61 protein-coding genes and 1 pseudogene (2 of these 62 running past the window's edge) are annotated in these 54,908 nt (G+C 65.5%); 56 read left to right on the top strand and 6 right to left on the bottom strand.

Going from position 1 to position 54,908, the window contains the following annotated elements; all coding sequences use genetic code 11:
- From rpoB to rpsJ, 8 genes are all read left to right on the top strand, one after another.
- On the top strand, positions 1 to 189 hold the end of the coding sequence (gene rpoB, locus GA0116996_RS26470) for a DNA-directed RNA polymerase subunit beta (protein WP_092317645.1). Its footprint begins 3,918 nt before the window's first position; only the last 189 of its 4,107 coding nucleotides appear in the window; its start codon lies off the left edge, out of view; its stop codon occupies positions 187 to 189.
- 114 nt (positions 190 to 303) lie between these two features.
- The gene (gene rpoC / locus GA0116996_RS26465; RefSeq protein ID WP_092317642.1) at positions 304 to 4,545 is read left to right on the top strand and encodes a DNA-directed RNA polymerase subunit beta'; all 4,242 of its coding nucleotides are present in this window, start codon (positions 304 to 306) and stop codon (positions 4,543 to 4,545) included.
- Between the two features lie 184 nt (positions 4,546 to 4,729).
- Entirely contained in the window at positions 4,730 to 6,577 is a 1,848-nt protein-coding gene (gene recQ, locus GA0116996_RS26460; protein WP_092317639.1) for a DNA helicase RecQ, read from the top strand.
- A gap of 355 nt (positions 6,578 to 6,932) precedes the next feature.
- Complete coding sequence (rpsL, locus tag GA0116996_RS26455; protein WP_010810460.1) at positions 6,933 to 7,310, top strand: 30S ribosomal protein S12; 378 nt, start codon at positions 6,933 to 6,935, stop codon at positions 7,308 to 7,310.
- 224 nt (positions 7,311 to 7,534) lie between these two features.
- Entirely contained in the window at positions 7,535 to 8,005 is a 471-nt protein-coding gene (gene rpsG, locus GA0116996_RS26450) for a 30S ribosomal protein S7 (protein ID WP_012354147.1), read from the top strand.
- 117 nt (positions 8,006 to 8,122) lie between these two features.
- Positions 8,123 to 10,231 (top strand): elongation factor G, encoded by a 2,109-nt coding sequence (gene fusA, locus GA0116996_RS26445; protein ID WP_092317636.1) that lies wholly within the window; start codon positions 8,123 to 8,125, stop codon positions 10,229 to 10,231.
- Between the two features lie 82 nt (positions 10,232 to 10,313).
- A complete protein-coding gene (gene tuf, locus GA0116996_RS26440; RefSeq protein WP_092317633.1) occupies positions 10,314 to 11,504 on the top strand; it encodes an elongation factor Tu in 1,191 nt (396 codons plus the stop codon).
- Positions 11,505 to 11,581: 77 nt separating this feature from the next.
- Positions 11,582 to 11,890 (top strand): 30S ribosomal protein S10, encoded by a 309-nt coding sequence (gene rpsJ / locus GA0116996_RS26435; RefSeq protein ID WP_006160488.1) that lies wholly within the window; start codon positions 11,582 to 11,584, stop codon positions 11,888 to 11,890.
- A gap of 102 nt (positions 11,891 to 11,992) precedes the next feature.
- Here the strand turns inward: rpsJ and GA0116996_RS26430 are convergent, their stop codons facing one another.
- The gene (locus tag GA0116996_RS26430) at positions 11,993 to 13,006 is read right to left on the bottom strand and encodes an AraC family transcriptional regulator (protein WP_092317630.1); all 1,014 of its coding nucleotides are present in this window, start codon (positions 13,004 to 13,006) and stop codon (positions 11,993 to 11,995) included.
- A gap of 277 nt (positions 13,007 to 13,283) precedes the next feature.
- Here GA0116996_RS26430 and GA0116996_RS26425 point away from each other — a divergent pair, with 277 nt between their 5' ends.
- The 34 genes and pseudogenes from GA0116996_RS26425 to dsbD all read left to right on the top strand — a co-directional run bounded on the left by GA0116996_RS26425 (position 13,284) and on the right by dsbD (position 34,296).
- The gene (locus GA0116996_RS26425; protein WP_092317627.1) at positions 13,284 to 14,513 is read left to right on the top strand and encodes a dienelactone hydrolase family protein; all 1,230 of its coding nucleotides are present in this window, start codon (positions 13,284 to 13,286) and stop codon (positions 14,511 to 14,513) included.
- A 78-nt stretch (positions 14,514 to 14,591) separates the two neighbouring features.
- The gene (locus GA0116996_RS26420; RefSeq protein ID WP_092317624.1) at positions 14,592 to 15,380 is read left to right on the top strand and encodes an SDR family oxidoreductase; all 789 of its coding nucleotides are present in this window, start codon (positions 14,592 to 14,594) and stop codon (positions 15,378 to 15,380) included.
- 33 nt (positions 15,381 to 15,413) lie between these two features.
- Complete coding sequence (locus GA0116996_RS26415) at positions 15,414 to 16,655, top strand: styrene monooxygenase/indole monooxygenase family protein (protein WP_092317621.1); 1,242 nt, start codon at positions 15,414 to 15,416, stop codon at positions 16,653 to 16,655.
- Position 16,656: 1 nt separating this feature from the next.
- Complete coding sequence (locus GA0116996_RS26410) at positions 16,657 to 17,157, top strand: flavin reductase family protein (protein WP_092317618.1); 501 nt, start codon at positions 16,657 to 16,659, stop codon at positions 17,155 to 17,157.
- Between the two features lie 307 nt (positions 17,158 to 17,464).
- Positions 17,465 to 18,115, top strand: a complete 651-nt coding sequence (gene rplC, locus GA0116996_RS26405) for a 50S ribosomal protein L3 (protein WP_010812397.1) — start codon at positions 17,465 to 17,467, stop codon at positions 18,113 to 18,115.
- Positions 18,116 to 18,127: 12 nt separating this feature from the next.
- Positions 18,128 to 18,748, top strand: a complete 621-nt coding sequence (rplD, locus tag GA0116996_RS26400) for a 50S ribosomal protein L4 (RefSeq protein ID WP_022536862.1) — start codon at positions 18,128 to 18,130, stop codon at positions 18,746 to 18,748.
- A complete protein-coding gene (gene rplW / locus GA0116996_RS26395) occupies positions 18,745 to 19,059 on the top strand; it encodes a 50S ribosomal protein L23 (protein ID WP_006576245.1) in 315 nt (104 codons plus the stop codon). Before rplD ends, rplW begins: the two co-directional genes overlap by 4 nt.
- A 2-nt stretch (positions 19,060 to 19,061) precedes the next feature.
- Positions 19,062 to 19,892: a 50S ribosomal protein L2 gene (gene rplB, locus GA0116996_RS26390; protein ID WP_029047584.1), complete on the top strand. Its 831-nt coding sequence runs from the start codon at positions 19,062 to 19,064 to the stop codon at positions 19,890 to 19,892.
- A gap of 22 nt (positions 19,893 to 19,914) precedes the next feature.
- Entirely contained in the window at positions 19,915 to 20,190 is a 276-nt protein-coding gene (gene rpsS / locus GA0116996_RS26385) for a 30S ribosomal protein S19 (protein ID WP_012354138.1), read from the top strand.
- 9 nt (positions 20,191 to 20,199) lie between these two features.
- Complete coding sequence (gene rplV / locus GA0116996_RS26380) at positions 20,200 to 20,529, top strand: 50S ribosomal protein L22 (protein ID WP_003271370.1); 330 nt, start codon at positions 20,200 to 20,202, stop codon at positions 20,527 to 20,529.
- 9 nt (positions 20,530 to 20,538) lie between these two features.
- A complete protein-coding gene (rpsC, locus tag GA0116996_RS26375) occupies positions 20,539 to 21,336 on the top strand; it encodes a 30S ribosomal protein S3 (protein WP_010812392.1) in 798 nt (265 codons plus the stop codon).
- A gap of 2 nt (positions 21,337 to 21,338) precedes the next feature.
- Positions 21,339 to 21,755, top strand: a complete 417-nt coding sequence (gene rplP / locus GA0116996_RS26370; protein ID WP_006576240.1) for a 50S ribosomal protein L16 — start codon at positions 21,339 to 21,341, stop codon at positions 21,753 to 21,755.
- 11 nt (positions 21,756 to 21,766) lie between these two features.
- Positions 21,767 to 21,961: a 50S ribosomal protein L29 gene (gene rpmC / locus GA0116996_RS26365; RefSeq protein ID WP_010812390.1), complete on the top strand. Its 195-nt coding sequence runs from the start codon at positions 21,767 to 21,769 to the stop codon at positions 21,959 to 21,961.
- Positions 21,958 to 22,236 (top strand): 30S ribosomal protein S17, encoded by a 279-nt coding sequence (rpsQ, locus tag GA0116996_RS26360; RefSeq protein WP_010812389.1) that lies wholly within the window; start codon positions 21,958 to 21,960, stop codon positions 22,234 to 22,236. Before rpmC ends, rpsQ begins: the two co-directional genes overlap by 4 nt.
- A 281-nt stretch (positions 22,237 to 22,517) precedes the next feature.
- Complete coding sequence (gene rplN, locus GA0116996_RS26355; protein WP_010812388.1) at positions 22,518 to 22,886, top strand: 50S ribosomal protein L14; 369 nt, start codon at positions 22,518 to 22,520, stop codon at positions 22,884 to 22,886.
- A 9-nt stretch (positions 22,887 to 22,895) separates the two neighbouring features.
- On the top strand, positions 22,896 to 23,204 hold the full coding sequence (gene rplX, locus GA0116996_RS26350) for a 50S ribosomal protein L24 (protein WP_010812387.1): 309 nt from the start codon (positions 22,896 to 22,898) through the stop codon (positions 23,202 to 23,204).
- 25 nt (positions 23,205 to 23,229) lie between these two features.
- Positions 23,230 to 23,772 carry a 50S ribosomal protein L5 gene (rplE, locus tag GA0116996_RS26345; RefSeq protein WP_010812386.1) on the top strand — a complete coding sequence of 181 codons (543 nt, stop codon included), beginning with the start codon at positions 23,230 to 23,232 and terminating at the stop codon, positions 23,770 to 23,772.
- Between the two features lie 9 nt (positions 23,773 to 23,781).
- On the top strand, positions 23,782 to 24,087 hold the full coding sequence (gene rpsN / locus GA0116996_RS26340) for a 30S ribosomal protein S14 (protein ID WP_010812385.1): 306 nt from the start codon (positions 23,782 to 23,784) through the stop codon (positions 24,085 to 24,087).
- A gap of 27 nt (positions 24,088 to 24,114) precedes the next feature.
- Positions 24,115 to 24,510, top strand: coding sequence for a 30S ribosomal protein S8 (gene rpsH, locus GA0116996_RS26335; protein ID WP_010812384.1), 396 nt, complete (start codon positions 24,115 to 24,117; stop codon positions 24,508 to 24,510).
- A 10-nt stretch (positions 24,511 to 24,520) separates the two neighbouring features.
- Positions 24,521 to 25,054 carry a 50S ribosomal protein L6 gene (gene rplF, locus GA0116996_RS26330; RefSeq protein ID WP_062801964.1) on the top strand — a complete coding sequence of 178 codons (534 nt, stop codon included), beginning with the start codon at positions 24,521 to 24,523 and terminating at the stop codon, positions 25,052 to 25,054.
- Between the two features lie 11 nt (positions 25,055 to 25,065).
- Positions 25,066 to 25,422 carry a 50S ribosomal protein L18 gene (gene rplR / locus GA0116996_RS26325; RefSeq protein ID WP_026164029.1) on the top strand — a complete coding sequence of 119 codons (357 nt, stop codon included), beginning with the start codon at positions 25,066 to 25,068 and terminating at the stop codon, positions 25,420 to 25,422.
- Between the two features lie 21 nt (positions 25,423 to 25,443).
- On the top strand, positions 25,444 to 25,962 hold the full coding sequence (gene rpsE, locus GA0116996_RS26320; protein ID WP_006160449.1) for a 30S ribosomal protein S5: 519 nt from the start codon (positions 25,444 to 25,446) through the stop codon (positions 25,960 to 25,962).
- A gap of 10 nt (positions 25,963 to 25,972) precedes the next feature.
- Positions 25,973 to 26,155 (top strand): 50S ribosomal protein L30, encoded by a 183-nt coding sequence (rpmD, locus tag GA0116996_RS26315; protein ID WP_010812381.1) that lies wholly within the window; start codon positions 25,973 to 25,975, stop codon positions 26,153 to 26,155.
- 19 nt (positions 26,156 to 26,174) lie between these two features.
- Positions 26,175 to 26,609, top strand: a complete 435-nt coding sequence (rplO, locus tag GA0116996_RS26310) for a 50S ribosomal protein L15 (protein WP_012354135.1) — start codon at positions 26,175 to 26,177, stop codon at positions 26,607 to 26,609.
- Positions 26,610 to 26,656: 47 nt separating this feature from the next.
- Complete coding sequence (secY, locus tag GA0116996_RS26305; RefSeq protein WP_062801963.1) at positions 26,657 to 28,000, top strand: preprotein translocase subunit SecY; 1,344 nt, start codon at positions 26,657 to 26,659, stop codon at positions 27,998 to 28,000.
- A gap of 23 nt (positions 28,001 to 28,023) precedes the next feature.
- Positions 28,024 to 28,242, top strand: a complete 219-nt coding sequence (infA, locus tag GA0116996_RS26300; RefSeq protein ID WP_010812378.1) for a translation initiation factor IF-1 — start codon at positions 28,024 to 28,026, stop codon at positions 28,240 to 28,242.
- 30 nt (positions 28,243 to 28,272) lie between these two features.
- Positions 28,273 to 28,389 (top strand): 50S ribosomal protein L36, encoded by a 117-nt coding sequence (gene rpmJ, locus GA0116996_RS26295; protein WP_008642959.1) that lies wholly within the window; start codon positions 28,273 to 28,275, stop codon positions 28,387 to 28,389.
- Positions 28,390 to 28,408: 19 nt separating this feature from the next.
- Positions 28,409 to 28,774: a 30S ribosomal protein S13 gene (gene rpsM / locus GA0116996_RS26290; RefSeq protein WP_008642961.1), complete on the top strand. Its 366-nt coding sequence runs from the start codon at positions 28,409 to 28,411 to the stop codon at positions 28,772 to 28,774.
- Between the two features lie 24 nt (positions 28,775 to 28,798).
- Positions 28,799 to 29,197 carry a 30S ribosomal protein S11 gene (gene rpsK / locus GA0116996_RS26285; protein ID WP_010812376.1) on the top strand — a complete coding sequence of 133 codons (399 nt, stop codon included), beginning with the start codon at positions 28,799 to 28,801 and terminating at the stop codon, positions 29,195 to 29,197.
- Between the two features lie 304 nt (positions 29,198 to 29,501).
- Complete coding sequence (gene rpsD / locus GA0116996_RS26280; protein WP_012354133.1) at positions 29,502 to 30,125, top strand: 30S ribosomal protein S4; 624 nt, start codon at positions 29,502 to 29,504, stop codon at positions 30,123 to 30,125.
- Positions 30,126 to 30,290: 165 nt separating this feature from the next.
- The gene (locus GA0116996_RS26275; protein ID WP_010812374.1) at positions 30,291 to 31,271 is read left to right on the top strand and encodes a DNA-directed RNA polymerase subunit alpha; all 981 of its coding nucleotides are present in this window, start codon (positions 30,291 to 30,293) and stop codon (positions 31,269 to 31,271) included.
- A gap of 135 nt (positions 31,272 to 31,406) precedes the next feature.
- Positions 31,407 to 31,802 carry a 50S ribosomal protein L17 gene (rplQ, locus tag GA0116996_RS26270; protein WP_010812373.1) on the top strand — a complete coding sequence of 132 codons (396 nt, stop codon included), beginning with the start codon at positions 31,407 to 31,409 and terminating at the stop codon, positions 31,800 to 31,802.
- Between the two features lie 125 nt (positions 31,803 to 31,927).
- Positions 31,928 to 32,287 (top strand): annotated as a pseudogene (gene cutA, locus GA0116996_RS26265) (divalent-cation tolerance protein CutA); the annotation flags it as partial.
- 89 nt (positions 32,288 to 32,376) lie between these two features.
- Positions 32,377 to 34,296, top strand: a complete 1,920-nt coding sequence (gene dsbD / locus GA0116996_RS26260) for a protein-disulfide reductase DsbD (RefSeq protein WP_092317612.1) — start codon at positions 32,377 to 32,379, stop codon at positions 34,294 to 34,296.
- A gap of 30 nt (positions 34,297 to 34,326) precedes the next feature.
- Here the strand turns inward: dsbD and GA0116996_RS26255 are convergent, their stop codons facing one another.
- The 3 genes from GA0116996_RS26255 to yihA form a co-directional block, all read right to left on the bottom strand.
- On the bottom strand, positions 34,327 to 35,547 hold the full coding sequence (locus GA0116996_RS26255) for a magnesium transporter CorA family protein (RefSeq protein WP_092317609.1): 1,221 nt from the start codon (positions 35,545 to 35,547) through the stop codon (positions 34,327 to 34,329).
- A 15-nt stretch (positions 35,548 to 35,562) separates the two neighbouring features.
- Positions 35,563 to 36,555, bottom strand: a complete 993-nt coding sequence (gene hemB, locus GA0116996_RS26250) for a porphobilinogen synthase (protein WP_092317606.1) — start codon at positions 36,553 to 36,555, stop codon at positions 35,563 to 35,565.
- Positions 36,556 to 36,819: 264 nt separating this feature from the next.
- Positions 36,820 to 37,518, bottom strand: a complete 699-nt coding sequence (yihA, locus tag GA0116996_RS26245) for a ribosome biogenesis GTP-binding protein YihA/YsxC (RefSeq protein WP_092317603.1) — start codon at positions 37,516 to 37,518, stop codon at positions 36,820 to 36,822.
- Between the two features lie 498 nt (positions 37,519 to 38,016).
- On the opposite strand from yihA, the gene GA0116996_RS26240 reads away from it, so the two are divergent.
- The 8 genes from GA0116996_RS26240 (at position 38,017) to msrQ (ending at position 46,216) form a co-directional block, all read left to right on the top strand.
- Complete coding sequence (locus tag GA0116996_RS26240; RefSeq protein WP_092317600.1) at positions 38,017 to 38,676, top strand: c-type cytochrome; 660 nt, start codon at positions 38,017 to 38,019, stop codon at positions 38,674 to 38,676.
- A 188-nt stretch (positions 38,677 to 38,864) separates the two neighbouring features.
- Positions 38,865 to 41,084: a cytochrome c biogenesis protein ResB gene (locus tag GA0116996_RS26235; protein ID WP_092317597.1), complete on the top strand. Its 2,220-nt coding sequence runs from the start codon at positions 38,865 to 38,867 to the stop codon at positions 41,082 to 41,084.
- Between the two features lie 48 nt (positions 41,085 to 41,132).
- On the top strand, positions 41,133 to 42,299 hold the full coding sequence (gene ccsB / locus GA0116996_RS26230; protein WP_092317668.1) for a c-type cytochrome biogenesis protein CcsB: 1,167 nt from the start codon (positions 41,133 to 41,135) through the stop codon (positions 42,297 to 42,299).
- Between the two features lie 158 nt (positions 42,300 to 42,457).
- Entirely contained in the window at positions 42,458 to 42,895 is a 438-nt protein-coding gene (locus GA0116996_RS26225; RefSeq protein WP_026164031.1) for a COG4315 family predicted lipoprotein, read from the top strand.
- Positions 42,896 to 42,946: 51 nt separating this feature from the next.
- Positions 42,947 to 43,486 carry an RNA polymerase sigma factor gene (locus tag GA0116996_RS26220; RefSeq protein WP_092317594.1) on the top strand — a complete coding sequence of 180 codons (540 nt, stop codon included), beginning with the start codon at positions 42,947 to 42,949 and terminating at the stop codon, positions 43,484 to 43,486.
- A complete protein-coding gene (locus tag GA0116996_RS26215) occupies positions 43,483 to 44,346 on the top strand; it encodes an anti-sigma factor family protein (RefSeq protein WP_092317591.1) in 864 nt (287 codons plus the stop codon). The genes GA0116996_RS26220 and GA0116996_RS26215 overlap by 4 nt, the downstream gene beginning before the upstream one ends.
- A 170-nt stretch (positions 44,347 to 44,516) precedes the next feature.
- Entirely contained in the window at positions 44,517 to 45,518 is a 1,002-nt protein-coding gene (gene msrP, locus GA0116996_RS26210; RefSeq protein WP_092317588.1) for a protein-methionine-sulfoxide reductase catalytic subunit MsrP, read from the top strand.
- A 14-nt stretch (positions 45,519 to 45,532) separates the two neighbouring features.
- Complete coding sequence (msrQ, locus tag GA0116996_RS26205) at positions 45,533 to 46,216, top strand: protein-methionine-sulfoxide reductase heme-binding subunit MsrQ (protein WP_425248319.1); 684 nt, start codon at positions 45,533 to 45,535, stop codon at positions 46,214 to 46,216.
- Between the two features lie 26 nt (positions 46,217 to 46,242).
- Here msrQ and lysA read toward each other — a convergent pair whose 3' ends face one another.
- Complete coding sequence (gene lysA, locus GA0116996_RS26200) at positions 46,243 to 47,502, bottom strand: diaminopimelate decarboxylase (RefSeq protein WP_092317582.1); 1,260 nt, start codon at positions 47,500 to 47,502, stop codon at positions 46,243 to 46,245.
- A 369-nt stretch (positions 47,503 to 47,871) separates the two neighbouring features.
- Between lysA and cyaY the strand changes: the two genes are divergently transcribed.
- Positions 47,872 to 48,207: an iron donor protein CyaY gene (cyaY, locus tag GA0116996_RS26190; protein WP_062801950.1), complete on the top strand. Its 336-nt coding sequence runs from the start codon at positions 47,872 to 47,874 to the stop codon at positions 48,205 to 48,207.
- A gap of 79 nt (positions 48,208 to 48,286) precedes the next feature.
- On the opposite strand, the gene GA0116996_RS26185 is transcribed toward cyaY, so the two are convergent.
- Complete coding sequence (locus GA0116996_RS26185) at positions 48,287 to 50,662, bottom strand: penicillin-binding protein 1A (protein WP_092317576.1); 2,376 nt, start codon at positions 50,660 to 50,662, stop codon at positions 48,287 to 48,289.
- Positions 50,663 to 51,062: 400 nt separating this feature from the next.
- Here GA0116996_RS26185 and pilM point away from each other — a divergent pair, with 400 nt between their 5' ends.
- The 5 genes in view from pilM to GA0116996_RS26160 are tightly spaced (at most 17 nt apart) and all read left to right on the top strand, a layout consistent with a single transcriptional unit that may run on beyond the window.
- Complete coding sequence (gene pilM / locus GA0116996_RS26180; protein ID WP_181487080.1) at positions 51,063 to 52,133, top strand: type IV pilus assembly protein PilM; 1,071 nt, start codon at positions 51,063 to 51,065, stop codon at positions 52,131 to 52,133.
- A gap of 17 nt (positions 52,134 to 52,150) precedes the next feature.
- Positions 52,151 to 52,816, top strand: coding sequence for a PilN domain-containing protein (locus GA0116996_RS26175; RefSeq protein ID WP_092317570.1), 666 nt, complete (start codon positions 52,151 to 52,153; stop codon positions 52,814 to 52,816).
- 2 nt (positions 52,817 to 52,818) lie between these two features.
- Entirely contained in the window at positions 52,819 to 53,490 is a 672-nt protein-coding gene (locus tag GA0116996_RS26170) for a type IV pilus inner membrane component PilO (protein ID WP_092317567.1), read from the top strand.
- Positions 53,487 to 54,035, top strand: a complete 549-nt coding sequence (locus GA0116996_RS26165) for a pilus assembly protein PilP (RefSeq protein WP_092317564.1) — start codon at positions 53,487 to 53,489, stop codon at positions 54,033 to 54,035. Before GA0116996_RS26170 ends, GA0116996_RS26165 begins: the two co-directional genes overlap by 4 nt.
- Positions 54,032 to 54,908: the start of a type IV pilus secretin PilQ gene (locus GA0116996_RS26160; RefSeq protein WP_092317561.1), read on the top strand. It continues 1,259 nt past the right edge of the window; the window shows 877 of its 2,136 coding nt (coding positions 1–877); it begins with the start codon at positions 54,032 to 54,034; its stop codon lies beyond the right edge, outside the window. The genes GA0116996_RS26165 and GA0116996_RS26160 overlap by 4 nt, the downstream gene beginning before the upstream one ends.

Genomic DNA, 54,908 nt, shown 5'->3' with positions numbered 1-54,908 from the left:
TACGGCGCGTCGTACGTGCTGCAGGAAATGCTGACGGTCAAGTCCGATGACGTGAACGGCCGTACCAAGGTGTACGAGAACATCGTCAAGGGCGAGCACTCGATCGACGCCGGCATGCCGGAATCGTTCAACGTGCTGGTGAAGGAAATCCGCTCGCTGGGTATCGACATCGACCTCGATCGCTACTGATCGAGCCGATGCGGGTGCCGGCTGCGGCCGGCACCCACCAGTGCAGGATTTCCCACAGAATGAATGCCGCCGATCCGGACAGACTCCGGGACGGTGGCGAAACAAGGAGTTGCAATGAAAGCATTGCTCGATCTCTTTAAGCAGGTACAGCAGGAAGAGCAGTTCGACGCGATCAAGATCGGCCTGGCCTCGCCCGAAAAGATCCGTTCGTGGTCGTACGGCGAAGTGAAGAAGCCGGAAACGATCAACTACCGTACGTTCAAGCCGGAACGCGACGGCCTGTTCTGCGCCAAGATCTTTGGCCCGATCAAGGACTACGAGTGCCTGTGCGGGAAGTACAAGCGCCTGAAGCACCGTGGCGTGATCTGCGAGAAGTGCGGCGTTGAAGTGACGCTGGCCAAGGTGCGCCGCGAGCGCATGGGCCACATCGAACTGGCCGCGCCGACCGCGCACATCTGGTTCCTGAAGTCGCTGCCGTCGCGCCTGGGCATGGTCCTGGACATGACGCTGCGCGACATCGAGCGCGTGCTGTACTTTGAAGCATTCGTGGTGATCGAACCCGGCATGACCCCGCTCAAGAAGAGCCAGATCATGTCCGAAGACGACTACCTGGCGAAGTGCGACGAGTACGGCGAGGGCGAGTTCGTCGCCATGATGGGTGCCGAGGGCATCCGTGAACTGCTGCGCGGCATCGACATCGAGAAGCAGATCGAACAGATCCGCGCCGAGCTGCAGGCCACCGGCTCCGAAGCCAAGATCAAGAAGTTTGCCAAGCGCCTGAAGGTGCTCGAGGCCTTCCAGCGTTCGGGCATCAAGCCCGAGTGGATGATCCTCGAGGTGCTGCCGGTGCTGCCGCCCGAGCTGCGCCCGCTGGTGCCGCTGGACGGCGGCCGCTTCGCGACCTCGGACCTGAACGATCTGTACCGCCGCGTCATCAACCGTAACAACCGCCTGAAGCGCCTGCTGGAGCTGAAGGCGCCTGAGATCATCGTGCGCAACGAAAAGCGCATGCTGCAGGAAGCGGTTGACTCGCTGCTGGACAACGGCCGTCGCGGCAAGGCGATGACCGGCGCCAACAAGCGTCCGCTGAAGTCCCTGGCCGAAATGATCAAGGGCAAGGGCGGTCGTTTCCGTCAGAACCTGCTGGGCAAGCGCGTCGACTACTCGGGCCGTTCGGTCATCGTGGTGGGCCCGACGCTCAAGCTGCACCAGTGCGGCCTGCCCAAGCTGATGGCGCTCGAGCTGTTCAAGCCGTTCATCTTCCACAAGCTGGAAACGATGGGCATCGCCACCACCATCAAGGCGGCGAAGAAGGAAGTCGAAAGCCAGACCCCGGTGGTGTGGGACATCCTCGAAGAGGTGATCCGCGAGCACCCGGTGATGCTGAACCGTGCGCCGACGCTGCACCGCCTGGGCATCCAGGCGTTCGAGCCGGTGCTGATCGAAGGCAAGGCCATCCAGCTGCACCCGCTGGTCTGCGCGGCATTCAACGCCGACTTCGACGGTGACCAGATGGCTGTTCACGTGCCGCTGTCGCTGGAAGCGCAGATGGAAGCCCGCACCCTGATGCTGGCCTCCAACAACGTGCTGTTCCCGGCCAACGGCGACCCGTCGATCGTGCCGTCGCAGGACGTGGTGCTGGGCCTGTACTACACCACCCGCGACAAGATCAACGGCCGCGGCGAGGGCATGACCTTCGCCGACATCAGCGAAGTGATCCGCGCGTACGAGAACAAGGAAGTCGAACTGGCTTCGCGCGTGAACGTGCGTATCACCGAGTATGAGCTGGTCGACAAGGACGCCGAGGGCGACGCCCGTTTCGCGCCCAAGATCACGCTGCAGGCCACCACGGTCGGCCGCGCGATCCTGTCCGAGATCCTGCCGAAGGGCCTGCCGTTCTCGGTGCTGAACAAGCCGCTGAAGAAGAAGGAAATCTCGCGCCTGATCAACACGGCGTTCCGCCGCTGCGGCCTGCGCGAGACCGTGATCTTCGCCGACAAGCTGCTGCAGTCGGGCTTCCGCCTGGCGACTCGCGCCGGTATCTCGATCGCGATCGACGACATGCTGGTGCCGCCGGCCAAGGAAAAGATCATCGCCGAGGCCTCGGCCAAGGTGAAGGAATACGACAAGCAGTACATGTCGGGTCTGGTGACCGACCAGGAGCGCTACAACAACGTCGTGGACATCTGGGGCGCCGCCGGCGACCAGGTGGGCAAGGCGATGATGGAGCAGCTGCAGCACGAGGACGTGGTCGACCGCGAAGGCAAGACCGTGAAGCAAGAGTCGTTCAACTCCATCTACATGATGGCCGACTCGGGCGCACGGGGTTCCGCCGCGCAGATCCGCCAGCTGGCCGGCATGCGTGGCCTGATGGCCAAGCCGGATGGCTCGATCATTGAAACGCCGATTACGGCGAACTTCCGTGAAGGCCTGAACGTTCTGCAGTACTTCATCTCGACCCACGGCGCCCGTAAGGGCCTGGCCGATACGGCACTGAAGACCGCGAACTCGGGTTACCTGACCCGTCGTCTGGTCGACGTGACGCAGGATCTGGTGGTGGTCGAAGACGATTGCGGCACCTCCAACGGCGTGGCCATGAAGGCCCTGGTCGAAGGCGGTGAAGTGATCGAAGCCCTGCGCGACCGTATCCTCGGACGCGTGACCGTGGCCGACGTGGTCAACCCGGAAACCCAGGAAACCGCGATCGAGTCCGGCACGCTGCTGGACGAAGACCTGGTCGAGCTGATCGACAACATCGGCGTGGACGAAGTCAAGGTCCGCACCCCGCTGTCGTGCGACACGCGCTACGGCCTGTGCGCCAAGTGCTACGGCCGCGACCTGGGCCGCGGCGTGCTGGTGAACTCGGGCGAAGCGGTGGGCGTGATTGCCGCGCAGTCGATCGGTGAGCCGGGCACGCAGCTGACCATGCGTACGTTCCACATCGGTGGTGCGGCATCGCGTGCGGCAGTGGCCTCCAGCGTGGAAGCGAAGGCGACCGGTACGGTGCGCTTCACCGCGACCATGCGCTATGTGACCAACGCCAAGGGCGAGCTGATCGTGATCTCGCGTTCGGGCGAGGCACTGATCACCGACGACCATGGCCGCGAGCGCGAGCGCCACAAGATCCCGTACGGCGCCACGCTGCTGGTGCAGGACGGCCAGTCGATCAAGGCCGGCACGCAACTGGCCACCTGGGACGCGCTGACGCGTCCGATCGTTTCGGAGTACTCGGGCACGATCAAGTTCGAGAACGTCGAAGAGGGCGTGACCGTCGCCAAGCAGATGGACGAAGTGACGGGCCTGTCGACCCTGGTGGTGATCGACGCCAAGCGCCGCACGGCCGCAACCAAGGGCATCCGCCCGCAGGTGAAGCTGCTCGACGCCAACGGCCAGGAGGTGAAGATCCCGGGCACGGACCACTCCGTGACCATCGGCTTCCAGGTCGGCGCGCTGATTACCGTGAAGGACGGCCAGCAGGTGCACGTGGGTGAAGTGCTCGCGCGTATCCCGACCGAATCGCAGAAGACCCGCGACATTACCGGTGGTCTGCCGCGTGTGGCCGAGCTGTTCGAAGCGCGTTCGCCGAAGGACGCCGCCGTGCTGGCGGAAGTCACCGGCACGACCTCGTTCGGCAAGGACACCAAGGGCAAGCAGCGCCTGGTCATCACCGACCTGGACGGCAATGCCCACGAGTTCCTGATCGCGAAGGAAAAGCAGGTGCTGGTGCACGACGGCCAGGTGGTGAACAAGGGCGAAATGATCGTGGAAGGTCCGGCGGACCCGCACGACATCCTGCGCCTGAAGGGCATCGAAGAGCTGGCGCACTACATCGTCGACGAAGTCCAGGACGTGTACCGTCTGCAGGGCGTGAAGATCAACGACAAGCACATCGAGGTGATCGTTCGCCAGATGCTGCGCCGTGTTCAGATCGTCGATGTGGGCGACACCAAGTTCATCCCGGGTGAACAGGTGGAGCGTTCGGAACTGCTCGACGAGAACGACCGCGTGATTGCCGAAGGCAAGCGTCCGGCGACCTACGAGAACCTGCTGCTGGGTATTACCAAGGCGTCGCTGTCGACCGACAGCTTCATCTCGGCGGCATCGTTCCAGGAAACCACGCGCGTGCTGACCGAAGCCGCGATCATGGGCAAGACCGACGACCTGCGTGGCCTGAAGGAAAACGTGATCGTCGGCCGTCTGATCCCGGCCGGTACCGGCCTGGCCTACCACCGCGCCCGCAAGGCGCGCGAGGCCTCCGAGCGCGAACGCGCCCAGGCGATCGCCGAAGAAGAGCAGTCGCTCTTCATCGAGCCGCCGGTGGTGCAGGCGACCGAGGGCGAAGGCGACAACGCCTAATCCCGTTGCAGTGATTACCGCCGCAAGGCGGACCAAAGCCCGGCTGATCCAGCCGGGCTTTTTTTTGTCCGCGCGCGGCGCGGCCTTTCGTGAGAAACATCGGAGAGTTTGCCGCGCAGGCGCGGCGGCCGGTCCCCTTAGTGGTAAGGTTACGGCTTTTCCGGCTCCAGCATTTCCGTTGTCCATGTCGCAAGCACTGGCGATCCTCAAGGATGTCTTCGGCTACCACGCCTTCCGCGGGCGCCAGGCCGAGATCATCGACCACGTCGCCACGGGCGGCGATTGCCTGGTGCTGATGCCGACCGGCGGCGGCAAGTCGCTGTGCTACCAGATCCCGGCGCTGCTGCGCCAGCGCGCCGGCGATGGCGTCGGCATCGTGGTGTCGCCGCTGATCGCGCTGATGCAGGACCAGGTCGCGGCGCTGACCGAGGCCGGCGTGCGCGCCGCGGTGCTCAACTCGACGCTGACCGGAGCCGAGGCCTCCGCGGTCGAGCGCGACCTGCTGGCCGGGCGCATCGAGCTCCTCTACGTGGCGCCGGAACGGCTGATGACGCCGCGCTTCCTTGACCTGCTGGAGCGCACCCGCGTCGGCCTGTTCGCGATCGACGAAGCCCATTGCGTCTCGCAATGGGGCCATGACTTCCGGCCCGAGTACATCCAGCTGTCGGTGCTGCACGAACGCTTCCCGTACGTGCCGCGCATCGCGCTGACCGCGACCGCCGACGCGCTGACGCGCGACGAGATCGTCGAGCGGCTGGCCCTGCACGACGCGCGCATCTTCATCTCAAGCTTCGACCGGCCCAACATCCGCTACCGCATCGTCGAGAAGGACAATGCGCGCCAGCAGTTGCTCGCCTTTATCAAGGCCGAACATACCGCGGCCGACGGCAGCCACGACAGCGGCATCGTCTACTGCCTGTCGCGCAAGAAGGTCGAGGACACCGCGCAGTGGCTGAGCGGCCACGGCATCAACGCGCTCGCCTACCATGCCGGCATGGATGCCCAGGTGCGGCAGCACCACCAGGCGCGCTTCCGCGAGGAGGAAGGGCTGGTGATGGTGGCGACGATCGCCTTCGGCATGGGCATCGACAAGCCCGACGTGCGCTTTGTCGCCCACCTGGACCTGCCCAAGAGCATGGAGGGCTATTACCAGGAAACCGGCCGCGCCGGCCGCGACGGGCTGCCCGCCAATGCCTGGATGGCCTACGGCCTGGGCGACGTGGTGCAGCAGAAGCGCATGATCGACGAATCCGAGGCCGACGAGGCCTTCAAGCGCGTGTCGTCGTCCAAGCTCGATGCGCTGCTGGGCCTGTGCGAAACCGCTGGCTGCCGGCGCGTGCGCATCCTGGCGTATTTCAACGAAGCCAGCGAACCCTGCGGCAACTGCGATACCTGCCTCGAGCCGCCCGCGACGTGGGATGGCACGCGCGAGGCGCAGATGGCGCTGTCCTGCGTCTACCGTACCGCGCAGGCCAGCCGGGTGCACTTCGGCGCCACCCACCTGATCGACGTGCTGCGCGGCAATGCGTCGGAGAAGATCCGCCAGTGGGGACACGACAATGTGTCCACCTTCGGCATCGGCAAGGACCGCTCGGTGCATGAGTGGCACACGGTGTTCCGCCAGCTGATCGCGCAGGGCTTGCTGACCATCGACCACGGCGGCCATGGCGCGCTGCTGCTGGGCGAGGAAGCGCGCGCGGTGCTCAAGGGCGAGCGCCAGATCATCCTGCGCCGCCAGGCCACCCGCCCCGGCAAGTCCGGCGAGCGCGCCGCGCGCGGCACGCGCCCCGACCATACCGCCGACATGGACGCCGACACCCTGGCCAACTGGGAGGCGCTGCGGCGCTGGCGCACCGAGGCCGCGCGCGAGCACGGCGTGCCGGCCTATGTCATCTTCCACGACGCCACCCTGGCGGAACTGGCCCGGACCGCGCCAGACTCGCTGTCCGCCATGCAGGGCATTCCAGGTATTGGCGCGTCCAAGCTGGAGCGCTACGGGCAGTCGATCCTGGCGGCGCTGCGCGCGGTCTGATCCGGACGGAAGGCCTGTTGCAGGCCGGACATGCAGGTGGGTATACGGCTTGACGGTATACGATTCCGCTGCTAGGATGCCAGATTCGAGTTTTTGGCTTTGGATTTCGCTCGCCCGTCGGATAAGTGGCCTTCAGGTCGCTGCCGGCAAGCCTACCGGACTGGATTTCCCATGGACGGGTGGCGGCAGACGCGGGATCCGGGTGCCGGCTCGCGCTCTTTGGCATGCTGTTACCGCACAGTCCCGTCTCCAGAGCGCCCGCTCACCTCTCCCGCCCAAAACCCGTAGTTGCCTCTCCAGCCTGGCGCATGCCGGCGCGAGGGGCGTTTTTCGTAAAACCAAGCTGGATTGAACAATGCCAACTATCAACCAACTGGTTCGCAAGCCGCGTGTCTCGGAAGTCGTCAAGAGCAAGAGCCCGGCGCTTGAGAACTGCCCCCAGCGCCGTGGCGTGTGCACCCGCGTGTACACCACGACGCCGAAGAAGCCGAACTCGGCACTGCGTAAGGTCGCCAAGGTGCGCCTGACCAACGGTTTCGAAGTCATTTCGTACATCGGCGGTGAAGGCCACAACCTGCAGGAACACTCGGTCGTGCTGATCCGCGGCGGCCGTGTGAAGGATCTGCCGGGTGTGCGTTACCACATCGTCCGTGGCTCGCTGGACCTGCAAGGCGTGAAGGACCGCAAGCAGGCCCGTTCGAAGTACGGCGCGAAGCGTCCGAAGGCAGCCTAAGTTTCGGCAGCCTGGGCCCGCAAGGCCCGAAGCAACAGACGATAGCCTGTGGCGCGAGTCATGGTGCTGTCACCAGGCGGCGGTACAACGGAGCGCCTTTTTGGCAACCGTGCCGTCGAGTAAGTGGTCACCCGGCGAATTTGCTGTCTTTGCATGCAAGCTAGTTGGTGGCCGGAGAGCGGGAAACTCTGACCGCGCTCTCAACTGAATCTAAAGGAAAGAAGATGCCACGTCGTCGTGAAGTCCCGAAGCGGGACGTTCTGCCTGATCCGAAGTTCGGCAACGTTGAAGTTGCCAAGTTCATGAACGTGCTGATGCTGGATGGCAAGAAGTCGGTTGCCGAACGCATCGTGTATGGCGCGTTCGACCAGATCGAAAAGAAGGCAGGCAAGGCCCCCATCGAAGTGTTCTCCGTTGCCATCAACAACGTGAAGCCGGTGGTGGAAGTGAAGAGCCGTCGCGTGGGCGGCGCCAACTATCAGGTTCCGGTCGAAGTCCGTCCGTCGCGTCGTTTGGCATTGGCGATGCGCTGGCTGCGTGAGGCCGCGAAAAAACGCAGCGAGAAGTCGATGGCGCTGCGCCTGGCAGGTGAGCTGCTGGAAGCTGCTGAAGGCCGTGGCGGCGCGATGAAGAAGCGCGACGAAGTGCACCGCATGGCCGAAGCCAACAAGGCGTTCTCGCACTTCCGCTTCTAAAGCGAGCGAAAACATTGTTGGTTGCCGGGCGGGCTGTGTTTTTACACATCTCGCCCGTTTGTGTTAGGGGCGCGGGCCATGAGATGCCGGCGCCTCACGGACGAATAGAGGATTAAAGTGGCTCGTAAGACTCCCATCGAGCGTTACCGCAATATCGGTATTTCGGCTCACATTGACGCGGGTAAAACCACCACGACCGAGCGCATCCTGTTCTACACCGGTGTGAACCACAAGATCGGTGAAGTGCACGACGGCGCCGCCACCATGGACTGGATGGAGCAGGAGCAGGAGCGTGGTATTACCATCACCTCCGCTGCCACCACCGCCTTCTGGAAGGGCATGGCCGGCAACTACCCCGAGCACCGCTTCAACATCATCGACACCCCGGGCCACGTGGACTTCACCATCGAGGTGGAGCGTTCCATGCGCGTGCTGGACGGCGCCTGCATGGTGTACTGCGCCGTGGGTGGCGTGCAGCCGCAGTCGGAAACCGTGTGGCGTCAGGCCAACAAGTACAAGGTGCCGCGTCTGGCGTTCGTCAACAAGATGGACCGTACCGGCGCGAACTTCTTCAAGGTCTACGACCAGCTGAAGACCCGCCTGAAGGCCAACCCGGTGCCCGTGGTGGTGCCGATCGGCGCTGAAGACGGCTTCCAGGGCGTGGTCGACCTGCTGGAAATGAAGGCGATCGTCTGGGACGAAGCCAGCCAGGGCGTGAAGTTCGAATACCAGGACATCCCGGCCGAGCTGCAAGCCACCGCTGAAGAATGGCGCGAGAAGATGGTCGAGTCCGCCGCCGAAGCCAGCGAAGAGCTGATGGAAAAGTACCTGGGCGGCGAAGAGCTGACCCGCGCCGAGATCGTCAAGGCGCTGCGTGACCGTACCATCGCCTGCGAAATCCAGCCGATGCTGTGCGGCACCGCGTTCAAGAACAAGGGCGTGCAGCGCATGCTCGACGCCGTGATCGACTTCCTGCCGTCGCCGGTCGACATTCCGCCGGTTACGGGCACGGACGAGGACGACAGCGAGAAGAAGCTCGAGCGCAAGGCCGACGACAACGAAAAGTTCTCGGCACTGGCGTTCAAGATCATGACCGACCCGTTCGTCGGCCAGCTGATCTTCTTCCGCGTGTACTCGGGCAAGGTCAATTCGGGCGACACCGTGTACAACCCGGTGAAGCAGAAGAAGGAGCGTCTGGGCCGTATTCTGCAGATGCACGCCAACCAGCGCGAAGAAATCAAGGAAGTGCTGGCCGGCGACATCGCCGCCGCGGTGGGCCTGAAGGATGCCACCACGGGCGACACGCTGTGCGATCCGGCTGCCCCGATCGTGCTCGAGCGCATGGTGTTCCCGGAGCCCGTGATCTCGCAGGCTGTCGAGCCGAAGACCAAGGCTGACCAGGAAAAGATGGGCATCGCCCTGAACCGCCTGGCCGCCGAGGATCCGTCGTTCCGCGTGCGTACCGATGAAGAATCGGGCCAGACCATCATTTCGGGCATGGGCGAGCTCCACCTCGAAATTCTGGTCGACCGCATGAAGCGCGAATTCGGCGTGGAAGCCAACATCGGCGCGCCGCAGGTGGCCTACCGCGAAACCATCCGCAAGAAGGCCGAGGACGTCGAAGGCAAGTTCGTCAAGCAGTCGGGCGGCCGCGGCCAGTACGGTCACGCCGTGATTACGCTGGAACCGCAAGAGCCGGGCAAGGGCTTCGAGTTCATCGACGCCATCAAGGGCGGTGTGATTCCTCGCGAATACATCCCGGCGGTCGAAAAGGGTATCGTCGACACGCTGACGGCCGGTATCCTGGCTGGCTTCCCGGTGGTGGACGTGAAGGTCACGCTGACGTTCGGTTCGTACCACGACGTGGACTCGAACGAAAACGCGTTCCGCATGGCCGGCTCGATGGCTTTCAAGGAAGCCATGCGCAAGGCCAGCCCGGTTCTGCTCGAGCCGATGATGGCCGTGGAAGTGGAAACGCCGGAAGACTACACCGGTACCGTGATGGGCGACCTGTCGTCCCGCCGCGGCATCGTGCAGGGCATGGACGACATGGTGGGCGGCGGCAAGATCATCAAGGCCGAAGTTCCGCTGTCGGAAATGTTCGGTTATTCGACCGCGCTGCGCTCGGCCACGCAAGGCCGCGCCACCTACACCATGGAATTCAAGCACTACGCCGAGGCGCCGAAGAACATCGCCGAAGCAGTGATGGCGGCCAAGGGCAAGTAAATAAGCTGTATGCCGCCGCGTCCGCCAGGACGCGGCGGCGTGATGAATCGACAAGACTGCATTCCATTAGGAGCTGAAAAAAATGGCAAAGGAAAAGTTCGAGCGGACCAAGCCGCACGTGAACGTTGGTACGATTGGTCACGTTGACCATGGCAAGACCACGCTGACCGCAGCGATCGCCACGGTGCTGGCAGCGAAGTTCGGTGGTGCGGCCAAGAAGTACGACGAAATCGACGCAGCGCCGGAAGAAAAGGCCCGCGGTATTACCATCAATACCGCCCACGTCGAATACGAGACGGCCAACCGCCACTACGCGCACGTTGACTGCCCGGGCCACGCCGACTACGTGAAGAACATGATCACGGGTGCCGCCCAGATGGACGGCGCGATCCTGGTGTGCTCGGCCGCTGACGGCCCGATGCCGCAGACCCGTGAGCACATCCTGCTGGCCCGCCAGGTCGGCGTGCCGTACATCATCGTGTTCCTGAACAAGTGCGACATGGTGGACGACGCCGAACTGCTCGAGCTGGTCGAGATGGAAGTGCGCGAGCTGCTGTCGAAGTACGAGTTCCCCGGCGACGACACCCCGATCATCAAGGGTTCGGCCAAGCTGGCACTGGAAGGCGACAAGGGCGACCTGGGCGAAGAAGCCATCATGCGCCTGGCCGACGCGCTGGACACCTACATCCCGACGCCGGAGCGTGCCGTTGACGGTACCTTCCTGATGCCGGTGGAAGACGTGTTCTCGATCTCGGGTCGCGGCACCGTGGTGACCGGCCGTATCGAGCGCGGCGTGATCAAGGTCGGCGAGGAAATCGAAATCGTCGGTATCAAGCCGACCGTGAAGACCACCTGCACCGGCGTGGAAATGTTCCGCAAGCTGCTGGACCAGGGCCAGGCTGGCGACAACGTCGGTCTGCTGCTGCGCGGCACCAAGCGTGAAGACGTCGAGCGCGGCCAGGTGCTGTGCAAGCCGGGTTCGATCAAGCCGCACACCCACTTCACCGGCGAGGTGTACATCCTGTCGAAGGACGAAGGCGGCCGTCACACCCCGTTCTTCAACAACTACCGCCCGCAGTTCTACTTCCGTACCACCGACGTGACTGGCTCGATCGAGCTGCCGGCGGACAAGGAAATGGTCATGCCGGGTGACAACGTGTCGATCACCGTCAAGCTGATCGCCCCGATCGCCATGGAAGAAGGCCTGCGCTTCGCTATCCGCGAAGGTGGCCGTACCGTCGGCGCCGGCGTCGTGGCAAAGATCCTCGACTAAGCACTTCCTGGGACATGCCCGCGGGCATGTCCCCATTCAACGGGCAGCTTGCCCAATCGCTCTTTTAAGGAAATATCATGCAGAATCAGAAGATCCGTATCCGCCTGAAGGCTTTCGACTATCGCCTGATCGACCAGTCGGCCGCCGAAATCGTGGATACCGCCAAGCGTACCGGCGCGATCGTCAAGGGCCCGGTGCCCCTGCCGACCCGCATCCAGCGCTTCGACATCCTGCGTTCGCCGCACGTGAACAAGACCAGCCGCGATCAGTTCGAGATCCGCACCCACCAGCGCCTGATGGACATCGTCGACCCGACCGACAAGACCGTTGACGCGCTGATGAAGCTCGACCTGCCGGCAGGCGTGGACGTCGAGATCAAGGTGTAATCATGCTTCGGGCTGCTTGCGCAGCCTGCTGCAGCAAAACGGCGAACCTCGGTTCGCCGTTTTTGTTTGATGGCGCGCCGCACGGCAGCGCCCGACAGGCACTTATACGCTGCCGCGCCGGCGCAGCGTCTCGGCCGGGCACTCGCCGAACGCGCGCCGGTATTCGGCGCTGAAGCGCCCCAGGTGGGCAAAGCCCCAGCGCAGCGCGGCGCCCGTCACCGACGACAGCGCCGCATCGTTGAGCAGGTCGTGCCGTACCCGGTCCAGCCGGACCGTGCGCAGATAGGCCATCGGGCTCAGCCCGCGATGCTCGCGGAACCCCGCATACAGGCTGCGCAGGCTGACGCCCGCGATCTCCGCCAGCAGCGCCGGCGTCAGCGCGGCGGCGGCATGGGCGTGGATATACTCCTCGACCACCTTCACATGGCGCGGCGCCAGCGGCTTGCCGTGCCGCTGCAGCGCCTCCGACAGGCTGTGCGGCTGCAGCGTCAGCAGCGCGCCGATCACCAGCTGCTCGAGCTGGCATGCCGTGAGCGGATGGCGCGCCGCTTCCGGCGCCGCCGCCAGCATCTGCGCCAGATACTCCATCAATGAATACCAGCCGGCGCTGCGCCAGGCCATGCCGAGCTGGAAGCGCAGCGGCGGGTCGGGCCGATGCCCGAGATAGGCGGCGCACACGCGCTCCAGCGCGCTGCGCTCGATGCGCACGATCAGCTGGTCGTTGTCCGCGCTCCAGCGCATCAGCAGCGGATCGCTGGGCGTCAGCACGGAAGCGCAGTCCGGCGTCGACACGATCTGCTGCGCGCCGCAACGGATCTCGGCCTGCCCGCTGAGCGGCATCTGCACCAGCAGGAAGTCTCCGAGCGGGCCCGGGTCGATGGTGACATCGGCCCCGTAGGCGAGCCGGTTCAGCGATACCGCGCCCAGCGGGGCGTGGTGCATGCGGGCCGACAGGCTGGTCCCGCGGATATCGAGCCGGTGAGGCTTGAAGACCTTGCCCACCGCCGCGCGTGTCTGCCCGAGATCGGTCGAGGCGAACACCTGCCGCCCGGCATCGTATAGCAGGGCATGCGCCAGCGGCGCCGGCGGGCGGGCAGTCGGGGGCAGCTGCAACATGGTCTCGCTCCTCTGGCGTGGCCGCGGCGCTGGCTGGCGTCCACGGCGGCGGGCCGGGGCGCCATGCGCGCAGCATGGTCCACGCAACCACTATAGCGGATCGACCCGCGCGACCCTGGCCTTGCGTTGACCGAAGCCTGACTTTCCTGCACTAATCGGATAGCCGCTGCAGCGAGCGGCTAGTTTGCTGCGGTGCGGAGCCACCATCATGGGATCCAGCACGGCAGCGCACCCTCACCAGCTGTCAGCCAACAGAGAACGACAAGGAGCGCAGGCCATGGGCCAGACCATCCAGATCCAGACCCCCGAAGGCAGTTTCAGCGGCTATCTCGCCACTCCGGCGGCGGGCAAGGGCCCCGGCATCGTGCTGTGCCAGGAGATCTTCGGCGTCAATGCCACCATGCGCCAGGTGGCGGACTACTACGCCGAGGAGGGCTATACGGTGCTGGTGCCCGACCTGTTCTGGCGCATCGCCCCGGGCATCGAGCTGACCGACCGCGGCGAGGACTTCCAGCGCGCGCTCGGCCTCTATCAGCAGTTCGACGAAGCGAAGGGCGTGCAGGATGTGGGCGCGGCGCTGGAGACGTTGCGCGCGCGGTCCGAATGCGTTGGCCAGACCGGCGTGCTGGGCTTCTGCCTGGGCGGCAAGCTGGCCTACCTGGCGGCCTGCCGGTTGCCCGGCGTGGCCTGCGCAGTGGCGTACTACGGCGTCGGCATCGAACATGCGCTGGGCGAGGCCGCCAACGTGCGGGGCCGCCTGGTGCTGCATATCGCGGAGAAGGACGGCTTCTGCCCGCCGCCTGCGCAGGCGGCGATCCGCGAGGCGCTGGCCGGCCGGGACCACATCGAGGTCTACGTCTATGCCGGCGTCGGCCATGCCTTTGCGCGGTCCGGTGGCGAGCATTTCGACAAGCCCTCGGCGCTGATGGCGCACCAGCGCTCGATCGCGGCGCTGCGCCGCGAGATGGGCCCGCACTACGACTTCTCGGCGCTGTGGGACAAGCATTGCGAGCATGAATTCGCCACCCGCGATGTCGACGCGACCATGGCGACGATGGTGGCGCAGCCCTATGTGAACCATATCCCCACCATGACCGGCGGCGTCGGCCATGCGCAGCTGCGCCGTTTCTACCAGCATCACTTCGTGCACAGCAATCCGCCGGACACGACGCTGATCCCGCTGTCGCGCACGGTCGGCGCCTCGCAGATCGTCGACGAGCTGCTGTTCTGCTTCACCCACACCAGCGAGATCGACTGGATGCTGCCCGGCGTACCGCCCACCGGCAAGCGCGTGGAGATCCCGCTGATCGCCATCGTCAAGTTCCGCGGCGACAAGCTCTACCACGAGCACATTTACTGGGACCAGGCCAGCGTGCTGGTGCAGATCGGCAAGCTGGATCCCACGGGTTTGCCGGTGGCAGGCGTGGAGACCGCGCGCAAGCTGCTGGACGAGACGTTGCCGTCGAACACGCTGATGGCGCGCTGGCAGCAGAGCGAAGGCCAGTAAGCCAGGCGGCACTGAACGGAAGCGGGCCCGCAGAGGCCTGCCCCGCACCGGACACCGGTGACCAAACAGGAGACAACCATGAAGGGATTGCAGGACAAGGTGGCCATCGTCACCGGCGGCGCCACGCTGATCGGCGCAGCCGTGGCCCGGGCCTTCGTCGACGCCGGCGCGCGCGTGGCGATCTTCGATATCGACGCCGCCAACGGCGAGCACGTCGCCGCCGGGCTGGGCAAGGACGCGCTCTTCATCGCGACCGACATCACGCGGGACGACCAGGTCCACGACGCGGTCGGCCAGGTCGCGCAGCGCTTCGGCGGCGTCGATTTCCTGATCAACCTGGCCTGCACCTATCTCGACGACGGCTTCCGCTCCAACCGGGCCGACTGGCTGGCGGCGCTCGACGTCAATGTGGTTTCCGGGGTGATGCTGGCGCAGGCGGTGCATCCGCATATGCGCGCGCGGGGCGGCGGCGCGATCGTCAACTTCACCAGCATTTCCGCCAACGTGGCGCAGACCGGGCGCTGGCTCTATCCCGTGTCGAAAGCCGCGATCGCGCAGCTGACGCGCAGCATGGCGATGGACCTCGCGCCCGAGCGGATCCGCGTGAACTCGATCTCGCCCGGCTGGACCTGGTGCCGGCTGATGGACGAGGTCAGCGGCGGCAACCGCGCCCGCACCGATGCGGTGGCCGCGCCGTTCCATCTGCTCGGCCGTGTCGGTGAGCCTGACGAGGTGGCGCAGGTGGTGCTCTTCCTCTGCTCCGATCACGCCAGCTTTGTCACCGGCGCGGACTATGCCGTCGATGGCGGTTACAGCGCCATGGGCCCGGAGCAGAACGTCCCGGCAATCGGCAAGCTGGCCGGCTGACGCCATCCCCGCATCCACTCAGGAGACCACATCATGCGCCAACGCATCGCCATCGTCGGAGCGGGCCAGTCGGGCCTGCAAATGGCCCTCGGGCTGCAGGCCAACGGCTACCGCGTCACGCTGCTGTCCAACCGCACCCCCGAGCAGATCCGCGCCGGCAAGGTCATGTCCAGCCAGTGCATGTTCGACCGCGCGCTGCAGACCGAACGCGAGCTTGGGCTGAACTGGTGGGACGATGCCTGTCCGCCGGTGCGGGGCATCGGCCTGGCCGTGCCGCATCCCGAGCAGCCCGGCGCCAGGGTCATCGACTGGGCCGCGCCGCTGGACCGGCCGGCGCAGGCGGTCGACCAGCGCCTGAAGATGCCGGCGTGGATGGAGGCCTTTGTTGCGCGCGGCGGCGACCTGCGCATTGTCGATGTCGGCCTCGACGAGCTGGAGGACCTGACCCGCGAGCATGACCTGGTGCTGCTGGCCGCCGGCAAGGGCGAGATCGTCAGCCGCTTCGAGCGCGACGTGTCGCGCAGCCCGTTCGACCGGCCCCAGCGCGCGCTGGCGTTGACCTACGTGACCGGCATGGTGCCGCGCGAGCCGTTCTCGCGGGTTTGCTTCAACCTGATTCCGGGCGTGGGCGAGTACTTTGTGTTTCCAGCGCTGACGCTGTCGGGGCCGTGCGAGATCATGGTGTTCGAGGGCATTCCGGGCGGGCCGATGGACCGCTGGGCCGAGGCGCGCACGCCCGAACAGCACCTCGCCGAAAGCCTGCGCATCCTGCGTACTTATGCCCCATGGGAAGCCGAGCGTTGCGAGCGTGTGGCGCTGACCGACGACAACGGCATCCTGTCGGGCCGCTTCGCGCCGACGGTGCGCAAGCCGGTGCTGACGCTGCCGTCGGGCCGGCTGGTATTCGGCATGGCCGATGCCGTGGTGGTCAACGACCCCATCACCGGCCAGGGCTCGAACAATGCCGCCAAGTGCTGCAAGGTCTATCTCGATGCGATCGTCGAGCACGGCGAGCGGCCGTACGACCGCGGCTGGATGGAGCAGACCTTCGCCCACTACTGGCAATACGCCGGCGATGTGGTGGCGTGGACCAACTCGCTGCTGACACCGCCGCCGCCGCACATCCTGGCGCTGCTGGGCGCGGCGGGGCAGTCGCCGGCGCTGGCGGCCCGCATCGCCAACGGTTTCGACAATCCGCCGGACTACTTTCCCTGGTGGATGGATCCGCAGGCCTGCCACCAGCTGATCGACCACCACCTGCCGCAGGCCGCCTGAGATGGACACCACCAGCCATGCCGCCCCCTCGCTTGATCCGCGCGAACTGCGCCGGGTTTGCGGCCGCTACGCGACCGGCGTGGCGGTCATCGGTGCCTGTACGCCGCAGCAGCGGCCGGTCGGCATCACCGTCAACTCGTTCGCGTCGCTGTCGCTGGCGCCGCCATTGATCCTGTGGAGCCTGGCCAGGCATTCGCCCAATGCTGGCCTGTTCGGACCGGGCGCGCCGTTCGGCGTCAGCATCCTGCGCGCGGGCCACGGCGAACTGGCGCGCCGCTTTGCCACGCCGTCGCCGGACAAGTTCGCCGGCGTTGCCCACCGGTGCTGCCCGCACGGCGTGCCCTACCTGGACGAGGCGCTGGCGACGCTGTCGTGCCGGGTGGAGCGCGCCGACCCGGTGGGCGACCACTTGCTGATCGTTGGCGCCGTCGAAGCGTTCACGGCGGAGGAAGGCGAGCCGCTGGTATTCTATGGCGGCGATTTCGTCCGCCTCGCCGCCTGACCCCACTTCGCGGTGCTCCATGGGCCGCTTCGAATGCCGGCCCGTCGCCCGGACACCACACCCAAATAGCGCAAGCGTCACTACTGTGGCCTCCCTGCCTACATCATTGCGGGGAAATCCGCAATTCATATTGCCCTTTCCAAACTGCTGCGATATAGTGTAAGGCTACCCGTTTCCTCGGGTAGTGGGCTGGCCACTTTGGCCGCGCGCAGTCTTGTTTAGCGCAAGTCCATCCGCGCACAAGCGCAAGCACAGTTTTCGTGTATCAATCAGCCCCGGCCAATCGCAGCTGGGAATGGAGCAAACCATGAGCCTTGGCCTTGTAGGTCGCAAGGTTGGCATGACCCGTATTTTCACGGACGACGGTGAAGCGATTCCCGTGACCGTGGTCGAGGTCGGCGACAACCGCGTGACGCAAATCAAGACGGACGAGACCGACGGTTACACCGCGGTTCAAGTCACCTTCGGCGCACGACGCGCAAGCCGCGTCACCAAGCCGCTGGCGGGTCACCTCGCCAAAGCCGGCGTGGAAGCCGGCGAAATCATCCGCGAATTCCGTATCGACGCAGCCAAGGCTGCCGAACTGCAAGCTGGCGGTTCGCTGTCGGTCGACCTGTTCGAAGTCGGTCAGAAGATCGACGTGCAGGGCGTGACCATCGGTAAGGGCTACGCCGGTACCATCAAGCGCTACCACTTCGCCTCCGGCCGTGCCACCCACGGTAACTCGCGCTCGCACAACGTGCCGGGCTCGATCGGTATGGCGCAGGATCCGGGCCGCGTGTTCCCGGGCAAGCGCATGACCGGTCACCTGGGCGATGTCACCCGCACCGTGCAGAACCTGGAGATCGCCAAGATCGACGCAGAGCGCAAGCTGCTGCTGGTCAAGGGCGCCATTCCCGGCTCCAAGAACGGCAAGGTCATCGTTACCCCGGCCGTCAAGGCCAAAGCCAAAGCTTAAGGAGCGCATGTAATGGAACTCAAGCTCCTCCAGGACAATGGCCAGATCGGCGCCGGCGTTGACGCGTCGCCCGAAGTGTTCGGCCGTGACTACAACGAAGCCCTCGTTCACCAGATCGTCGTCGCTTACCAGGCCAACGCTCGCAGCGGCAACCGTAAGCAGAAGGATCGTGAAGAGGTCAAGCACACGACCAAGAAGCCGTGGCGCCAGAAGGGTACGGGCCGTGCTCGTGCCGGTATGTCTTCCTCGCCGCTGTGGCGCGGGGGCGGCCGTATCTTCCCGAATTCGCCGGAAGAGAACTTCAGCCAGAAGGTCAACAAGAAGATGTTCCGTGCCGGCATGCGCTCGATTTACTCGCAGCTCGCACGTGAAGGTCGTATCAACGTGGTGGACGGTTTCACTGTCGACGCGCCCAAGACCAAGCTCTTGGCCGACAAGTTCAAGGCCATGGGCCTGGACTCGGTGCTGATCATCACCGACAGCCTCGACGAAAACCTCTACCTGGCTTCGCGCAACCTGCCGCACGTGGCAGTTGTCGAGCCGCGCCAGGCTGACCCGCTGTCGCTCGTGCACTACAAGAAGGTGCTGGTGACCAAGGCGGCCGTCGCGCAGATCGAGGAGTTGCTGAAATGACGCAAGTAGCCAAGAACGATCATCGTTTGATGCAGGTGCTGCTCGCGCCGGTGGTTTCCGAAAAGGCAACCCTGGTCGCCGACAAGAATGAACAAGTCGTGTTCGAAGTCGCCCGCGATGCCAACAAGGCAGAAGTGAAGGCCGCCGTCGAACTGCTGTTCAAGGTCGAGGTGCAGTCCGTTCAGATCCTGAACCAGAAGGGCAAGCAGAAGCGCTTCGGCCGTTTCATGGGCCGTCGCAACCACGTGAAGAAAGCTTACGTGTCGCTGAAGCCGGGTCAGGAAATCAATTTTGAAGCGGAGGCCAAGTAATCATGGCACTCGTCAAGACCAAGCCGACTTCCCCGGGTCGTCGCTCGATGGTGAAGGTGGTCAACAAGGACCTTCACAAGGGCGCCCCGCACGCTCCGCTGCTGGAAAAGCAATTCCAGAAGTCGGGCCGTAACAACAATGGTCATATCACCACCCGCCACAAGGGCGGTGGTCATAAGCACCACTACCGCGTGGTCGATTTCAAGCGCAACGACAAGGACGGCATCCCCGCCAAGGTCGAGCGCCTGGAATACGATCCGAACCGCAGCGCCAACATCGCGCTGGTCGTGTTCGCCGACGGCGAGCGCCGCTACATCATTGCCACCAAGGGCATGGTTGCCGGCCAATCGCTGCTGAATGGCTCGGAAGCGCCGATCAAGGCCGGTAACAACCTGCCGATCCGCAACATTCCGGTCGGTACCACGATCAACAACGTGGAAATGCTGCCGGGCAAGGGCGCCCAGATCGCCCGCGCTGCAGGCGGTTCCGCCGTGCTGCTGGCCCGTGAAGGCCTGTACGCCCAGGTTCGCCTGCGCTCCGGCGAAGTGCGCCGCGTGCACATCGAGTGCCGCGCCACCGTCGGTGAAGTGGGTAACGAAGAGCACAGCCTGCGCGTCATCGGCAAGGCCGGTGCGACCCGTTGGCGCGGTATCCGCCCGACGGTCCGCGGCGTCGTGATGAACCCGGTCGACCACCCGCACGGTGGTGGCGAGGGCAAGACCGCTGCTGGCCGCGATCCGGTGTCGCCGTGGGGTACCCCGACCAAGGGTTACCGTACCCGCAGCAACAAGCGCACGGACAGCATGATCGTCCAGAAGCGCCACAAGCGTTAATCGGTAGGTAGGAGCTAAAGATATGACTCGTTCCGCTAAAAAGGGTCCGTTCTGCGACGCCCACCTGCTGAAGAAGGTGGAAGTTGCAACGAGCGGCAAGGACAAGAAGCCCATCAAGACGTGGTCGCGCCGCTCGACCATTCTGCCGGAGTTCATCGGCCTGACGATCGCCGTCCACAACGGCCGTCAACACGTGCCGGTGTACGTTACGGAAAACATGGTTGGCCACAAGCTCGGCGAATTTGCGATTACCCGCACGTTCAAGGGCCACGCGGCTGACAAGAAAGCGAAGAGGTAAGGTGCCATCATGGAAGTGAAAGCGATTCATCGCGGTGCCCGCATCTCCGCCCAGAAGACGCGCCTGGTCGCTGACCAGATCCGTGGTCTGCCGATCGAGCGCGCGCTCAACGTCCTGACGTTCAGCCCGAAAAAGGCTGCCGGGATCGTGAAGAAGGTGGTCGAATCGGCCATCGCCAACGCCGAGCACAACGAAGGCGCCGACATCGACGAACTCAAGGTCAAATCGATCTACGTCGACAAGGCAACCTCGCTCAAGCGCTTCACGGCACGGGCAAAGGGCCGCGGCAACCGCATCGAGAAACAAACCTGTCACATCACTGTGACGCTCGGCAACTAAGGAGTCACGATGGGACAGAAGATTCATCCGACTGGCTTCCGTCTGGCTGTCAGCCGTAACTGGGCTTCGCGCTGGTACGCCAGCAACACGAAGTTCGCCGGCATGCTGAAGGAAGACATCGAAGTTCGCGACTTCCTGAAGAAGAAGCTCAAGAACGCATCGGTTGGCCGCGTCGTGATCGAGCGCCCCGCCCGCAATGCCCGTATCACCATTTACAGCTCGCGTCCGGGCGTGGTGATCGGCAAGAAGGGTGAGGACATCGAACTGCTGAAGGCCGAACTGCAGCGTCGCATGGGCGTGCCCGTGCACGTGAACATCGAGGAAATCCGCAAGCCGGAAACCGATGCTCAGCTGATCGCCGATTCGATCACCCAGCAGCTCGAGCGCCGCATCATGTTCCGCCGCGCCATGAAGCGCGCCATGCAGAACGCGATGCGCCTGGGCGCCCAGGGTATCAAGATCATGAGCGCCGGCCGTCTGAACGGTATCGAAATCGCACGTACCGAGTGGTACCGCGAAGGCCGTGTGCCCCTGCACACCCTGCGCGCCGACATCGACTACGGCTTCTCCGAAGCAGAAACCACCTACGGCATCATCGGTGTCAAGGTGTGGGTCTACAAGGGGGATCACCTCGGCCGCAATGACGCGCCGGTGGTGGAAGAGCCGCAGGACGACCGTCGTCGTCGCCCGGGTCGTCCGGAAGGTCGCCGCCGTGAAGGCGAAGGCCGTCCGGGTGGCAACCGCCGCGGCGGTGCCGGTGCCGGTCGCCGCGCTGCGCCTGGCGCAGATGCGAAGAGTGGAGAATAACGATGCTGCAACCTAAGCGCAGAAAATACCGCAAGGAGCAGAAAGGCCGCAACACGGGTAAGGCTACCCGTGGTAACGCCGTGTCTTTCGGCGAATTCGGCCTGAAGGCCATGGGCCGTGGCCGCCTGACGGCTCGTCAGATCGAGTCGGCACGTCGTGCGATGACCCGCCACATCAAGCGTGGCGGCCGCATCTGGATCCGGATTTTCCCGGACAAGCCGATCTCGAAGAAGCCCGCCGAAGTCCGTATGGGTAACGGTAAGGGCAATCCGGAGTACTACGTGGCTGAAATCCAGCCGGGCAAGATGCTGTACGAAATGGATGGCGTGAGCGAAGAGCTGGCGCGTGAGGCGTTCCGCCTCGCAGCGGCCAAGCTGCCGATCGCCACCAATTTCGTGGTGCGCCAGGTCGGGACGTAAGGAGAGCAGGAATGAAAGCATCCGAACTTCGCGGCAAGGACGCCGCAGGCCTGAACCAGGAGCTCTCCGAGCTGCTGAAGGCCCAATTTAGCCTGCGCATGCAAAAGGCAACCCAACAGCTGCAGAACACCAGCCAGCTGAAGAAGGTTCGCAAGGACATCGCGCGCGTGCAAACCGTGCTGACTCAAAAGGCGAACGCGAAATGACTGAAGCTGCACAAACGGAAAAGTCGCTTCGCCGTACCCTGGTCGGCCGTGTCGTGAGCGACAAGATGGACAAGACCGTTACGGTCTTGGTGGAAAACCGCGTCAAGCATCCCCTGTACGGCAAGTACGTGCTGCGTTCCAAGAAGTACCACGCACACGACGAAGCCAACCAGTACAAGGAAGGCGACAAGGTCGAAATCCAGGAAGGCCGTCCGCTGTCGCGGACCAAGTCCTGGGTGGTTTCCCGGCTGGTAGAGGCTGCACGCGTCATCTAAGAACAACACGTTCTTAGCTTGACTTGCAAGTCCAGGATTATGTAGCTATAATCCTGGACTTCCGCTTTATTGCGTTCGCCTTAGCTGTACCACCCGGGCGGGCCTGTTGAGCGAGCCAGGGCCAGGCGGCTCCGATGATTTTTCGTCGGGATTGCCAGGTTCCTACCGACTTCAAAGTTGATCAACCCATACGGTGCTGGCGCAAGGCCGGAACCGACGGGACCAAGACTGACCGACGGGCGCTATCGCACCTGGCGGATTAAGTTGGGAAGACAAACACCATGATTCAGACAGAAAGCCGGCTCGAAGTGGCCGATAACACTGGTGCGCGCGAAGTGCTGTGCATCAAGGTGCTGGGTGGCTCCAAGCGCCGCTACGCAAGCGTTGGCGACATCATCAAGGTGACCGTCAAGGACGCAGCGCCGCGCGGTCGCGTCAAGAAGGGCGACATCTACAACGCCGTCGTCGTGCGTACCGCCAAGGGCGTGCGCCGCGCTGACGGTTCGCTGATCAAGTTCGACGGCAACGCCGCCGTCCTGCTGAACAACAAGCTCGAGCCGATCGGCACCCGTATCTTCGGGCCGGTGACTCGTGAACTCCGTACCGAGCGCTTCATGAAGATCGTGTCGCTCGCTCCGGAAGTGCTGTAAGGAGCCGCCATGAACAAGATTCGCAAAGGCGACGAAGTCATCGTGCTGACCGGCAAGGACAAGGGCAAGCGCGGTACCGTGCAGGCCGTCCTCGGCGACAAGGTTGCGGTGCAAGGCGTGAACATCGCCAAGAAGCATGCCCGCCCGAACCCGATGCTGGGCACTACCGGTGGTGTGGTCGACAAGGTCATGCCGCTGCATATTTCCAACGTTGCGCTCGTGGATGCCAATGGCAAGCCGTCGCGCGTCGGCATCAAGGTGGAAGACGGCAAGCGCGTGCGCGTGCTGAAGACCACCGGCGCCGTCGTGGCAGCTTGATTCTGGGCACGTATAGGAGTTGAGCATGGCAGCACGTCTGCAAGAGTTTTACAAAGAACAGGTTGTGCCGAAGCTGATCGAGCAGTTCGGCTACAAGTCGGTCATGGAAGTGCCGCGCATCACCAAGATCACCCTGAACATGGGTCTTGGCGAAGCCATCAATGACAAGAAGATCATTGAAAACGCCGTGGGCGACCTGACCAAGATCGCCGGTCAGAAGCCGGTCGTGACGAAGGCCAAGAAGGCTATCGCCGGCTTCAAGATCCGCCAGGGCTACCCCATCGGTGCGATGGTGACCCTGCGCGGCGAGCGCATGTTCGAATTCCTCGATCGTTTCGTCACCGTGGCCCTGCCGCGCGTGCGTGACTTCCGTGGTGTGTCGGGCCGTTCGTTCGACGGTCGTGGCAACTACAACATCGGTGTGAAAGAGCAGATCATTTTCCCCGAAATCGAGTACGACAAGATCGACGCACTGCGTGGTCTGAACATCAGCATCACGACGACGGCAAAGAACGACGAGGAAGCCAAGGCCCTCCTCGGTGCGTTCAAGTTCCCGTTCCGCAATTAAGGGGTAACCGTGGCTAAACTGGCTCTGATTGAACGTGAGAAGAAGCGCGCCAAGCTGGTGGCAAAGTATGCCGCCAAGCGCGCCAACCTCAAGGCCATTATCGACGACCAAGAAAAGTCGGAAGAAGAGCGTTACAGCGCGCGTCTCGAGCTGCAGCAGCTCCCGCGCAACGCGAACCCGACCCGCCAGCGCAACCGCTGCGCGATCACCGGTCGTCCCCGCGGTACCTTCCGCAAGTTTGGCCTGGCGCGTAACAAGATCCGCGAAATCGCCTTCAAGGGCGAAATCCCGGGTCTGACGAAAGCCAGCTGGTAATTACGCACAGGCTACAGGAGAAACAGTATGAGCATGAGCGATCCTATCGCCGATATGCTGACGCGCATCCGCAACGCCCAAGGCGTGCAGAAAGCGTCGGTTGTCATGCCGTCGTCGAAGCTGAAAGTGGCAATCGCCAAGGTCCTGAAGGACGAAGGCTATATCGACGACTACGCCGTCCAGGAAGATGGCGGCAAGGCACAACTGAGCATCGGTCTCAAGTACTACGCCGGCCGTCCGGTGATCGAGCGCATCGAGCGCGTCTCGAAGCCCGGCCTGCGCGTGTACAAGGGCCGCAGCGACATTCCGCAAGTGATGAACGGCCTCGGTGTGGCGATCATCTCGACCCCGCAGGGTCTGATGACCGACCGCAAGGCTCGCGCCACCGGCGTGGGCGGCGAAGTTCTCTGCTACGTCGCTTAAGGAGAGAACCATGTCCCGTGTAGGTAAGGCTCCCATCGCGCTCCCCAAGGGCGCGGAAGTGAACGTGGCAGCTGGCGTGCTCTCCGTGAAGGGCCCGCTGGGTACGCTGTCCCAGCCGATTCACAGCCTGGTCAAGGTCAATGTCGAGAACGACACGCTGACCTTCTCGCCGGCTGACGAGTCGCGTGAAGCAAACGCCCTGCAAGGCACCATGCGCGCCCTGGCGGCGAACATGGTCAAGGGCGTGACCACCGGTTTCGAGCGCAAGCTGAACCTCGTTGGCGTGGGCTATCGTGCCCAGCTGCAAGGCACTGCGCTGAAGCTCCAGCTTGGTTTCTCGCACGACGTGATCCATGAGATGCCGGAAGGCGTGAAGGCTGAAACGCCGACGCAGACCGAAATCCTGATCAAGGGTGCGGACAAGCAGAAAGTCGGTCAGGTTGCCGCGGAAGTCCGCGCGTACCGTCCGCCCGAGCCCTACAAGGGCAAGGGTGTGCGCTACAGCGACGAGCGCGTCATCCTGAAGGAAACCAAGAAGAAGTAAGGGGTGCAATGATGAACAAGAAAGACGCTCGTTTGCGCCGTGCACGTCAGACCCGCGCCAAGATCGCGGAGATGAAAGTCAATCGTCTGACCGTGTTCCGTACGAATTCGAACATTTACGCCCAGGTCTTCTCCGAGTGCGGCACCAAGGTGCTGGCTTCGGCTTCGACCGTCGAGGCAGAAGTGCGCAAGGAACTGGAAGGCAAGGGCGCTACCGCCGCTGCCGCTACCATCGTGGGCAAGCGCATCGCCGAGAAGGCGAAGGCTGCCGGCGTGGAAACCGTCGCGTTCGATCGCGCCGGCTTCCGTTTCCATGGCCGCGTGAAGGCCCTGGCAGACGCCGCCCGCGAAGCCGGCCTGAAGTTCTAAGCGCATAGAGAGAGATACGTCATGGCAAAGATGCAAGCAAAAGTCCAACAGGACGAACGCGACGACGGCCTCCGCGAGAAGATGATCTCGGTCAACCGTGTCACCAAGGTGGTGAAGGGTGGCCGGATTCTCGGTTTCGCTGCGCTGACCGTGGTCGGTGACGGCGATGGCCGCATCGGCATGGGCAAGGGCAAGGCCAAGGAAGTGCCGGTTGCTGTTCAGAAGGCAATGGACGAAGCCCGTCGCAAGATGGTCAAGGTCTCGCTGAAGAACGGCACGCTGCAACACGAAGTCGTCGGCAAGCACGGCGCCGCCAAGGTGCTGATGATGCCCGCCAAGGAAGGTACCGGCGTGATCGCCGGCGGCCCGATGCGCGCGATCTTCGAAGTGATGGGTGTCACCAACGTGGTGACCAAGTCGCACGGCTCCACCAACCCGTACAACATGGTTCGCGCCACGCTGGACGGCCTTCAGAAGATGAGCACGCCGGGCGAAATCGCCGCCAAGCGTGGCAAGTCGGTCGAAGACATCCTGGGTTAAGGTGAACGCAATGTCGCAGAAAACCGTAAAAGTGCAACTCGTGCGCAGCCTGATCGGCACGCGCGAGGATCATCGCGCCACCGTTCGTGGCCTGGGCCTGCGCCGCATCAACTCGGTGTCGGAGCTGCAGGACACGCCCGCCGTGCGCGGCATGATCAACAAGGTCTCGTACCTGGTCAAGGTTCTGGCCTGATCGGGACTTGGAGAGCAAGATGCAACTGAACAACCTGAAACCGGCTGCCGGTTCGAAGCACGCCAAGCGTCGCGTCGGCCGCGGTATCGGCTCCGGCCTGGGCAAGACCGCCGGTCGCGGTCACAAGGGTCAGAAGTCGCGTTCGGGCGGCTTCCACAAGGTGGGTTTCGAAGGCGGCCAGATGCCGCTGTATCGTCGCCTGCCGAAGCGCGGCTTCACCTCGCTGACCAAGGCGTTCACCGCCGAAGTCACGCTGCGTGACATCGAGCGCCTGGAAGCGGCCGAAGTCGACCTGCTGGTCCTGAAGCAGGCTGGCCTGGTCGGCGACCTGGTCAAGAGCGCCAAGGTCATCAAGGCCGGCGAGCTGACCCGCAAGGTGACGATCAAGGGTCTGGGCGCCACCGCTGGCGCCAAGGCCGCGATCGAAGCCGCCGGCGGCCAGATCGCAGCCTGATACGGCAGCATTCATCGCAGCATAGGCAGTCATAGTCGGAGCATCGTTTGGCCACGGCGAAACCCAATGCAAGCGCGCAAGCCAGGAATACGGCGAAGTACGGCGACCTCAAGCGCCGGCTGATGTTCCTGGTGCTGGCCCTGATCGTGTACCGCATCGGCGCTCATATTCCGGTGCCCGGTATCGATCCGGAGCAGCTTGCGAAGCTTTTCCAGAGTCAGTCGGGTGGCATCCTCGGGATGTTCAACCTGTTCTCGGGCGGGGCGCTGTCGCGCTTTACCGTCTTCGCGCTCGGCATCATGCCGTACATCTCGGCGTCGATCATCATGCAGTTGCTGACGATCGTGCTGCCGCAGCTGGAGTCGCTGAAGAAGGAAGGGCAGGCAGGGCAGCGCAAGATCACGCAGTACACGCGCTACGGCACCGTGGTTCTGGCCACGTTCCAGGCGCTGTCGATCGCGGTCGCGCTGGAGTCGCAGCCCGGGCTGGTGCTGGATCCTGGCCTGATGTTCCGGGCCACGGCGGTGATCACGCTGGTGACCGGCACGATGTTCCTGATGTGGCTGGGTGAGCAGATCACCGAGCGCGGTCTGGGCAACGGCATCTCGATCATCATCTTCGGCGGTATCGCGGCGGGCCTGCCCAACGCGATCGGCGGACTGTTCGAACTGGTCCGCACGGGTTCCATGAGCATCATCGCGGCCATCTTCATCGTCGCGATCGTGATCGGTGTGACCTTCGCCGTGGTGTTCGTCGAGCGTGGCCAGCGCAAGATCCTGGTGAACTATGCCAAGCGTCAGGTCGGCAACAAGGTGTACGGCGGCCAGTCGTCGCACCTGCCGCTGAAGCTGAACATGGCAGGGGTGATTCCGCCGATCTTCGCATCGTCGATCATCCTGTTCCCGGCGACGATCGCGGGCTGGTTTACGTCTGACTCGACGGGCACGGTCGGCCGGTTCATCAAGGACCTGGCTGCCACGCTGTCGCCGGGCCAGCCGGTCTACATCCTGCTGTACGCTGCTGCGATTGTATTTTTCTGCTTCTTCTACACGGCCCTGGTGTACAACAGCCGTGAAGTGGCAGACAACCTGAAGAAAAGCGGTGCCTTCATTCCGGGCATTCGTCCGGGCGAGCAGACGACGCGCTATATCGACAAGATCCTGGTGCGTCTGACGCTGGCTGGTGCGATCTACATCACACTGGTCTGCCTGTTGCCGGAATTCCTGGTGCTGCGCTGGAACGTTCCGTTCTATTTCGGCGGAACCTCCCTGCTGATCATCGTGGTCGTCACGATGGACTTCATGGCCCAGGTTCAGTCCTATGTCATGTCGCAGCAGTATGAGTCGCTGCTGAAGAAGGCGAATTTCAAGGGCAATCTGACCTTGCGCTGACTTCGGATCGGTACAGGCTAGGTATGGCTAAAGACGACGTCATCCAGATGCAGGGCGAGGTCCTGGAAAACCTGCCCAATGCGACGTTCCGAGTCAAGCTGGAGAATGGCCATGTAGTGCTGGGCCATATCTCCGGCAAGATGAGAATGAACTACATCCGGATTCTTCCGGGTGACAAGGTGACGGTCGAGCTGACCCCATATGATCTGTCGCGCGCACGAATCGTCTTCCGGACGAAGTGAGCGAACAGGAATTGAAGGAAGAGGAAAATTATGAAAGTGCTGGCTTCTGTTAAGCGCATTTGCCGCAACTGCAAAATCATCAAGCGCAACGGTGTCGTGCGCGTGATCTGCTCGTCGGATCCCCGCCACAAGCAACGCCAAGGCTAATCGGAAAGAGGATTGACGAATGGCACGTATCGCAGGGGTTAACATCCCGAACCACAAGCATACCGAAATCGGCCTGACGGCTATTTACGGTATCGGCCGCTCGCGCGCCCGCAAGATTTGCGAGGCCACCGGTGTACCGTTTGACAAGAAGGTCAAGGATCTGACCGACGCCGACCTGGAAAAGCTTCGTGACGAAGTGGGCAAGGTCACGGTCGAGGGTGACCTGCGTCGTGAAACCACGATGAACATCAAGCGTCTGATGGACCTTGGTTGCTATCGTGGCATGCGTCACCGCAAGGGCCTGCCGATGCGCGGCCAGCGTACGCGCACCAATGCCCGTACCCGCAAGGGTCCGCGCAAGGCCGGCGTGGCTCTGAAGAAGTAAAGCCGAAGGCAGAGGAAGAAACTAATGGCAAAAGGTCCGAATAACGCCGCTCGCGCGCGTAAAAAGGTCAAGAAGAACGTTGCCGACGGCATTGCGCACGTCCACGCTTCGTTCAACAACACCATCATCACGATCACCGATCGCCAGGGCAACGCCCTGTCGTGGGCGACCGCCGGTGGCCAAGGCTTCAAGGGTTCGCGCAAGTCGACCCCGTTCGCTGCCCAGGTTGCTGCCGAGAACGCCGGTCGCGTGGCGCAAGACCAGGGCATCAAGAACCTGGAAGTGCGCATCAAGGGCCCCGGCCCGGGTCGTGAATCGGCTGTCCGCGCGCTGAACGCGCTGGGCATCAAGATCGCGATCATCGAAGACGTCACGCCGATTCCGCACAACGGCTGCCGTCCGCCGAAGCGCCGCCGCATCTGATGCGTTGGCGTGTCCGCAGCCGGCGGGTTTACCTGCCGGTTTCGGATATGGTAGTATCGCGCGTTGACCTGCTGCATTTTAATGCGGCAGGTTTTCGTTTTGCGTCGGGCTAGTGTCTTTCAAGGCACATTGCAGTCCCGGCGTATTGGTAAATGCTTGCAGCGACGCCTCCCGCAACGGAGCGCGCTTAATAAGCCCACCGTCCGTCACGGTCTGGCGCGTGCCCCGAGGCACCGCGGCAGCACTGCGTTGGCGGACTCACGGCGCGTCCTGAAGGCGCCGTGATCGATCAAAGGAAGACAACGTGGCACGTTATACCGGCCCGAAGGCCAAACTTTCCCGCCGTGAAGGCACCGATCTGTTCCTGAAGAGCTCGCGCCGCTCGCTGGCCGACAAGTGCAAGCTGGACAGCAAGCCGGGCCAGCATGGCCGCACCTCGGGTGCCCGCACCTCCGACTACGGCAACCAGCTGCGCGAAAAGCAGAAGGTCAAGCGCATCTACGGCGTGCTCGAGCGCCAGTTCCGCCGCTACTTCGCCGAAGCCGACCGCCGCAAGGGCAACACCGGCGAAAACCTGCTGCAACTGCTGGAATCGCGCCTGGACAACGTGGTGTACCGCATGGGCTTCGGCTCGACCCGCGCTGAAGCGCGCCAGCTGGTGTCGCACAAGGCGATCCTGGTGAACGGTCAGACCCTGAACGTGCCGTCGGCCCAGATCAAGTCGGGCGACGTCATCACCATCCGCGAGCAGTCGAAGAAGCAGGTCCGTATCGCCGAAGCGCTGTCGCTGGCCGAGCAGTCGGGCTTCCCGACCTGGGTCGCCGTGGATGCCAAGAAGTTCGAAGGCACCTTCAAGCAAGTCCCGGATCGCGCCGATATCTCGGGCGACATCAACGAAAGCCTGATCGTCGAACTGTACTCGCGTTAATCCGCGAGCACCCGGCCCAGAGCTTGCGTTCGTCGCAAAGCTTCTCCTTCAGCCCGACGCGCTTCGCGCGCGTCGGGCTTCGCCCATCGTTACGATGGGATTTCCAGGTTCCAAACGTCAGCCTTATCGGTGTAACGAGCCGAGGGTATTGAAAAGGACAACCTAATGCAAACAGCACTCCTCAAGCCAAAAATCATCGCCGTCGAGCCTCTGGGCGACCATCACGCCAAAGTCGTGATGGAGCCGTTCGAGCGCGGCTACGGCCATACGCTCGGTAACGCCCTGCGTCGCGTGCTGCTGTCGTCGATGGTCGGTTATGCCCCGACCGAAGTCACGATCGCTGGGGTGGTCCACGAGTATTCCACCATCGACGGCGTGCAGGAAGACGTCGTCAACCTGCTGCTCAACCTGAAGGGCGTGGTGTTCAAGCTGCACAACCGCGACGAAGTCACGGTGTCGCTGCGCAAGGATGGCGAAGGCGTGGTCACGGCCGCCGATATCGAGCTGCCGCACGACGTCGAGATCATCAACCCGAACCACGTGATCGCCCATCTGTCGGCCGGCGGCAAGCTGGACATGCAGATCAAGGTCGAGCAAGGCCGCGGCTATGTGCCGGGCAACGTGCGCAAGTTCGGCGACGAATCCGGCAAGGTCATCGGCCGCATCGTGCTGGACGCCTCGTTCTCGCCGGTGCGCCGCGTGTCGTACGCGGTTGAATCGGCCCGCGTCGAGCAGCGTACCGACCTCGACAAGCTGGTGATGAACATCGAAACCGACGGCGTGATCTCGCCCGAGGAAGCGATCCGCCAGTCGGCCCGCATCCTGGTCGACCAGCTGTCCGTGTTCGCCGCGCTGGAAGGCACCGAGTCGGCCGCCGAGGCTGCTTCGAGCCGCACGCCGCAGATCGATCCGATCCTGCTGCGCCCGGTCGACGACCTGGAGCTGACGGTGCGTTCGGCCAACTGCCTGAAGGCCGAAAACATCTACTACATCGGCGACCTGATCCAGCGTACCGAGAACGAACTGCTCAAGACCCCGAACCTGGGTCGCAAGTCGCTCAACGAGATCAAGGAAGTCCTCGCCTCGCGCGGCCTGACCCTCGGCATGAAGCTCGAGAACTGGCCGCCCGCAGGTCTGGAAAAGTAATTGGGGCGCGGGGCATCGGTCCCGCACCGCAGCAACCGCTCCGGCTTCGGCCGGGGCATGTACGACTACCGGCCCGCGTCCAGCCGCATCGGACGATAGAAGAGCTGGTCAAACACTTAACTGAAAGGAATCATCATGCGTCACCGTCATGGTCTGCGGAAACTGAACCGCACTTCGTCGCACCGTCTCGCGATGCTGCGCAACATGTCCAACTCGCTGTTCCAGCACGAGCTGATCAAGACCACCGTGCCCAAGGCCAAGGAACTGCGCAAGGTTGTCGAGCCGCTGATCACGCTGGCCAAGAAGGACACCGTTGCCAACCGCCGCCTGGCGTTCGCCCGCCTGCGCGACCGCGACATGGTCACCAAGCTGTTCACCGAACTGGGCCCGCGCTACGCCACCCGTCCGGGCGGCTACACCCGCATCCTGAAGTTCGGCTTCCGTCAGGGCGACAACGCGCCGATGGCGCTGGTCGAGCTGGTGGATCGTCCGGAAATCACCGAAGCCCCGGCCGAAGAAGCCGCGGAATAAGTGCGTTTCCAGCCCGCTGCCGTCGCGCGACGGTTCCGGGCACACCGCTTACAATCGAGCCAGGCATCCGCCTGGCTCTTTTGTTTTGGGGCGGGTCGGCGGTTGCCGGTCGAGGGAGATTGTCGATGCAAAGCCATACTGACCAGGGCGCCGGTCCGGACGAGGTGCTCGTCGTCCTCACCAATACCCCCGATGCCGACACCGCGGCGCGCTTGTCGCGGGCCGTGCTGCAGGCGCGCGCCGCTGCCTGCGTGAACCGTCTGGCGCCGGTCGAATCCGAGTACTGGTGGCAGGGCAAGCTTGAGCAGGCGCGGGAATGGCCGCTGCTGATCAAGACCACGCGCGCACGCTACGCTGCGCTCGAGGCCGTGATCCGGCAACATCACCCCTATGACGTGCCTGAGCTGCTCGCGTGGCCCGTGTCAGCGGGCTACGGGCCCTACCTGGAATGGGTTCGCAGCGAGACCGCCGGCGTACCGGCGCAGGCGGGAACGGCGGCACCGGGCGGCGATGCCCGCGACGCAGCGCCAGGTACGGCAGCACCTCAGGATCAAGACCAACAGGAATCGGCTTCATGAACATCGGTTTGGCACGGCGGGCGGGCATGCCCGGGCAGATGTGGGCGCGGCAAATTGCCGCAGCGCTGCTGACGGCGCTGGCCTGGCTGTGCCTGGCGGGCAGCCTCCACGCCGCCACCGAGGACGACTTCCTGCCGCCCGAGCAAGCCTTCCGCTTCGCCGCCAGCCAGCCTGACGACAAGACCATTGAAGTGCGCTTCGACGTCGCGCCGGGCTACTACATGTACCGCGAGCGTTTCGCCTTCGCCGCGCAGCCGGCCGGGGTGAAGCTGGGCGCGCCGGTCTACCCGCAGGGCAAGGTCAAGTTCGACGAGACCTTCGGCAAGGAGATGGAGACCTACCGCGACAGCGTGGTCATCCGCGTGCCGGTCGAGGCCGCCGCAGGCAAATGGACGCTGACGGTGACCTCGCAGGGCTGCGCCGACAAGGGCCTGTGCTATCCGCCGATGGAAAGCGTCTACAAGGTGGGCGGCAACGCGCTGGCCGACCTGTTCGGCAAGCGCGGCCGCAGCGACGCCCCGGCGGCCGAACCGGTTCCGGCGCCCGCGGTGCCCGCAGTACCCGCCGTACCGGGTTCGGCCGCGACCCTGCGCGCCGACGACAGCGACCGCATCGCCGGCGCGCTGGCCAGCCGCAACCTTGGCCTGATCGGCGCACTGTTCTTCGGCCTGGGCCTGCTGCTGACCTTTACGCCGTGCGTGCTGCCGATGGTGCCGATCCTGTCGTCGATCGTCGTCGGCGAGCACGTCACGCGCGGCCGCGCGCTGCTGGTGTCGCTGGCCTATGTGCTGGGCATGGCGGTGGTGTACACGGCGGTTGGCGTCGCCGCGGGCCTGCTGGGCGAGGGGCTGTCGGCCGCACTGCAGACGCCCTGGGTGCTGGGAGCCTTCGCCGCGCTGATGGTGGCGCTGGCGCTGTCGATGTTCGGACTGTACGAACTGCAACTGCCGCAGCGCTGGCAGACTCGGCTGACGGAGTCGTCCAACCGCCGCAAGGGCGGGCAGGTGGTCGGGGCCGCGGCGATGGGGGCGATCTCCGCGCTGATCGTCGGGCCGTGCGTGACGGCGCCGCTGGCGGGTGCGCTGGCCTATATCGCGCAGAGCCGCGACGCCGTGATCGGCGGCGCCGCGCTGTTTGCGATGGCGCTGGGCATGGGCGTGCCGCTGGTGCTGGTCGGCGTGGGCGCGGGCAACCTGCTGCCGCGCGCCGGCCGCTGGATGGAGGTGACCAAGCGTTTCTTCGGCTTCCTGCTGCTGGGCGTGGCGCTGTGGATGCTGGGGCCGGTGCTGCCGGCGTGGGCCACGATGCTGCTGCTGGCGGCGCTGTTGCTGGTGGCGGCGGTGTTCCTCGGTGCCTTCGACGGGCTGGGGCCGGATCCGCGCAACCTGGTGCGGGTGGGCAAGGGCGTGGGCGTGCTGTTTGCCATCGCTGCCGCGATCGTGCTGATCGGCGTGGCCTCGGGCGGACGCGATCCGCTGCAGCCGCTGTCGCACCTGAGCGTGGCGCGCACAGGGGGCGAAGGCGCCGGCGGCGCGCAGGCGGTGCGCTTCGAGCGCGTGCGCAGCGTGGCTGAGCTCGACGCCCGCGTGGCGCAGGCCGCCGCCGCGGGCAAGCCGGTGCTGCTGGATTTCTATGCCGACTGGTGCGTCAGCTGCAAGGAAATGGAGCGCATGACCTTTGTCGATCCACGCGTGCGTGCGCGGCTGTCCGAGATCGTGCTGCTGCAGGCGGACGTGACCGCCAACAATGCCGACGACAAGGCCTTGCTCAAGCGCTTCGGGCTGTTCGGGCCGCCCGGCATCATCCTGTTCGGGCCGGACGGGCGCGAGCGTCCGGTGCGCGTGATCGGCTACCAGTCAGCCAACCGCTTCCTGGAAAGCCTGGAGCGCGCTTTCGGTACGCGTACGCGCACCTGAGGCGTGCCCGGGGTGTACCCAGGCCCGCCGCTAGCGCTCCAGCTGCCGCGCCACGCCCCACAACGCCGCCAGTACCACCGCCACCGCGCCCATCAGGCCGATCGACCACCAGAAGCCCTGCGGCTCTTGCAGCCAGGGCATGCGGTCGAAGTTCATGCCGAAGACGCCGGTGATCAGCGTCAGCGGCATGAACAGCGCCGTGATCAGCGTCAGCGCGCGCATGGTGCGGTTGGTCCGGTGCGCCACCGCCGAGAAGTGGATCTGCACCGCCGATTCGATCGAATCCTCCAGCCGGCGCGCATGCGCCAGCACCCGCTGGATATGCTCCATGACGTCGTTGATGCGCACCAGCAGCACCTCATCGCGCCCTGGCGCATTGGCCGCGCCGCCGGGCTGGTCGCTGCTGTAGCGGTTGTCGAGCAGGCTGTCGCGGAATTCCTGCAGCGCGTCGCGCTGCTCCTCGCTCAGGTGCTCCAGCTTGCGCAGCTGGATGCGCGCATCGAGCAGCCCTTCCCAGCTGGAGAAGCTGCGGCGCGAGTTCAGCAGCGCGCGCTGCCAGCGGTCGAGCTGGCGCGTCAGCGGCGCGCGCAGTTCCAGGTAGCGGTCGACCATGGCGTTGAGCAGCCGCAGCATCAGGTCTTCGGGCCGGCTCGGCGGACGGATGCCGTGCAGCAGCGACTGGCCGTTGCCGCGCGCGGGCGCGGCTTGAGGACGCGGGGCCTGGCATAGCTCCAGCAAACGCTGGCGCACCTGGTCGATGGTGCGCGAGGGCCCGGACCGTACCGTCACCAGCACGGTGTCGAACATGAAGAACGTGACCGGCTGGGTGTCGATCCTGGCCAGCGCCGGCAGGAAGCCCGGCGCATAACGCTTCTGCCGCGCCACTGCTTCGGCCGTGGCCGGCCTGGTGGTGCCGGCCGGGCCGGCCGCGTCCTGCGGCTCGGCCTCGGCAATGGCGCGGCTGGTCTCGAAGGTCAGCTTGCGGAAGATCACCATGTCGTACGCATGGGTCGTATCGAAGTACGACGGATGCGCGGCGTTGGTGGCGTCGGCCAGGTGCAGGTCGAGGATGGGCGCGCCGGCAAGCTGGCGCACCTGCTCGCGCCACGCGTCGGGCGCCGCGGTGACCTCTTCGGTGGAAAAATCCGCCCACACGAACAGCGACGCGGCATTGCCCGACAGAAAGCTGCTCGCCTCGGTGAGCGAGGCGAGCGGGTGTACCTGGCTCGCTGAGAAACCTAGCAACTCCATGCGGTCGGCCGGCCGTCAGGCCTTCAGCAGCCGCGCGGCGTCGCGCGCGAAATAGGTCAGGATGCCGTCGGCACCGGCGCGGCGGAACGCCAGCAGCGATTCCATCATCACCTTGTCGTGGTCCAGCCAGCCGTTCTGCGCGGCAGCCTTGAGCATCGCGTACTCGCCGCTGACCTGGTACACGTAGGTGGGGAAGCGGAACTCGTCCTTCACGCGGCGCACGATGTCCAGGTACGGCATGCCGGGCTTGACCATCACCATGTCGGCGCCTTCCAGGATGTCCTGCGCCACCTCGCGCAGGGCCTCGTCGGTGTTGGCCGGATCCATCTGGTAGGTCATCTTGTTGCCCTTGCCCAGGTTGGCGGCCGAGCCCACCGCGTCGCGGAACGGGCCGTAGAACGCCGACGCGTACTTGGCCGAGTACGCCATGATGCGGGTATGGATGTGGCCGTTGTCTTCCAGCGCGGTGCGCACGGCGCCGATGCGGCCGTCCATCATGTCGGACGGGGCGACGATGTCGACCCCGGCCTCGGCTTGCGCCAGCGCCTGGCGCACCAGGATCTCCACCGTCGCATCGTTGATCACGTAGCCGTTGTCGTCGAGCACGCCGTCCTGGCCATGGCTGGTGTACGGGTCGAGCGCCACGTCGCACAGCACGCCGAGCTCGGGGAAGCGGTCCTTGAGCGCGCGCACGGCGCGCGGCACCAGCCCGTCGGGGTTGGTGGCCTCGATGCCGTCGGGCGTCTTCAGCGCCGGGTCGATCACCGGGAACAGCGCCAGCACGGGGATGCCGAGCTTGACGCAGTCTTCTGCCACCGGCATCAGCAGGTCGACCGAAACGCGCTCCACGCCTGGCATCGAGGCCACGGCCTGGCGCTGGTTCTGTCCGTCGAGGATGAAGACCGGGTAGATCAGGTTGTCCGGGGACAGGCGATGCTCGCGCATCATGCGGCGGGAGAAGTCATCGCGGCGCATGCGGCGCGGGCGGAACTCGGGGAAGGTGGACATGGCGGCTTGTTGGCGGAAGAGGACGAAATGCAGGCCGGCAAGCGCGGCGCGCGCAGCGTCGTGCGGCTGGCCGAAGAAAAACTAAACTTTTGTGCGTGCCCGCCATCATACTCGCGGACACTTTGCGTTGCGCGCTGCGTGGCGCGGTGTCCCCCGCTACTCCTCCCTGAGCGGGTACCCGCCCCACCGGCGGGAAAGTTTGTCCCCGTTGCTTGCGACGGGGCTTTTTTTTGCGCGCTCGCTGCCAGGCGCTCGCTGCCAGGATCACGCAGCCGGATCGGAGGCAGGAGGCATGGTGTTTGCGGCGGGCTCGCGCTCCGCCTTTTGCGCTTCCGGCAGGTTCAGCCAGCCGGCGATCACGCCCTGCGCCTCATCGATGCCGCGGCGCTTGAGGCTCGAGAACAGCTGCGCCGTCATCGGCACCGGCGTTTCCAGCTGCTCGGCATAGCCTTGCAGCATCTTGCGGGTCTCGCGCAGGGCCTTGGCGTTTTCGCTGTTGGTGAGCTTGTCGGCCTTGGTCAGCAGCACGTGGATCGGTCGTCCGGTCGGCAGGAACCACTCGACCATCTGGCAATCGAGATCCGTGAACGGCCGGCGCGCATCCATCATCAGGATCAGGCCGGCGAGCTGCTGGCGGGTCTGCACGTAATCGCTCAGCAGGCCCTGCCAGTGGTACTTGGCCGAGCCCGAGACCTCGGCATAGCCGTAGCCGGGCAGGTCGACCAGGAACGCAAGCGGGTCGGGCGCCTTGACCGGCGCCACCGAGAAATAGTTGATGTGCTGGGTGCGCCCGGGCGTGCGCGACGAGAACGCCAGCCGCTTCTGGTTGCACAGGATGTTGATCGCGGTGGACTTGCCGGCGTTGGAGCGGCCGGCGAACGCGACCTCGGGCACGGCCGTGGCGGGCAGGTCGCGCAGGTGGTTCACGGTGATGAAGAAGCGGGCCTGGTGAAGAAGGGACATGCGCTAGAGCAGTGGGGCGGGCCGCGGAGGCCGCGCGCAAGCGCGTGCCGGGGCCGGGGTCTCGCCAGGGTGGGATGGCTGCGGCCTGGGCCGCCCGCCGGGCTTGATCTGGCGCAGCCCGAAGCGGGCACGACAAGGCGCAAGGCATCAATCCGGCACATAACTTATTGTACAATACGCCGGTTTACGGTCTCCTGAGCGGGTGACGCGTGGCATCCATGCCGCGTGCCTCGGCTGCCGTCGTCCGGGCGGGAAGCCTAGTGTGTCGTTCCATCGTGGGCAAGGCCTTGCCTCGCATTGCGCGTTGCACCGGACGGTGCGGCGGCGGCGGGCGCGGGCTGGCGGGGTCTGCCGCCACGGCCAGCGTTGCGCGGATCGGTCAGCCGCTCGCGGGTCGCCACGATTCCCAGCCTTTTGCACCGGCGCGTCCTCACCGCCGGCAAAGCGCCGGAGCGGCATGCATCACGGTATCCAAAACAATTCAGAGAAGGTGTGCGAATGAACCGCATTGCGAAGATTCTGGGTGTCCTGGCTCTGGCCGTTCCTGCCGCCGCCCTTTCCGGTCTGGCATCTGCCGCAGAGCAGGCCGCCGCCAAGGCGGACCCGGCCAAGGGTGAAACGCTGTACACGCAAGGTGCCCCCGATCGCAATGTGCCCGCCTGCCTGAGCTGCCACGGTGCCGCCGGCAACAGCGCGGCCGCCGCCAACCCGAAGCTGGCCGCGCAGCATCCCGAGTACGTCCACAAGCAGCTGGCCGACTTCAAGGCCAAGACCCGCAGCAACGCGATCATGGTGCCGATGGCGTCGGTGCTGACCGACGAGGAAATGCGCAACGTCGGCGCCTATCTCGCCAAGCAGTCGCTCAAGCCGGCCACCGCCAAGAACAAGGACAGCATCGAAGCCGGCCAGAAGATCTATCGCGCCGGCATCGCCGCCAAGGGCGTGCCGGCCTGCGCCGCCTGCCATGGCCCCGCCGGCGCAGGCATGCCGGCGCAGTATCCGCGCATCGGCGGCCAGTGGGCCGACTATACCGAGGCACAACTGGTGGCATTCCGCCAGGGCACCCGCAAGAACAACCCGGTCATGACGACCATCGCCGCCAAGATGTCGGATGCCGAGATCAAGGCGGTGGCGGACTACGTCGCCGGGGTTCGCTGACGATCCGGGATTCCGCGACGCTGGCGCCTTCGCGCGCCGGCGCACCGGTTGAGCGGCCGCCGCCGGATGGCGCGGCCACGCATGCAACCGAACGCGCTTGTCACAATCGAAAAGGGTGGCCTGCTTGCCAAAGCATGTCCACCCTTTATTCATTTCCAGGCCGTACGCTGTTTTAGGTTTCACTGCACATGTCGACCGCTTCCACTTCAGGGCTGCACCTGAAGACCTCTCACCGCGTGCTGCGCGACGCGGTCGAATTGTTGTCCTCGATGCGCTTTGCGATCGCGCTGCTGACGGTGATCTCCATCGCCAGCGTGATCGGCACCGTGCTCAAGCAGAACGAGCCGTATTCGAACTACGTCAACCAGTTCGGTCCGTTCTGGGCCGATGTGTTCCACACGCTGTCGCTGCAGAAGGTCTACGGCTCGTGGTGGTTCCTGCTGATCCTGGCCTTCCTGGTGGTGTCCACCAGCCTGTGCCTGGTGCGCAACGCGCCCAAGATGATCGCCGACATGCGCTCGTGGAAGGACCATGTGCGCGAGCGCAGCCTGCGCGCCTTCCATCATCGCGGCGAGTTCGACGGCGCGCGTGCGCGCACCGAGGCCGTTGGCCGGCTGACGGCGTTGCTGCGCAACCGCGGCTACCGCGTCAAGGCCGTCGAGCATGACGGCGCCACGCTGCTGGCCGCCAAGGCTGGCGCCGCCAACAAGGTCGGCTATATCCTGGCGCACACCGCCATCGTGGTGATCTGCATCGGCGGCCTGCTCGACGGCGACCTGCTGATCCGCGCGCAGATGTGGCTGGGCGACAAGACCCCGATCCGCGGCAACGCGGTAATCAGCGAGATCCCGCCGCAGCACCGGCTGTCGGTGAACAACCCGGGCTTCCGTGGCAACGCCTACGTGCCCGAGGGCTCGACCGTCTCCACCGCCATCCTCAACATTGCCGACGGAGCGCTGGTGCAGGACCTGCCGTTCGCGATCACGCTGAAGAAGTTCAAGGTCGACTTCTACGAGACCGGCATGCCCAAGCTGTTTGCCTCGGACGTGGTCGTGACCGACCGCGCCACCGGCAAGCGCACCGAGGCCACCATCAAGGTGAACGAGCCGCTGATCGTCGACGGCATCGCCATCTACCAGTCCAGCTTCGAGGACGGCGGCTCGCGCCTGAAGTTCGTCGGCTACCCGATGCAGGGCAGCGGCCACGCCACCTTCACCATCGATGGCGCCGTGGGCGGCAACAAGCCGCTGGCCGGCACCGGCACCAGCGCGGATGGCGACGGACTGACGGTGGAGTTCAGCGACTTCCGTTTGATGAATATCGAAAACGTCACCGACGCCTCGGGCAAGCCCGATGCGCGTGGCGTGGCGCGCAAGTCCTTCAACGAAACGCTGGACAAGCATCTCGGCGCCGCCGCCAGCACCGACCGCGCCAAGACCCTGCGCAATGTCGGCCCGTCGGTGCAGTACAAGCTGCGCGACCGCACCGGACAGGCGCGCGAGTACAACAACTACATGGTGCCGGTGCAGATGGACGGCCAGTCGGTGTTCCTGGCCGGCATGCGCGAGTCGCCCAGCGAGCCGTTCCGCTACCTGCGCATTCCCGCCGACGACCAGGGCAGCGTGGCTGACTGGATGCGCCTGCGCGCCGCGCTGCAGGACCGCGCGCTGCGCGGCGAGGCCGCGCGCCGCTTTGCGCAGGCGTCGATGCCTGGCGACGACAAGGCCGAGCTGCGCCGGCAGCTGGCCGAAAGCGCGCTGCGCGCGCTCGACCTGTTCGCGGGGGCGACGCGCCCCACGCCGGATTCGCCACCGGGCGGCTTTACCGCCATCGCGGCCTTCCTGGAAAAGTCCGTGCCGCCGGCCGAGCAGCAGAAGGCCGCCGACGTGCTGCTGAAGATCCTGAACGGTTCGATGTGGGAGCTGTGGCAGCTCGCGCGCGCGCAGGACCAGCTGCCGGTGGTGGCCAACAGTGCCCAGAGCAGCGCCTTCCTGCAGCAGGCCATCAATGCGCTGTCGGATAGTTTCTTCTACGGCGCACCCGTGTTCCTGCAGCTCGACGACTTCCAGGAAATCAAGGCCAGCGTGTTCCAGCTGACCCGTGCGCCCGGCAAGAACATCGTGTATCTTGGCTGTCTGCTGCTGGTGCTGGGCGTGTTTGCGATGTTCTATATCCGCGAGCGCCGCGTCTGGGTCTGGGTGAAGGACAAGTCCACCGACAAGTCTGCCGGCCAGCCCACCGCGGGCAACACCGACGACGGCGATGCCGGCAGCCATGTGCTGATGGCGATGTCGACCCAGCGCCGCACCATGGACTTCGAAAAGGAATTCACGGCGCTGCGCGACGACATCGGCCGCGCCGCAGGGGGCCGCAGCGCTACCCAAGAGCCCGCCGGCACACCCCACTGAATGAGCAGGTACGCTATGTCCTCTAATGTGAACCAGGCCGATCGCGCCATGCGCGCTACCCGGCGCGCCGACAGCGGCGCCGACGAGGCCTACCTCGAACCTTCCTTCCTGCGCCGGCTCAGCTGGGTGGACTGGCTGTTCGCGCTGGCGCTGGCCGCGGGCGCCGGCGTGGCGCTGGCCCAATACGGGCAGTGGATGGACGGCTACGACAAGGCCGTGCTGATCGGCGCCGTGCCCACCTTCGCGCTGCTCGGCTGGCACTGGAAGCCGGTGCGGCCGCTGATGGTGGCGCTGGCGGTGCTGTCGCTGTTCGCGATCCAGCTCTACCAGGGCCAGCTCGCGCGCGCCGAACAGGCCTTCTTCCTCAAGTACTTCCTGTCGAGCCAGTCGGCCATCCTGTGGATGAGCGCGCTGGTGTTCCTGTCGACGCTGTTCTACTGGGTCGGGCTGGCCACGCGCTCGGGCACGGGCTACAGCCTCGGCAGCAAGCTGTGCTGGGGCGCGGTGGTGCTGGGCTTCACCGGCATGCTGGTGCGCTGGTACGAGTCCTACCTGCTCGGCGCAGACATCGGCCACATTCCGATCTCGAACCTGTACGAAGTCTTCGTGCTGTTCACGCTGATCACCTCGCTGTTCTACCTGTACTACGAAGGCCGTTACGCCACGCGCGCGCTGGGCCCGTTCGTGATGCTGGTGGTGTCGGCCGCGGTGGGCTTTCTGCTGTGGTACACGGTCAGCCGCAATGCGCAGGAGATCCAGCCGCTGGTGCCCGCGCTGCAAAGCTGGTGGATGAAGATCCATGTGCCGGCCAACTTTATCGGCTACGGCACCTTTGCGCTGGCGGCGATGGTCGCGGTGGCCTACCTGCTCAAGCAGCGCGGCATCCTCGCCGAGCGCCTGCCGTCGCTGGAGCTGCTCGACGACGTGATGTACAAGGCCATCGCGGTCGGCTTTGCCTTCTTCACCATCGCCACCATCCTCGGCGCGCTGTGGGCGGCCGAGGCCTGGGGCGGCTACTGGAGTTGGGACCCGAAGGAAACCTGGGCGCTGATCGTCTGGCTGAACTACGCGGCCTGGCTGCATATGCGGCTGATGAAGGGTCTGCGCGGCACGGTGGCGGCCTGGTGGGCGCTGGTCGGCCTGCTGGTCACGACCTTTGCCTTCCTCGGCGTGAACATGTTCCTGTCAGGGCTGCACAGCTACGGCGAACTCTGACGCGCGCATGCTGCAACGCAAAAGGCCTGCCTTCGGGCAGGTTTTTTTTCGACTTTTTTCAATTTTTTTGGCCGCTGCGGGAATAAAGAGATCACATCCAGTGTTTACTGGAGGGACGGTGCCGGCTGGCGGCACCGAATTGCATGGAGAACAAGATCATGGCAAGTCTGCGTCGTAACGCTGCTGCATCCCTGGTTCGTCCCGGCGCCCTCGCGCTCGGCTGCGCGGCCGTCCTGCTCGCCGGTTGTGCCGGCATGGGCATGGGCGGAGGCAGCGCCGGCAATCTGCCGCCCACGGTCAAGGTGACCAATGGCGTGCTGACCGATCCGCAGGGCCTGACGCTGTACACCTTTGACCGCGACACCGCCGGCAGCGGCAAGAGCGCCTGCAATGGCCCCTGCGCCACCAACTGGCCGCCGCTGATGGCCGCCCCGGGCACCAGCGGTTCGGGCCAGTACACCATCATCACGCGCGATGACGGCAGCAAGCAGTGGGCCTACCGCGGCCAGCCGCTGTACCGCTTCGCCAAGGACGCCAAGCCGGGCGACCGCACCGGCGACAACGTCAACAACGTCTGGCACGTGGCCAAGCCCTGACGCGGCGGCAGCCACTCCCAGCGCCACCACAGCCACCACAGCCACCCCGGCATGGAAGGGTTTGACGGCCAGCTCGTCGCGCTGGCGCCGCGGTTGCGGCGCCATGCGCGCGGCCTTACCGGCGACGCGGCGCTGGCCGACGACCTGGTGCAGGACACGCTCGAGCGCGCGCTGCGCTACCGCTGGCGCTTCCGCCTGCGCCCCGGCGCCTGGTGGGGCGACGGCGCCGACGGCCTGCTGCCGTGGCTGCTGACGCTGATGCATCGCCTGCGCCTGAACGCCTTGCGCCGCAAGGAGCTGGTGGTGGCCACCGATACCCTGCCCGAGGTCAGCGGCCCTGCCGAAGACCCGGGGCTGCGCCGCGACCTGTCGCAGGCGCTGGCGCAGCTGCCCGAGCCGCAACGCGCGGTGCTGCTGCTGGTCAGCCTGGAGCAATTGACCTACGCCGAGGCAGCGCGCGTGCTCGACATCCCGCCAGGCACGGTGATGTCGCGGCTGGCGCGGGCACGCGAACAGATGCGGCGGCTGCTCGACGGCGCGGCGCCGAACCGAACTGCCACGGCCGCCAATGCGCTGCAACGGGTGAAATGATGCCGGGCATCCACGAAGCCGATCTCCACGCCTATGCCGACGGTCAGCTGGCCGGCGCGCGCCGCGCCGCCGTCGAGGCCTACCTGGCGCAGCACCCGGACGCGGCCGCACAGGTTGCCGCCTGGCGCCGGCAGGCCGAGGCGCTGCACCGCGCGCTCGACCCGGTACTCAATGAACCGGTGCCGCTGGCGGCCTTGCCGCAGGGTTTGCACGGCGACCAGGGTCGCAACCGCGCCCGCGACGGCCGGCGCGATGGTGCCCGCCCCTGGCCGCGCTGGACCATGGCCGTGGCAGCCACATGCGCGTCGCTCGCGCTGCTGGCCGTCGGCGGTACGCTGGGCTGGCTGGCGCACGACCGCCTTGCTGGCGGCACGCTGGTGCTCGCGCCTGGCGAGCGCTTTGCGCGCGAAGCGCTCGCCACGCACGCGGTCTATGCCCCCGAGATGCGCCACCCGGTGGAAGTTGCCGCGACCGAAGAGGCCCATTTGATCGCCTGGCTGTCCCGGCGCCTGGGCACGGCGCTGCAGGTGCCCGACCTGCGCGCGCAGGGCTTCCACCTGATCGGCGGCCGGCTGGGCGTGGCCGAGGGCGGCCCGTCGGCGATCCTGATGTATGAAGCCGACGACGGCACGCGCCTGTCGCTGCAGCTGCGGCGCATGGCGCAGGGCACGCCCGATACCGGCTTCCGCGTCGAGCGCATGACGGGCGAGGGCGCGCGCCGGCGGACGCCGGGCCGCGACCCGATGATGGCGTTCTACTGGATTGACCGCGACCTGGGCTTTGCGCTGGCAGGGCCGCTGGAACGCGCCCGGCTGCTGACGCTGGCGCAGGTGGTGTACCAGCAATACCAGGGCGGATAACGCACCCGCAGCGCGCCTGCGGCACATTGGCAGGCGCAGGCATGCGTCATTTCGACGCCATCACAAAAAACTGTCAGGACTGGCCCGCACTCCACGACCAAGCCCGGAGTCCAATCCTGCAAGCACGCGGCGCCGCCGGCGCCGGCACGACCAGGCAATCGAGGAAAACCATGCTGATTCCTTCCCCCAAATGGCTGCGCGGCGACGACATTGCCGCCAGCGAGATCACGCCGCGCCATGTCTTCGAAGCGCGCCGCCGCATGCTGGCGCTCGCTGCCGCCGGTGCGGCCGGCGGCACGCTGGCGCCGTGGTTCGCGCGCCAGGCCTTCGCGCAAGGGCAGCATGGCGCCCGGCTGCCCGCCACACCCAACAACGCCTACGTCATCACCGAGAAGCGCACGCCGTACGAGGAGGTGACCACCTACAACAACTTCTACGAGTTCGGCACCGACAAGTCCGATCCGGCGCGCCACGCCGGCACGCTGCGTCCGCGTCCGTGGCAGGTGGCGGTCGAAGGGCTGGTGAAGAAGCCCAAGGTCTATGACCTGGACGAGCTGACCAGACTGGCGCCGATGGAGGAGCGCGTCTACCGGCTGCGCTGCGTCGAGGGCTGGTCGATGGTGATTCCGTGGATCGGCTATCCGCTGGCCGAGCTGATCCGCCGCGTCGAGCCGCAGCCGGGCGCGAAGTATGTGCAGTTCATCACGCTGGCGGACAAGAAGCAGATGCCCGGCCTCAGCAGCGGCGTGCTCGACTGGCCGTACAGCGAAGGCCTGCGCATGGACGAGGCCATGCATCCGCTGGCATTGCTGACCTTCGGCCTGTACGGCGAGGTGCTGCCCAACCAGAATGGCGCTCCGGTGCGCATGGTGCTGCCGTGGAAATACGGCTTCAAGAGCGCCAAGTCGATCGTGAAGATCCGCTTCGTCGACAAGCAGCCGCCGACCAGCTGGAACCTCGCCGCGCCACAGGAATATGGCTTCTACTCGAACGTGAACCCGGACGTCGACCATCCGCGCTGGAGCCAGGCCACCGAGCGCCGCATCGGCGAAGAGCGCGGCAGCGGCTTCGGCGCGCTGTTTGCGCCCAAGCGCAAGACCCTGCCGTTCAACGGCTATGGCCAGCAGGTGGCGGCGCTGTACCAGGGCATGGACCTGAAGAAGTTCTTCTGATGGCAGGCGAGCGCATGGCCACCTCTTCTCCCACCGCCGCGGCCGCCACGCGCAAGCCGGCCGGCCTGTCCACGCTGGCGCCGCAGCGGGTCCGCGCGCTCAAGCTCGCGCTCTGGCTGCTGGCGCTGCTGCCCTTTGTGCGGCTGCTGTACCTGGGCGCCACTGAACAATTCGGCGCCAACCCGCTCGAATTCGTCACGCGCTCGACCGGCACCTGGACGCTGGTGATGCTGTGCCTGACGCTGGCGATCACGCCGCTGCGCCGCCTCACCGGCTGGAACTGGCTGATCCGGATGCGCCGCATGCTTGGCCTGTTCGCATTCTTCTACGGCCTGCAGCACTTCCTGCTGTGGATCGGCGTGGACTGCGGCTTCGACCTGGCCTACATGATCAAGGATGTGTACAAGCGGCCCTTTATCACGGTCGGTTTCACCGCCTTCATGCTGATGGTGCCGCTGGCGCTGACCTCGACCAACGGCATGGTGCGCCGCCTCGGCGGCAAGCGCTGGCAGGCGCTGCACCGGCTGGTCTATGCCATCGCCGTGCTGGCCATCCTGCACTACTGGTGGCACAAGGCAGGCAAGAACGACTTCGGCGAGGTCTCGATCTACGCCGCGGTGGTGTTCGTGCTGCTGGGGATGCGGGTGTGGTGGCGGCTGCGCAAGCCAGCCGGGGGGACGCGCCAGCCCGCCGCATAAGCAGCGGCGGACGGGGCTGTGGGAACTCAGTCCTGCAGCAGGCGCTCGTCGCGGAACAGGTCTTCGACCAGCTCGCGCTCGCGCACCAGATGCACCTTGCTGCCGTCGACCATCACTTCGGCGGCGCGCGGGCGGGTGTTGTAGTTGGAGCTCATGGTGAAGCCGTAGGCGCCGGCCGACATCACCGCCAGCAGGTCGCCGGGCTGCACCGCCAGCGCGCGGTCGCGGCCGAGCCAGTCGCCCGATTCGCACACCGGCCCGACGATGTCGTAGGTCACCGCCGCGCCGTCGCGCAGCGCCACCGGCTCGATGCGGTGGTAGGCCTCGTACATGGCCGGGCGCGCCAGGTCGTTCATGGCGGCGTCGACGATGCAGAAGTTCTTGGCCGCGCCCGGCTTGAGGAACTCCACCTGCGTCAGCAGCACGCCGGCGTTGCCGACCAGCGAGCGGCCCGGCTCGAACAGCACCTCGCGGTGGCCATGGCCGCGCGCGGCAACGCGCTCCAGCAGCGTGGTGGCGAAGCCGGTGATGTCCGGCGGGGTCTCGTCGGTGTAGGTAATGCCCAGGCCGCCGCCCACGTCGATGTGCTCCAGGCTGATGCCTTCGCGCTCGAGCGCCTCGACCACGTCCAGCACCTTGTCCAGCGCTTCCAGGTAGGGCTCGACCTCGGTGATCTGCGAACCGATATGGCAGTCGATGCCGGTCACCGCCAGGTGCGGCAGCGCGGCGGCGGCGCGGTAGGTCGGCAGCACGTCTTCGAAGGCGATGCCGAACTTGTTGCCCTTCAGGCCGGTCGAGATATAGGGATGGGTCTTGGCGTCGACGTCCGGGTTGATGCGCAGCGACACGCGCGCACGCTTGCCGACGCGGCCGGCCACTTCGTTCAGGCGGTCCAGTTCGGGGATCGACTCGACGTTGAAGCAGCGCACGTCCTGCGCCAGCGCCAGTTCCATTTCGGCCGCGCTCTTGCCCACGCCCGAGAACACCACCTTGCGCGGATCGCCGCCGGCGGCCAGCACGCGCTTGAGCTCGCCGCCCGAGACGATATCGAAACCCGCACCCAGTTTGGCGAATACTTGCAGCACCGCCAGGTTGGAATTCGCTTTCATCGCGTACTGGACCTGCGCCTTGCGGCCCGCGCAGGCGGCAGCGTAGGCCTGGTACGCGGCGGTCAGCGCCGCACGCGAATAAACATAGGTCGGCGTGCCGAACTCGGCGGCGATGCGCGCCAGCGGCACCTGCTCGACGGCAAGCGCGCCGTCCTGGCGATGGAAGAATGCGGTCATGGTTATCGGGTGGTGGGGGCGGCGGGGGACGATGCCGGTGCCGGTGCCGGTGCCGGTGCCGGCGTGGCATCGGTGCGGCCCAGGCCCGGATCCGGCACGGTCGGCGGGGTTGGCTCGGGCGGAACCTTGGGCAGGGTCAGCGGCCCGCGGATACCGCATCCGCCCAGCAGGGGCATCGCAAGGGCGGCGGCAAACGCCGATACAATCGCAACACGACGCAGCATCGGGTCGTCCTTTTGGCTTGTTGGCAAGGCGTTGGATGGCCCGGCGCGATGGCCAGTCATCCGGAGGATTCTTAACAAAAAAAGCCGTTCGCGCCACGTACGCCCGGTCCGGGCAGCGGCGGCAACGGCGGTCTCGGAGTTTAGCATGCCCCCCTTGAGCGAAAGCGAGTTCCTGGCCCTGGCCACGCGGGAACTGGACCGCATCGAAGCCGCGGTCGAGGCGGCCGCCGACGCGGCCGACGCCGACATTGAAATCAGCCGCACCGGCAACGTGATGGAACTGGAATTCGAGAACGGTTCCAAGATCATCATCAACAGCCAGGCGCCGATGCAGGAGCTGTGGGTGGCCGCGCGCGCGGGCGGTTTCCACTTCCGCCGCGAGGGCGAGCGCTGGGTCGATACGCGCAACGGCGGCGAACTGTACGCGGCGCTGTCGGGCTATGTCAGCGAGCAGGCGGGCGCCAGCCTCAGCCTGCACTGACGCCGGCATCCCGGGCGAAGCCCGGGAGCGCAAAAAAGCCGGCCTCGCGGCCGGCTTTTTTGCGGTCCGGCGAGCGCGCTCAGGCGCCGCCGAACATCTCCAGGATCTTGCGTTTCTCGGACTCGGTATCGACCGACGGGGTCGTGGATTCCTCCGGCTTGCCCGGCCACGGATCGCCCAGGCCCACCGATGCCACGCCGGCGCCGCCGGCGTTCTCTTCGAAGGTCCAGTCGCCGCCCACCATCAGCACGCCTTCGGGCGCGGGCCGTTCCGGAGATTCCGGCACGCCCTTGAGCGCCTTGCTCATGTAGCCGACCCAGATCGGCAGCGCCAGGCCGCCGCCGGTCTCGCGCACGCCCAGGCTCTTGGGCTGGTCATAGCCCATCCAGGCGATCGCCACCAGGTTGGGGGTGTAGCCGGCGAACCAGGCATCGACCGCGTCGTTGGTGGTGCCGGTCTTGCCGGCCAGGTCATTGCGGCCCAGGCGCTGCTTGGCGCTGTTGGCGGTGCCGTAGCGCACCACGTCGCGCAGCATGGTGTCGGCGATAAAGGCGGTGCGGGCGTCGAGCACGCGCACGGCATCGGTGCCGGCGCGCTGCGGATGGGTTTCGGAGATCACGTTGCCGCGCGCGTCGACCACCTTCTGGATCAGGTAGGGGTTGACGCGGTAGCCGCCGTTGGCGAACACCGAGTAGGCGCCGGCCATCTGCAGCGGCGTCACCGCGCCGGAGCCCAGCGCCATCGGCAGATAGGCGGGGTGCTTGTCGGCCTCGAAGCCGAAGCGGGTGATGTAGTCCTGCGCGTACTGCGTGCCGATCGCGCGCAGGATCCGCACCGAAACCAGGTTCTTGGACTTGGCCAGCGCGCGGCGCATGGTCATCGGGCCCTCGAAGCGGCCGTCATAGTTCTTCGGTTCCCACACCTGGCCGCCGGTATCGGGGCCGATCGAGAGCGGCGCGTCGTTGATCACGGTGGCCGGCGAGAAGCCCTTTTCCAGCGCCGCCGAGTAGATGAACGGCTTGAAGCTCGAGCCGGGCTGGCGCCAGGCCTGGGTCACGTGGTTGAACTTGTTGCGGTTGAAGTCGAAGCCGCCCACCATCGAGCGGATCTCGCCATCCTGCGGGTTGATCGACACGAACGCCGCGGCCACTTCCGGCAGCTGCGTCACCGACCAGTTCTTCTTCTCGTCCTGCGTCACGCGGATCACCGCGCCCGGGCGCATCTTCATCTTGGGCTGCGCGTTGGCCGACAGCGACGGCGAGATAAAGCGCAGCGCCGCGCCTTCGATGGTCGCGACTTCGCCGGACAGCAGCGTCGCCTTGACCTGCTTGGGCGACACGCTGGTGACCACGGCCGAGCGCAGGTCGCCGCTGCCCGGGTGCTCGACCAGCGCATCGTCGATGGCCTGCTCGCGTTCGGCCGGATCGGAGGGCAGGTCGATGAAGGCCTCGGGACCGCGGTAGCCGTGCTTGCGCTCGTAGTTCATGATGCCGGTGCGCACCGCCTCATAGGCCGCGTCCTGGTCGGTCTTGGTCAGCGTGGTGTAGACCGTCAGGCCGCGCGTGTAGGTTTCCTCGCGGTACTGCGCGTACATCAGCTGGCGCACGATCTCGGCCACGTATTCGGCGTGCGTCGAGAACTCGTTGCCCTCGGTGCGGACCTTCAGCTCGGCCTGCACGGCCTCGTCGTACTGTTCGGGCGTGAGGTAGCGCAGGTCGCGCATGCGCTGCAGGATGTACTCCTGGCGTACCTTGGCGCGACGCGGGTTGACCACCGGGTTGTACGCCGACGGCGCCTTCGGCAGCCCGGCCAGCATCGCCGCCTCGGCCGGCGTCACATCGCGCACCGACTTGCCGAAGTACACGCGCGCGGCGCTGTCGAAGCCGTAGGCGCGCTGGCCCAGGTAGATCTGGTTCATGTACAGCTCGAGGATCTGGTCCTTGCTCAGGTTGGCCTCGATCTTGTACGCCAGCAGCATCTCGTAGATCTTGCGGGTATAGGTCTTTTCGCTGGACAGGAAGAAATTGCGCGCCACCTGCATGGTGATGGTGGAGGCGCCCTGCGACAGCCCGCCGCGCAGGTTGGCCAGGCCGGCCCGCATCACGCCGACGAAGTCGACGCCGCCGTGCTCGTAGAAGCGGTCGTCCTCGATCGCCAGCACTGCCTTTTTCATCACGTCCGGAATTTCGGCGATGGGCACGAAGTTGCGCCGCTCCTCGCCGAATTCGCCGATCAGCACATTGTCAGCGGTGTAGATGCGCAGCGGAATCTTGGGCCGGTAGTCGGTGATGGTGTCCAGCGAAGGCAGGTTGGGCGCGGCCACCAGCAGCGCGTAGCCAAGCAGCAGCGCAATCACGACGGCACCGGCGACAACCAGTCCCACCGCCCAGAACATGAGCCGCGTCCAGATCGAACGACGGGCAGGGTGGGGCGGCTTGTGTTGTGCTGTGGCCATAAGGGAAATACCTAGTCAGGGGTGCCCGCGATTATATCTTCCGGCATCGGCCCGCCCGGACGCACAGTGGCGGGGGCGCCGCTATCGCGCTGTTACAAGATGTAAGGCCACGGATGCCGGCGTGCAGGGCGACGTTGGGGGTGACTACGGGGGGAAGCGCGCGGCACAGGCAGGCATGGAAGGGAACCCGACGACCGTGGGGTTTTGGCAACGGATTGATGAGGGCCTTCTCAAAAACAAGTTCGGCCCAGTTCGGCACGTTGCCACCGATGCTGGATTTTGTGAGAATCGGCCAACATAAAAAGCACACGTTTCATTCAAGAAACTAGGCTCGCCCGATTAGAGCGTTCAAGCCAGGGGCGAGTTCAAAAGTCAGGGGGTCACCTTGCGTCGGGGCATTTTGTCGGGGCTTCTGCGCCGGACTACGGTCGGCGTGGATATCGGGTCGTCCAGTGTCAAGGTAGTCGAGCTCTCCGTGGGGGGCAGCAGACAAGACTACCGGCTGGAAAAATGCGCCAGCGAACTGCTGGACCGCAATGCCGTTGCCGATGGCAACGTCATCAACATCGAGGCAGTCGGGATTGCGCTCCGGCGCGCGCTCGGCAAGGCCGGCATCCGCTCCAAGGACGTGGTGCTGGGCGTTCCCTCCATGCTGACCGAATCGCAGACGGTCAGCCTGCCGGACAACCTGTCCGAAGACGAACTCTATTCCCAGGTCGAATCCGAGGCGCACCGCCTTTATCCGCCGTCGCAGGCGGTCAACTTCGACTTCGCCGTGATCGGCCCCAGCGAGACCGAGGGCGGCATCGGCGTGCGCGTCACCGCGGCCAACAGCGACCGCGTGCAGGAACGCGTGACCGCGGCCGAAATGGCCGGCCTCAAGCCGCAGGTGATGGACGTCGAGGAATACGCGGTGCAGCGCTCGATCGTGCAGATGCTGGGCGTGCCGCAGGAGATGTCCGAGGCCGACGCGCGCGCGTTGCCGGTGGTGGCGGTGGTGCACCTGGGGGGCAGCCGCTCCAAGGCCATCTTCTACCAGGGCTGGAAAGAACTCTACGAACAGCCGCTGAACAGCTACGGCGACCAGCTCACGCAAAGCGCGGCGCGCATGTTCACGCTCGATGCGCTCAAGGCCGAGATCAAGAAGCGCAAGAACACGCTGCCCGAAGCCTGGCGCGCGCAGTTGCTCAAGCCGTCGCTAGATGCCCTTGCCATGGAGGTGCAGTCCGCGATCGGCAACTTCATCGCCAGCTCCAGCCTGGGCCGGGTCGACGAGATCCTGCTGTCCGGCGGGCATGCCTCGCTGTTCGGCGTGCAGGCGGCGATCCAGCACCAGACCAGGATCACCACCACGCTGGCGAACCCGTTCGCCAACATGGCGACCAACGCCAAGGTCAATGAGCGCTACCTGCAGCGCGACCTGCCGGCGTATATCGTCAGTGCCGGCCTCGCCCTGCGCGGCCTGCAATAACGCACCGGAGGCACGAGATGTCAACGAACACACTGCCTTCGGTCAACCTGCTGCCCTACCATGAAGCCCGCAAGGCGGCGCGGCGCAAGAAGGTCTACACCATGCTCGGCGCAGCGGCCGGCGCGGGCGCGGCCGTGGTGCTGCTGGGCGGGGTCTATATCGACGGGCGCATCGCGTCCGTGGCGGCGCTCAACCAGGTGCTGAGTGCGGAAAACGCCCGGCTCGACGGGCAGATCCGCGAAGTCAACACGCTGAAGAAAGACATCGACGCGCTGCTGCAGCGCCAGAAGGCCGTCGAAAGCCTGCAGACCGAGCGCAACCGCCCGGTGCAGCTGCTCGAGGAACTGGTGCGGCAGGTGCCCGAAGGCGTCTACCTGACCAGCCTGAAGCAGGCCGGCGAGGCCTTCACCATCGCCGGCGTGGCGCAGTCCAACGAACGTATTTCGGAGCTGCTGCGCAACCTGGGCGGAGTGGCCTGGCTCGACAAGGCCGAACTGGTCGAATCCAAGGCGGTCACCATGACCAACAACCTGCGCGAGCAGCGCCGGCTGTTTGATTTCTCGATGCGCTTTGCGTACCGCGCGCCGGAGGCGCCGGCCGACGGCAAGAAGGCTGCCGCGGGCGCTTCGGCGCCATCCGCCGCCCCCGCACCTGCACCCGCCCCCGCGGCCGGAAAGGCCTGACCATGGCGCTCAATACCGAAATTAACCTGGCCGACCTGACCAGCCAGTTCCGCGGGCTCAACCTGAACGAGCCGGAGACCTGGCCGGCCGCGCCGCGCGTGCTGTTCGCGGTCCTGGCCGCGGCGGTGGTGCTGCTGCTGGGCTGGCAGTTCTACTGGAGCGCAAAGTTCGACGAACTCGAGCGCCAGCGCCAGGAGCAGGAAAACCTGAAGCAGGCGTACCAGTCCAAGGTGGCGCAGGTGGCCAACCTCGAGGCGCTGCGCGAGCAGAAGAAGCAGGTCGAGCAGCACGTGGCGTTGCTGGAGCGACAGCTGCCCAACAAGACGGAAATGGACGCGCTGCTGGCCGACGTCAACCATGCCGGCGTGGCGCGCGGGCTGCAGTTCGAGCTGTTCAAGCCGCAGGCGGCGGTGATCAAGCCCTACTTTGCCGAGATCCCGGTGAACCTGCGCGTGACCGGGCGTTATCACGAGGTGGCGCAGTTCAACGCCGACGTCGCGGCGCTGTCGCGGATCGTGTCGATGCAGAACCTGCAACTATCCAATACCAAGGACGGCGGGCTGTCGATGGAGGCGGTGGCGATGGCCTACCGCGCGCTCGACGCTGAAGAACAGGCGGCGCAACGCAAGGCCGCCGCGGCGGCAGCGGCCGCCAAGGCAGGAGGCGCGAAATGAGCCGCATCGTTCGATCCCGCGCCCAGGCATGGGCCGCGTCGCGGCGCACGCTGGCGGCGGCGCTGGCAATCGGCCTGCTGGGGGCCTGCGGCGCCAGCGATGAGGACGCGCTGCGCCAGTGGATGGAAGCCACCCGCAGTGCGCGTGCCAAGCCGCCCGAGCCCGTGCCCGATGCCCGGCCCTACGTGCCGCGCGAATATGCCGCGGCCAGTGCGCCCGAGCCGTTCGCGCAGGCCAAGATCGGTGAACTGAACAAGACGCTGGCGGATTCGCCCGAAGCCGGCCGGCGCCGCGAGCCGCTGGAGGACTATCCGCTAGAAAACTTCAAGATGCTCGGGATGATGAAGAAGCAGGGGGAAACCTTCGGCATCGTCCGTGTTGATAACAAGATCCACCATGTGAAGGTGGGTCAGTATCTCGGCCAGAGCTATGGCCGGGTGGTCCGCATCACCGATCAGGAGATCGTGCTGCGCGAATTGGTCCGGGAGGGGGTATCCGAGTGGAAAGAGAAAATGACCAGCCTGAAACTGGACGCGGCGGCATGACCCCCGCGCGCTGGTATCGTGCGCGCGCGGGCGCCGTGATGAGGACCATGGCCACGGCGCTGGCGCTATGGCTGGCGCTGGCCGCACCGGCTGCCCTGGCTCAGAGCAACCGGATCAAGTCGGTGGACGTCAGCACGACCGGGGAGCAGACCGTGCTCGTGGTCGAACTGGAACGGCCGCTGACGCAGAAGCCGGCGGACTTCACCACGCAGAACCCGGCCCGGCTCGCGATCGATTTTTTCGATACCGGCTTTGCCGAGCGGCGCGCGCAATATGAATACGGCGGCAAGCTGGTCAAGGCCGCCAATGTGATGCAGATCGGCGACCGTACGCGCCTGATCCTCGACCTGACGCGCAACGCCACCTATCGGACCGACCAGCGCGGCAATGTCTTCGTGGTGTCGCTCGATAACGTGGCGCCGGCGGCCAAGAACGCGGCGCCGACGTTCGCGCCGGCCGCGACGCCGCCTGGCGCCGCCGCGGGGCGGCCCTCGGTGCGCAATATCGACTTCCGCCGCGGGGCCGACGGTGCGGGACGCGTGGTGGTCGACCTGTCCTCGCGCGAGTCGGGCATCAATATCGCGCAACAGGGCAAGAACGTGGTGGTCGATTTCCTCGGCACCACGCTGCCGGAGAACCTGCGGCGGCACTTCGACGTCAGCGACTATGGCTCGCCGGTGCAGGGCATGCGCGCTTCCGACGCCAACGGCAACGCGCGCCTGACCATCGAGCCGCGCGGCAACTGGGAATACAGCTCGTACCAGACCGACACCCAGTTCGTGGTCGAGGTCCGTCCCGTCAAGGAAGACCCGACCAAGCTGATCAGCGGCCCGGGCTACCGCGGCGAGCGCCTGTCGCTGAACTTCCAGAACA

Origin of the sequence: Cupriavidus alkaliphilus, from assembly GCF_900094595.1 — a bacterium.
Taxonomy (GTDB): domain Bacteria; phylum Pseudomonadota; class Gammaproteobacteria; order Burkholderiales; family Burkholderiaceae; genus Cupriavidus; species Cupriavidus alkaliphilus.
Note: the sequence above shows the minus strand (reverse complement) of the source record. Positions and strands in the feature narration are given on the sequence as shown.

Coding starts and splice junctions, on each gene's coding strand:
- rpmD (WP_010812381.1), top strand. CDS start 25,973: ATGTCGCAGAAAACCGTAAAAGTGCAACTCGTGCGCAGCCTGATCGGC.
- GA0116996_RS26165 (WP_092317564.1), top strand. CDS start 53,487: ATGAGCCGCATCGTTCGATCCCGCGCCCAGGCATGGGCCGCGTCGCGG.
- rpsQ (WP_010812389.1), top strand. CDS start 21,958: ATGACTGAAGCTGCACAAACGGAAAAGTCGCTTCGCCGTACCCTGGTC.
- rplP (WP_006576240.1), top strand. CDS start 21,339: ATGCTGCAACCTAAGCGCAGAAAATACCGCAAGGAGCAGAAAGGCCGC.
- GA0116996_RS26255 (WP_092317609.1), bottom strand. CDS start 35,547: ATGGAGTTGCTAGGTTTCTCAGCGAGCCAGGTACACCCGCTCGCCTCG.
- lysA (WP_092317582.1), bottom strand. CDS start 47,502: ATGACCGCATTCTTCCATCGCCAGGACGGCGCGCTTGCCGTCGAGCAG.
- yihA (WP_092317603.1), bottom strand. CDS start 37,518: ATGTCCCTTCTTCACCAGGCCCGCTTCTTCATCACCGTGAACCACCTG.
- GA0116996_RS26240 (WP_092317600.1), top strand. CDS start 38,017: ATGAACCGCATTGCGAAGATTCTGGGTGTCCTGGCTCTGGCCGTTCCT.
- GA0116996_RS26275 (WP_010812374.1), top strand. CDS start 30,291: ATGCAAACAGCACTCCTCAAGCCAAAAATCATCGCCGTCGAGCCTCTG.
- GA0116996_RS26175 (WP_092317570.1), top strand. CDS start 52,151: ATGTCAACGAACACACTGCCTTCGGTCAACCTGCTGCCCTACCATGAA.
- GA0116996_RS26170 (WP_092317567.1), top strand. CDS start 52,819: ATGGCGCTCAATACCGAAATTAACCTGGCCGACCTGACCAGCCAGTTC.
- GA0116996_RS26220 (WP_092317594.1), top strand. CDS start 42,947: ATGGAAGGGTTTGACGGCCAGCTCGTCGCGCTGGCGCCGCGGTTGCGG.
- recQ (WP_092317639.1), top strand. CDS start 4,730: ATGTCGCAAGCACTGGCGATCCTCAAGGATGTCTTCGGCTACCACGCC.
- tuf (WP_092317633.1), top strand. CDS start 10,314: ATGGCAAAGGAAAAGTTCGAGCGGACCAAGCCGCACGTGAACGTTGGT.
- infA (WP_010812378.1), top strand. CDS start 28,024: ATGGCTAAAGACGACGTCATCCAGATGCAGGGCGAGGTCCTGGAAAAC.
- hemB (WP_092317606.1), bottom strand. CDS start 36,555: ATGTCCACCTTCCCCGAGTTCCGCCCGCGCCGCATGCGCCGCGATGAC.
- rpsM (WP_008642961.1), top strand. CDS start 28,409: ATGGCACGTATCGCAGGGGTTAACATCCCGAACCACAAGCATACCGAA.
- GA0116996_RS26420 (WP_092317624.1), top strand. CDS start 14,592: ATGAAGGGATTGCAGGACAAGGTGGCCATCGTCACCGGCGGCGCCACG.
- rpsJ (WP_006160488.1), top strand. CDS start 11,582: ATGCAGAATCAGAAGATCCGTATCCGCCTGAAGGCTTTCGACTATCGC.
- GA0116996_RS26425 (WP_092317627.1), top strand. CDS start 13,284: ATGGGCCAGACCATCCAGATCCAGACCCCCGAAGGCAGTTTCAGCGGC.
- rplR (WP_026164029.1), top strand. CDS start 25,066: ATGAACAAGAAAGACGCTCGTTTGCGCCGTGCACGTCAGACCCGCGCC.
- rplX (WP_010812387.1), top strand. CDS start 22,896: ATGAACAAGATTCGCAAAGGCGACGAAGTCATCGTGCTGACCGGCAAG.
- rplF (WP_062801964.1), top strand. CDS start 24,521: ATGTCCCGTGTAGGTAAGGCTCCCATCGCGCTCCCCAAGGGCGCGGAA.
- GA0116996_RS26235 (WP_092317597.1), top strand. CDS start 38,865: ATGTCGACCGCTTCCACTTCAGGGCTGCACCTGAAGACCTCTCACCGC.
- rpsS (WP_012354138.1), top strand. CDS start 19,915: ATGACTCGTTCCGCTAAAAAGGGTCCGTTCTGCGACGCCCACCTGCTG.
- rpmJ (WP_008642959.1), top strand. CDS start 28,273: ATGAAAGTGCTGGCTTCTGTTAAGCGCATTTGCCGCAACTGCAAAATC.
- msrQ (WP_425248319.1), top strand. CDS start 45,533: ATGGCCACCTCTTCTCCCACCGCCGCGGCCGCCACGCGCAAGCCGGCC.
- GA0116996_RS26430 (WP_092317630.1), bottom strand. CDS start 13,006: ATGTTGCAGCTGCCCCCGACTGCCCGCCCGCCGGCGCCGCTGGCGCAT.
- GA0116996_RS26185 (WP_092317576.1), bottom strand. CDS start 50,662: ATGGCCACAGCACAACACAAGCCGCCCCACCCTGCCCGTCGTTCGATC.
- rpsC (WP_010812392.1), top strand. CDS start 20,539: ATGGGACAGAAGATTCATCCGACTGGCTTCCGTCTGGCTGTCAGCCGT.
- rpmC (WP_010812390.1), top strand. CDS start 21,767: ATGAAAGCATCCGAACTTCGCGGCAAGGACGCCGCAGGCCTGAACCAG.
- rplD (WP_022536862.1), top strand. CDS start 18,128: ATGGAACTCAAGCTCCTCCAGGACAATGGCCAGATCGGCGCCGGCGTT.
- rpsE (WP_006160449.1), top strand. CDS start 25,444: ATGGCAAAGATGCAAGCAAAAGTCCAACAGGACGAACGCGACGACGGC.
- rpsL (WP_010810460.1), top strand. CDS start 6,933: ATGCCAACTATCAACCAACTGGTTCGCAAGCCGCGTGTCTCGGAAGTC.
- rpsK (WP_010812376.1), top strand. CDS start 28,799: ATGGCAAAAGGTCCGAATAACGCCGCTCGCGCGCGTAAAAAGGTCAAG.
- rpsG (WP_012354147.1), top strand. CDS start 7,535: ATGCCACGTCGTCGTGAAGTCCCGAAGCGGGACGTTCTGCCTGATCCG.
- rplC (WP_010812397.1), top strand. CDS start 17,465: ATGAGCCTTGGCCTTGTAGGTCGCAAGGTTGGCATGACCCGTATTTTC.
- cyaY (WP_062801950.1), top strand. CDS start 47,872: ATGCCCCCCTTGAGCGAAAGCGAGTTCCTGGCCCTGGCCACGCGGGAA.
- rplV (WP_003271370.1), top strand. CDS start 20,200: ATGGAAGTGAAAGCGATTCATCGCGGTGCCCGCATCTCCGCCCAGAAG.
- msrP (WP_092317588.1), top strand. CDS start 44,517: ATGCTGATTCCTTCCCCCAAATGGCTGCGCGGCGACGACATTGCCGCC.
- GA0116996_RS26410 (WP_092317618.1), top strand. CDS start 16,657: ATGGACACCACCAGCCATGCCGCCCCCTCGCTTGATCCGCGCGAACTG.
- rplN (WP_010812388.1), top strand. CDS start 22,518: ATGATTCAGACAGAAAGCCGGCTCGAAGTGGCCGATAACACTGGTGCG.
- rplW (WP_006576245.1), top strand. CDS start 18,745: ATGACGCAAGTAGCCAAGAACGATCATCGTTTGATGCAGGTGCTGCTC.
- rpsH (WP_010812384.1), top strand. CDS start 24,115: ATGAGCATGAGCGATCCTATCGCCGATATGCTGACGCGCATCCGCAAC.
- GA0116996_RS26225 (WP_026164031.1), top strand. CDS start 42,458: ATGGCAAGTCTGCGTCGTAACGCTGCTGCATCCCTGGTTCGTCCCGGC.
- rplB (WP_029047584.1), top strand. CDS start 19,062: ATGGCACTCGTCAAGACCAAGCCGACTTCCCCGGGTCGTCGCTCGATG.
- rpoC (WP_092317642.1), top strand. CDS start 304: ATGAAAGCATTGCTCGATCTCTTTAAGCAGGTACAGCAGGAAGAGCAG.
- ccsB (WP_092317668.1), top strand. CDS start 41,133: ATGCGCGCTACCCGGCGCGCCGACAGCGGCGCCGACGAGGCCTACCTC.
- rplO (WP_012354135.1), top strand. CDS start 26,175: ATGCAACTGAACAACCTGAAACCGGCTGCCGGTTCGAAGCACGCCAAG.
- rplE (WP_010812386.1), top strand. CDS start 23,230: ATGGCAGCACGTCTGCAAGAGTTTTACAAAGAACAGGTTGTGCCGAAG.
- GA0116996_RS26415 (WP_092317621.1), top strand. CDS start 15,414: ATGCGCCAACGCATCGCCATCGTCGGAGCGGGCCAGTCGGGCCTGCAA.
- rplQ (WP_010812373.1), top strand. CDS start 31,407: ATGCGTCACCGTCATGGTCTGCGGAAACTGAACCGCACTTCGTCGCAC.
- GA0116996_RS26215 (WP_092317591.1), top strand. CDS start 43,483: ATGATGCCGGGCATCCACGAAGCCGATCTCCACGCCTATGCCGACGGT.
- dsbD (WP_092317612.1), top strand. CDS start 32,377: ATGAACATCGGTTTGGCACGGCGGGCGGGCATGCCCGGGCAGATGTGG.